Annotated in this window: 33 protein-coding genes; 8 read left to right on the top strand and 25 right to left on the bottom strand. The window is 50.5% G+C overall.

Annotated features, from left to right (window positions below):
- Nucleotides 1-277: 277 nt before the first annotated feature.
- From JWG43_RS14140 to JWG43_RS14090, 11 genes are all read right to left on the bottom strand, one after another.
- Nucleotides 278-2,143 carry a hypothetical protein gene (locus tag JWG43_RS14140; protein WP_205243597.1) on the bottom strand — a complete coding sequence of 622 codons (1,866 nt, stop codon included), beginning with the start codon at nucleotides 2,141-2,143 and terminating at the stop codon, nucleotides 278-280.
- Between the two features lie 313 nt (nucleotides 2,144-2,456).
- The gene (locus tag JWG43_RS14135) at nucleotides 2,457-2,687 is read right to left on the bottom strand and encodes a hypothetical protein (protein WP_205243596.1); all 231 of its coding nucleotides are present in this window, start codon (nucleotides 2,685-2,687) and stop codon (nucleotides 2,457-2,459) included.
- Nucleotides 2,688-2,702: 15 nt separating this feature from the next.
- On the bottom strand, nucleotides 2,703-4,757 hold the full coding sequence (locus tag JWG43_RS14130; protein ID WP_205243595.1) for an HAD family hydrolase: 2,055 nt from the start codon (nucleotides 4,755-4,757) through the stop codon (nucleotides 2,703-2,705).
- 218 nt (nucleotides 4,758-4,975) lie between these two features.
- Nucleotides 4,976-5,875: a glycosyltransferase family 2 protein gene (locus JWG43_RS14125; RefSeq protein ID WP_205243594.1), complete on the bottom strand. Its 900-nt coding sequence runs from the start codon at nucleotides 5,873-5,875 to the stop codon at nucleotides 4,976-4,978.
- Between the two features lie 139 nt (nucleotides 5,876-6,014).
- The gene (locus JWG43_RS14120; protein WP_205243593.1) at nucleotides 6,015-7,709 is read right to left on the bottom strand and encodes a hypothetical protein; all 1,695 of its coding nucleotides are present in this window, start codon (nucleotides 7,707-7,709) and stop codon (nucleotides 6,015-6,017) included.
- Nucleotides 7,710-7,754: 45 nt separating this feature from the next.
- Entirely contained in the window at nucleotides 7,755-9,341 is a 1,587-nt protein-coding gene (locus JWG43_RS14115; protein WP_205243592.1) for an NAD(P)/FAD-dependent oxidoreductase, read from the bottom strand.
- Between the two features lie 436 nt (nucleotides 9,342-9,777).
- The gene (gene asnB, locus JWG43_RS14110) at nucleotides 9,778-11,646 is read right to left on the bottom strand and encodes an asparagine synthase (glutamine-hydrolyzing) (RefSeq protein ID WP_205243591.1); all 1,869 of its coding nucleotides are present in this window, start codon (nucleotides 11,644-11,646) and stop codon (nucleotides 9,778-9,780) included.
- A 100-nt stretch (nucleotides 11,647-11,746) separates the two neighbouring features.
- The gene (locus tag JWG43_RS14105; protein WP_205243590.1) at nucleotides 11,747-12,922 is read right to left on the bottom strand and encodes a glycosyltransferase; all 1,176 of its coding nucleotides are present in this window, start codon (nucleotides 12,920-12,922) and stop codon (nucleotides 11,747-11,749) included.
- A gap of 15 nt (nucleotides 12,923-12,937) precedes the next feature.
- A complete protein-coding gene (locus JWG43_RS14100) occupies nucleotides 12,938-14,611 on the bottom strand; it encodes a glycerol-3-phosphate dehydrogenase/oxidase (RefSeq protein WP_205243589.1) in 1,674 nt (557 codons plus the stop codon).
- 30 nt (nucleotides 14,612-14,641) lie between these two features.
- Complete coding sequence (locus tag JWG43_RS14095) at nucleotides 14,642-15,628, bottom strand: NAD-dependent epimerase/dehydratase family protein (RefSeq protein WP_205243588.1); 987 nt, start codon at nucleotides 15,626-15,628, stop codon at nucleotides 14,642-14,644.
- Between the two features lie 463 nt (nucleotides 15,629-16,091).
- Nucleotides 16,092-18,599: a glycosyltransferase gene (locus JWG43_RS14090; protein WP_205243587.1), complete on the bottom strand. Its 2,508-nt coding sequence runs from the start codon at nucleotides 18,597-18,599 to the stop codon at nucleotides 16,092-16,094.
- 245 nt (nucleotides 18,600-18,844) lie between these two features.
- On the opposite strand from JWG43_RS14090, the gene JWG43_RS14085 reads away from it, so the two are divergent.
- Complete coding sequence (locus JWG43_RS14085) at nucleotides 18,845-19,144, top strand: AAA family ATPase (RefSeq protein ID WP_205243586.1); 300 nt, start codon at nucleotides 18,845-18,847, stop codon at nucleotides 19,142-19,144.
- Nucleotides 19,145-19,217: 73 nt separating this feature from the next.
- Here the strand turns inward: JWG43_RS14085 and JWG43_RS14080 are convergent, their stop codons facing one another.
- The 6 genes from JWG43_RS14080 to JWG43_RS14055 all read right to left on the bottom strand — a co-directional run bounded on the left by JWG43_RS14080 (nucleotide 19,218) and on the right by JWG43_RS14055 (nucleotide 23,394).
- Nucleotides 19,218-19,517 carry a nucleotidyltransferase domain-containing protein gene (locus tag JWG43_RS14080; protein WP_205243585.1) on the bottom strand — a complete coding sequence of 100 codons (300 nt, stop codon included), beginning with the start codon at nucleotides 19,515-19,517 and terminating at the stop codon, nucleotides 19,218-19,220.
- Nucleotides 19,514-19,930: a nucleotidyltransferase substrate binding protein gene (locus JWG43_RS14075; RefSeq protein WP_205243584.1), complete on the bottom strand. Its 417-nt coding sequence runs from the start codon at nucleotides 19,928-19,930 to the stop codon at nucleotides 19,514-19,516. Before JWG43_RS14075 ends, JWG43_RS14080 begins: the two co-directional genes overlap by 4 nt.
- 356 nt (nucleotides 19,931-20,286) lie before the next feature.
- Nucleotides 20,287-21,243, bottom strand: a complete 957-nt coding sequence (locus JWG43_RS14070; protein WP_205243583.1) for a UDP-glucuronic acid decarboxylase family protein — start codon at nucleotides 21,241-21,243, stop codon at nucleotides 20,287-20,289.
- A gap of 29 nt (nucleotides 21,244-21,272) precedes the next feature.
- Complete coding sequence (gene galE, locus JWG43_RS14065) at nucleotides 21,273-22,256, bottom strand: UDP-glucose 4-epimerase GalE (RefSeq protein ID WP_205243582.1); 984 nt, start codon at nucleotides 22,254-22,256, stop codon at nucleotides 21,273-21,275.
- A gap of 27 nt (nucleotides 22,257-22,283) precedes the next feature.
- Entirely contained in the window at nucleotides 22,284-22,679 is a 396-nt protein-coding gene (locus JWG43_RS14060) for a DUF2304 domain-containing protein (RefSeq protein WP_205243581.1), read from the bottom strand.
- Nucleotides 22,680-22,689: 10 nt separating this feature from the next.
- Entirely contained in the window at nucleotides 22,690-23,394 is a 705-nt protein-coding gene (locus JWG43_RS14055) for a glycosyltransferase (RefSeq protein WP_205243580.1), read from the bottom strand.
- Nucleotides 23,395-23,754: 360 nt separating this feature from the next.
- Between JWG43_RS14055 and JWG43_RS14050 the strand changes: the two genes are divergently transcribed.
- The 7 genes from JWG43_RS14050 to JWG43_RS14020 are packed head-to-tail and all read left to right on the top strand — an operon-like array spanning nucleotide 23,755 to nucleotide 31,017.
- On the top strand, nucleotides 23,755-24,723 hold the full coding sequence (locus JWG43_RS14050) for a glycosyltransferase family 4 protein (RefSeq protein WP_205243579.1): 969 nt from the start codon (nucleotides 23,755-23,757) through the stop codon (nucleotides 24,721-24,723).
- Nucleotides 24,716-25,813: a glycosyltransferase family 4 protein gene (locus JWG43_RS14045; RefSeq protein WP_205243578.1), complete on the top strand. Its 1,098-nt coding sequence runs from the start codon at nucleotides 24,716-24,718 to the stop codon at nucleotides 25,811-25,813. Before JWG43_RS14050 ends, JWG43_RS14045 begins: the two co-directional genes overlap by 8 nt.
- A 15-nt stretch (nucleotides 25,814-25,828) precedes the next feature.
- Entirely contained in the window at nucleotides 25,829-26,947 is a 1,119-nt protein-coding gene (locus JWG43_RS14040) for a glycosyltransferase family 4 protein (protein WP_205243577.1), read from the top strand.
- On the top strand, nucleotides 26,947-27,981 hold the full coding sequence (locus tag JWG43_RS14035; RefSeq protein WP_205243576.1) for a glycosyltransferase family 2 protein: 1,035 nt from the start codon (nucleotides 26,947-26,949) through the stop codon (nucleotides 27,979-27,981). Before JWG43_RS14040 ends, JWG43_RS14035 begins: the two co-directional genes overlap by 1 nt.
- A 1-nt stretch (nucleotide 27,982) precedes the next feature.
- Nucleotides 27,983-29,215: a glycosyltransferase family 4 protein gene (locus JWG43_RS14030; protein ID WP_205243575.1), complete on the top strand. Its 1,233-nt coding sequence runs from the start codon at nucleotides 27,983-27,985 to the stop codon at nucleotides 29,213-29,215.
- Entirely contained in the window at nucleotides 29,212-30,003 is a 792-nt protein-coding gene (locus JWG43_RS14025; protein ID WP_205243574.1) for a glycosyltransferase, read from the top strand. The genes JWG43_RS14030 and JWG43_RS14025 overlap by 4 nt, the downstream gene beginning before the upstream one ends.
- 3 nt (nucleotides 30,004-30,006) lie before the next feature.
- Nucleotides 30,007-31,017, top strand: coding sequence for a glycosyltransferase family 2 protein (locus JWG43_RS14020; RefSeq protein ID WP_205243573.1), 1,011 nt, complete (start codon nucleotides 30,007-30,009; stop codon nucleotides 31,015-31,017).
- A gap of 20 nt (nucleotides 31,018-31,037) precedes the next feature.
- Here JWG43_RS14020 and JWG43_RS14015 read toward each other — a convergent pair whose 3' ends face one another.
- The 8 genes from JWG43_RS14015 to JWG43_RS13980 form a co-directional block, all read right to left on the bottom strand.
- A complete protein-coding gene (locus JWG43_RS14015; RefSeq protein WP_205243572.1) occupies nucleotides 31,038-32,861 on the bottom strand; it encodes a hypothetical protein in 1,824 nt (607 codons plus the stop codon).
- Between the two features lie 463 nt (nucleotides 32,862-33,324).
- Entirely contained in the window at nucleotides 33,325-34,410 is a 1,086-nt protein-coding gene (locus tag JWG43_RS14010; RefSeq protein WP_205243571.1) for a hypothetical protein, read from the bottom strand.
- The gene (locus JWG43_RS14005; RefSeq protein ID WP_205243570.1) at nucleotides 34,407-35,537 is read right to left on the bottom strand and encodes a glycosyltransferase; all 1,131 of its coding nucleotides are present in this window, start codon (nucleotides 35,535-35,537) and stop codon (nucleotides 34,407-34,409) included. Before JWG43_RS14005 ends, JWG43_RS14010 begins: the two co-directional genes overlap by 4 nt.
- Nucleotides 35,538-35,705: 168 nt before the next feature.
- Nucleotides 35,706-36,842, bottom strand: a complete 1,137-nt coding sequence (locus JWG43_RS14000) for a glycosyltransferase family 4 protein (protein WP_205243569.1) — start codon at nucleotides 36,840-36,842, stop codon at nucleotides 35,706-35,708.
- A 104-nt stretch (nucleotides 36,843-36,946) separates the two neighbouring features.
- Nucleotides 36,947-37,843 carry a glycosyltransferase family 2 protein gene (locus tag JWG43_RS13995; protein WP_205243568.1) on the bottom strand — a complete coding sequence of 299 codons (897 nt, stop codon included), beginning with the start codon at nucleotides 37,841-37,843 and terminating at the stop codon, nucleotides 36,947-36,949.
- 757 nt (nucleotides 37,844-38,600) lie between these two features.
- Nucleotides 38,601-39,416 (bottom strand): putative capsular polysaccharide synthesis family protein, encoded by an 816-nt coding sequence (locus JWG43_RS13990; protein ID WP_205243567.1) that lies wholly within the window; start codon nucleotides 39,414-39,416, stop codon nucleotides 38,601-38,603.
- Nucleotides 39,417-39,507: 91 nt separating this feature from the next.
- Nucleotides 39,508-40,599 carry a glycosyltransferase family protein gene (locus JWG43_RS13985; RefSeq protein WP_205243566.1) on the bottom strand — a complete coding sequence of 364 codons (1,092 nt, stop codon included), beginning with the start codon at nucleotides 40,597-40,599 and terminating at the stop codon, nucleotides 39,508-39,510.
- Entirely contained in the window at nucleotides 40,599-41,453 is an 855-nt protein-coding gene (locus JWG43_RS13980; RefSeq protein WP_205243565.1) for a glycosyltransferase family 2 protein, read from the bottom strand. The genes JWG43_RS13985 and JWG43_RS13980 overlap by 1 nt, the downstream gene beginning before the upstream one ends.
- Nucleotides 41,454-41,803: the final 350 nt, after the last annotated feature.

The raw sequence follows: 41,803 nt of genomic DNA, 5'->3' as shown, positions 1-41,803 counted from the left end.
CGCACCCTCACGATAACTGAGCCCCTGTTCCTTGATCTTCTCTGCCAACTCCGCTACCTGATCCCAATCGATTGGTTGTCTCATGCCTCGATCCTCCATGTTGAATGGGGGAGGCTGTGGGGGGATTAAATGGCGTTTTTGTCCGGAATAGCTTACCCTCTGCACTTACTGGCAGAAATATTAAATTTTATACCAGAGTGGCGCAAAAGAAAAAGAAAAAAAGAGAGCAGTAGCTACTGCTCTTTCAATAACAAAAATTAATAAAGTAAAATCAGGTTTATACGATTATAAAACTCAATTTCTCGACCCCCCGCAGACCGACGAAGAGAAAATTATAGAGAGCAAGAGAAAACATTCCGCACCACAGAAGCAGGAAATAAGGTCGGGCAAGAAGTTGGTGGATGTGCGCATAAAATACAGCACCCATGCCGACAATGGGCAGTAAATACCGCCCCTGCGCCTGAAAATCCATGGTCCAGGCATGATAAATGGCCACGGCAATCAAAGCCGAAGCACTGGTCAGGGTCACCGCCAGCAGGGAAACCCCCGGCCACCCTCCTCTGACTACAACAACGGCAAGAACGGAAACCAGGAGCAACAGGCCGGTGTAGCGCACATAATCATAATAATTAAAGGAACCTGATATCGAGGTGTAGCCGTAGACACCGAAGGCGGAACGAAACGTTTTCTCACCCCATCGCTCAATTCGCAAAAATCGTTCCAGCGTGACTCCCCGATCTCGCATGTGCAGGTAGATGTGTTTTCTTTCCAGCGGGGTTCTCGGATTATAGATTTCATTGGCAAGTTGCTCGCGCACCTCCAGCAATTTCTCCGATTTCCTGAAATCGTTGATATAGCTGTCAATCCCCCGTACCGTGCCGAACAGAGTCAGGCCGATAAGAGCTATGGCGGCCAATCGGGAAAAACTGAAACGATTGCAGGGCAGGGTCCCACAGCCGAAACGCCAGAAGATATACAAACCGACAAAAAGGAGGTAAAAATAAAAATTGATCTTCAGCAGCAGCAGAAATCCAAACAGCATGCCAAGTGCTGCAAGAGAGAGCGCGGAAGGTCCGCTGAATTTCTCAGCGGCAACAAGTCTGTTGAACTTGGAATCCGGACAGACCAACTGATGCGCAACCACCAGAATAATGAACAAGGCAAAGGCTTCCGAATTGACATAACTGAAAATATACCAGATCTGCGGGGAAAGCAGGACCGGAACCATCAACAACCGGAAATGATAGCTGTTCAACGTCATCACAAAGAGGGTAAAGAAGAGAGCCACATTGAAATAGCGCAACGCCAGGTAGCTGGGGATCTCAAAAGGCTGCAGCATTTTGGCAAACTTACCGGCAAAAAAATAGGCGATTTCGCCGGAGTGCAGCCGGGAGACGCCATAGCCGCTGTAACTGTCGAGGGTCGAGGGATCACCGATCCGGGGCGGAAAAACATGGTCCTGGAAATATTCACCGGCATGCACATGAAAAGGTTCATCGGGATGCTGGTTGTAAAGGCTCAAACTGGCCATGACAAGAATGAAAACAAAAACGACCAACGAACAGTAGGAAACAAAATGATACTCCTGAACAACCCGATGGAGCGCCCAGCACAGCAGAAAGACGACCAGGAAAATGCATGCGATGCGCAGGGTCTGATCGAGCAGGACCGGTGTTTTGCTTAACGTCGGCAGAGTGAAGAGCAGTTGCGGGTCTATGGTGGCGGGAACCACGGTCAATCCTTTTTCCGAAACCTCCACACTTTCAATACCCTCAATGATTTCAAGATGGGAAAGGGCCTCCGGTGTGTCCAGGACAATAGGCTCAAAACCATTCTGTCGGATGGTGAGCGACTTGAGGGTGACCGTGGACGGCCTTTCCGAGGTATCCACCCGCAGGGCAGCAATTCTGGCGATATTGGTCAGCCTGAAGGAATAATGTTCCTGGCGGGGGTCGATGACGATGGTGGCCACTCTTCGCTCTGTCCAGTTGCCGCCCTCCTTTTTCCAGTATATCTTGAAAATAGTCCTGCGTTCCGTCTCGAGATGGAGGTTGACCATGGCCTTGTTCTCGATCAAAACAAGGTAGAGGCAGGAAATGACAAAAGAAAAGAGAAGAGCAATAAGAACGAGTTTTTTATTCATGACACGAGTTGGGAGCAATAATGAAAGAAAAAATGGGGGGGGTGCAATCATCTCCTGATCCCCGGCGATGGTCAAGGACCTGAATCCGTGACGGCTGGACTCTTGTTTTAGATATATCTAGCTGTAATCAGGTTGTAATTGCAGCGTAATCCTTGAGAATAACCTTCACCAGCCGCCCTTCGGGGCGTCCATCCGCACGCCATCTTCATTGCCCGTAACCGTTCGATAAAGTTAACTTTAATCAAACGGTCATAGACAATAAAGCTGACGCACGGACGAACGCTCACGGATCCAGGGAACGGTTACGCCGCGCTTATTTTTTCCTGTGCCGCAGGCGTAGATACAAACGGGTCAGGCGATGTTCATACGGAATGAGCAGCCGGAAAAGCGGCCCTCCACAGCGATGCATGACGATCAGAATGAAAAGTTCACGCAATCGGGTCATGCCACCGAGATTACCCAGCGGTAACCACCGCTGCCGCAGATAGGTGCGGGCAATCCTGCCGATCTCGCCTGTTGCGACATCAAACCGCGAATTCATCATCCGTTTTCCCATACCTTACTCCCGCAAACGCTCTTTGATGGAGCGGAGAAAAAACCTCAGCCGCAACAGGGGATTCCACCGCAGGGCGGTCAACGATTGGTCCCAGAGGTGCCGTTGTCCTTTGACATATCGTGCCTTGGGCTGATGTCGGCCATGAAAATCGTCAAGATGGTGACGATGCCGGATCGTTCGGATTTCCTCCGCTTGAGGAAAGGCCAACCGACTGACCATCAGGTAATTCATCCAGGGTCGCTGCTCCCGCGGTTCATACCCCAGGACGGCAAGCGCCGCGGCCCAGCGGGAGGCGCCATCCAGGATCCCCTGCTGCAGGGGTTGAAAATAGGCGTCCTGTTCCTTTTCGGCCCCCCCGACCCTGTCGTCCTGCTCCCGGAATATCAGTTCGCAGCCCTGTTCGCTGAGGCGATACCCGTTCAGGGTGGGATGCGGGGCACGGCACGCCTCTTCGAACAGATCACGGGCGTACAGAAGCGTTGAGCCGGCCAGGTCGAAACGATCCCGGTCGTAGAGAATACCTTTGATCGTATTCTCCGGCCCGGTGGGAAAAGGATAGCCTCGGGTTGCCCCCAGCAGCAGGCCGGTGCAGCGGGGGGCATCGTCGCGATGCTTGATGGCCTCGTACAGAAAGCGCTGGATGGTCCCGAGCCAGCCAATATCCACCAGCGCCACCTCGGGAAATGAAAAAAAGCCCTGTTCTTCAAGGTACCTCTGCAAGGCTGCATTGGCCGGCGCGCACTGTCGTCTGACCTCGTCCTGGAAGCGGTCATCCTCGAGCATCTCGTTGAACCTGGCCCTGTGGTCAGGCTCATATCCTTCATGGTTTCCCGACAGGACCGTCTCCGGGGACAGAGTATACCGGGCGAGATGGTCACCGAATCCATCGACATCAAGGCTGAACACCCGACAAACATCCCGAAAGTCACGATTACCGATGGGCAGAAAGACGATATCAGCATTGGCCCGGGTCAACCCCTGCACGGCACAACTGGCTCCGGCAAGGGCCATGCGACTGACATAGAGATAGGAGGTCGCGGGGAGATCGGCCAGGGGAAAGAGCTGCGGAATGACCACCTTCCACAACCGTTCAAACAGCCAGCCCTCACGGGAAAAAAAGAAGAGACGGCGAATCCTGGCGTTGCAACACTCTTCGGCCACTCCCTGAATGAAATAAGTCAGCAGCGGAGCAAGGACGGTGTAGCCGTAAGTATACAGTGCTGATTGCTCTCTGTTCTCCTCTTCAAGGGGCAGGGCCATCTGCTGCACGGTCCGTCCTTTCCAGAAGGGCTGGCCCATGCCGTAATTATAATACCGCTTGACGACCGCTTTGCGGAATTTCTCGTTGCTGTCACGAAGGACCAACGAGGCGATGCCTTGTTCGCTGGGCCGCATCCCGTCGGAATGGGGATTGTCCCCCACGTGCAGCCAGCGGGTATACTCGAGATCATGCCGCTTGTGCAGCAACGGAAAAGCATGGCCCGAGGCTTTGGCCAAAAAGGTGTCTGCCGAGGAATAAACCGCCTCCACCTCCCCGAGGAATCCGGCGTGTTCGATCAATCGCCGCAGATGAGCTGCGGGCAGATAAATATCGGAAAGGACAAATATCCGCTTGCCAGCGGCCCGCAGCTGCCGTAACCATGCGACAAGGGCCGCCCGCGGCACCAGCATGGAATTTTCCACCGCCAGTTCATACGTGGTCACCTCCTCAAGCAAGGCCGCTCCATACTGCTCTCGGAAAATTTCCCGCAGCAGCGCCTCCATGAACACCGGATAACAGGCTTCATGATCTTCATAGTTCCGGCTGGTCTCCTGCCGCTGTTGCCGTTCGAGTTCATCGCGGCGCTTCTGCACCTTGGCCCAGGTCCAGGGCAATCCCTGGCCGGCCGCCTTGGCGGCGATGAATCGGGCCGTAGCCGGTTTGAGGAGATCGGGATCATGAATGCGCCGGATCAGCAGGGTATCAAAAAGATCAAAGGACACCGTGGTGCAATGCTCGGCAACCTTGTTTCCTGCCCGCAAGAGACTGTCAAGGGTGTAGAAGGTCTGCCATTTCATGATGCGATTGATTTCGTCGAATCAAAGAGGGGCAGGAACCTGGAAGCATTCCTTGGGATAATGATCATGTACTGTTTTCCTGAATCCGTGACGGCTGGACCCTTTTTTGGATATATCTTGCTGTAAACATGTTATATTTGCAACTAAACCCTTGAAAAAAACTTTCACCAGCCGCCCTTCGGGGCATTCGCTCACGGATACAAGGTTTTGGCATGTGCTCACCGGAAAAGCCGGGTAAACAAGGCGCGACACAAGCCCCTGGCCTGTTGCCTGATCCCTGGTTGCGGTTGCGGGTGCAGAGCGGCGCGGACTTGATGCAGTTCCTGTTCCAGTTCAACCAACCGCTCACTGCCGGCGGCGACCACGCCTTTGAGTTCTTCAGGAACCCTGGCCAGCATATATTTCCTGATCACCTCCTTGTCCTGCTCACGGCCGATGACAGCAGCTTCACTCAAGGTATTGCCGCTGTGTATACGATAGTAGAGGAGTCGCTGATCATGCAGGTAGACCACCTGTTCCGGAAAGGCGAGCATGACGCGGAAGATATAATCATAATCATGCAGATACCGCAGGGAACAGAACGCACCGACCCTGGCCACCGCCTCCCTGGTCAAAAAGAAATTGGAGGTGGTCACCATGAAATTACCTTTGAGAAAGGCTGTATAGAGATCACCACAGGAAAAATAGAAACCGCGGTTCTTGTGATGCCAGATATTCCAACCAAAATCAGGATCAGTGAAAACCTGCCCGTCATCATCGATGGGAATTACATCGGTAATCAAACAATGCGCCCCTGTTTCTTCCCTGGCCGCCAGCAATTTTTCCAACCGATCAGTGGTGTAGACATCATCGGAGTTGAGGATGGCCACATACTCACCACCAGCCAGGGAAAGCCCCCGGTTAATGGTGTTATAGGCATCCTGGTTTTCCTGATAGAGGTAGGTCAGGCGCGGATCGTCCACTGCCTTGATCACAGCCGCGGTGTTATCGGTCGAGCCATCGTCGATTATAATCAATTCCAGGTTGTCATGACTTTGCCGCAACACGCTTTCAATGGCCGCGCCAATAAACCGTTCATGATTATAGGCGGGAATGATGACCGAGACCTTGGGCTTCATGACGACCAAAGATATAGAAAAATAAGAATATGCATGGGGATGAGATGGTTGTGCTCTCCTTGCTCAAAAAAAACCGATTCCGTTATTCCAAAGCAGGCAGCCTTTTCCTGCCACCGGTGAATGCTGCCGCAAAAAGGAGCTACCCCTCAGCGACCTGTGCGGAACCATGCCGCGATAATGCCCGCCGCACCGCGCAACCGATAAAGCAGATATAGAAAAGAACCAGCGGATAGGCAGAATACATGGGGCGAGCAACCGGCCACAGGGTTATTTGTACAAAAGTGAGAATGGCGATTAAAGACACCAATCCCCCCAAAAGTACAAGGGAAAAAATACTTTCTGTTGAGCATTGTCGCCTTCTCAAGTCCCTCACTGCCAGAAAAAAATGTCCGAGGAGGGCACCCAGGAAAAGAACAGGAACAAAATATCCATAGCCCTTGCCAATATCGGCAAGCAAACGGACCTTCTCCTTTCTCAGCTTTTCGTAGTACTCCGGATACGCCTGGATGATCCTCCTGTCACTGGGAACAAGACGGTTGAGGGTGACATAGCGGTAATCATCCTCTACCTCGGGATTTCTATCGCTTCGAAAGTTTTTCACCAAGTGCACATCAAGTCGGAAATTGGTGAAGCCGACCGCCCGCCGAAAGTTTTCAAAAAAGGTTGGTATGATCAACGCGTTATAGGTCGCATGCCAGGGCGGCTGCAGCGAAGGCTTGCGGTCAAGACAGACAAGCGCCCCGCTTCTGCAGGCTTCAGCTATTTCCTCACCCACCCTTTGGTAATATGCAAGAGCTGTTGGCAGACTCTCCACGTAACCGGCAGCATTCACCATACTTCTGAAACTCCAAATAAAAAATGAAGGAGGCAGTTGTGATCGCTGCTCGCGCTCCCGTATCACCGGCTCAAGCTCACGCAGGGAGGGGCTGGCCGCAAGCGCTTTGTGTAAAACGTCCCTACTGACAGGCCGAAACCTCCTGAACTCCTCCGGTTCAATATTCATCAAACCGCCGTACGCGGCGACAAATTCCGGCGATTTCAATTCATTGATCATAAATTTGCCGTAATGGCGATAGTTGCCGTAGGCCAGCAAGACGGAGACCAGGGCAAAAATGACCGCGGGAAGAGCGATCAGCAGCACCCGCCTGCCCAGGGTATCACCCTCACCTTTCCTGGCAGTCATCATGACCATCACAGCGGTGAGCAGTACCGCGGGGAGCATCCAGATCCCTTCTTCCCTTGTGTACCAGAGCAAGACAAAGGAAATGCCAAAAAGGGACGACCAGGCCAGGGTCGTTCTCGTGTTCGCATGCAATCGGGAAATCAAGCCCAGCAGTGAGGCAAAAACAAGGAGCACCAGCGCAAGAGAAAAACCCTCGCGCAAGACCCTGCCCGGCAAGGGAAAATTGTAGAGAAAGGGGTTGAAGAGCAACAGGGCGAAACAGGCCATGAGCAGTGCCCGATGGACCACATAAGGGCGCAGAGCGTAGATGGCCACCACACAGGAAAAAGCGTAGAGAATTTGTTGTGCCAGGAGCAGGGGAATGGCCAGCAGGTGCGATAAGGCGATGAACAGAGGATAGACCGGTCCCTTGATCAGCGTGTAGTGATTATAGGGACCCAGCCACTCGCCGCTGAGCAGGTTTTTTGCCAGGATGATGAAAAGATAGTCGTCATGGGGTCTTCGCAGGGCCGGAACTTCAAAAACACTGACAAGCCACAGCCAGAGCAGGATCAGAACGAACATCCAGCCAACCAGCACCTTATCTTCGCCAATTGTTTTGCTCTGCGGGGTGACCTGGAGGTTGCCCGAGCGTAACAAAGGAATGTTCATGTCATCCCTGCACCGTCGGTGGCCAAAACCAGAACCTGGAACCCATTATTTCCCTTCCTTTTCCTCGTGATATGCATCTTCCGTATTGATAGCCCAGATATTGTCTTTTCCGGGGACTCCCTTTTTGATGTTTTCCACTGCGGTCATGGCCGTCAGCATGGAGTGATCGGCATTATTGTACCGATGCATGCCGTTTCTTCCCACCAGAAAGAGATTGTCGATGCTGTCGGTAAAGTGCCGTATGCGATCAAATCTGTCATAGGTGCCGAAATAGGCGGGATAGGTTTTTTCAACCCGCAACAGGGTCGCATCGAGGACATTGTCTTTTTCGATGATGTCAATCCGCACCAGCTCGTCTATGGCAAAGCGAATAAAGTCCGCGTCTTCCATCTCCCAGAGTTCATCGCCTTTATTGCAGAAATATTCCAAACCGATCCAGATGGTGTCTTTGTCCTGCACCATATAGGGACTCCAGTTGTTAAATATCTGCAACCGCCCCAACTTCACCTCTTTTTCCTGGATATAAATCCAGTTATCAGGGACTATATTGTTTAAACTCAAATAGTTGGTGTTATTTTTTAATTGAATCCTGTTTAAAAGCAGCCCGACGGTGATAAAATCTCTGTACATCAATCCATCCGCCAGTTTTTTCACCTCATCCGGCAAATGATCGCAGTCCATGGACGCAACGAGATCCTTTATCGGCATGGTTGAAATGAAAAAATCCGCTTCATATTCTCTGGTTACACCTCGCTCACCATCCAGGACGGTGGCGGTCTGGACGTTCTTGCCGTCCACCCGCATCCCGACCACCTGATGATCCATATGAATCTCACCGCCCATGGCAACAACCTGGCGGGCGACCTCCTCCCATAACTGGCCTGGCCCCAACTTGGGATAAAGAAATTGTTCGATCAATGAGGTCTCAGTCCCCTTCTGATCCAGGGAGCGATCCTTGACCAGGTTTTTTTTCAGGGCATGCTTGATGGTCTTGGTGATCGACAATCCCTTGATGCGCTGCGCACCCCAATCGGCAGGGATCTGATGACAAGGGACACCCCAGACTTTCTCGGTGTAATCCCGGAAAAAGGTCTCATACAGTTCACGTCCGAAACGATTGATGAGGAAGTCTTCCAGCGACTGTTCGTTCTTGATCGGAAAAAAACGCGCCCACAGATAGGTGCAGCCGATTTTAACAATGCGAATCGCCCCGAGGTTTCTGAATGTCGTCCATGTCAGGGTAATGGGATAATCAAAAAAACGCCGCAGGAAAAATATCCGTGAGAGCCGGCTGCGCAGGAGCATGACCAGATCTTTTTTTTCCGGGTCAGCGCCTGTCTTGGTGGATGCGAGGGGAAGAGAACGATTGAGCAGGAGATCGTCAATGGCCGGTTGTTCCTGCAGGGGCATGATATTGAGCCACCAGTTCATCACCCGGGAGGATTTGGAAAAAAAACGATGGCCGCCGATGTCGATTCTGTTGCCCTTATAGACCGCTGTTTTTGATATGCCGCCGATGTCCTGGGACATTTCAAAAATTATTGGTTGGATGTCGGTTGTTTTGAGCAGCTCGTACGCCGCGGTCAGGCCCGCTGGCCCCGCACCGATGATAATCGCTTTTTTTCGTTGCATGTTGCCTCTACAATGGAACTGGTTTTCCTGTGACTACAAAACACTCGCCTTTTCAAGGTAACGGTCAACAATCCTGTCGGCACCTGCTCCTAAGGAAACGTTCACCGAACACAAGGCATGATGCTACCGATCACGGGGTTTGTAACTGCTTGTTTTATAAAGCTCGGGTACTGTAAGCGGTCACAGGTGCCCCATATTTGTGCAGACGCGGTTGCCCGCTATAGCCCCCTTCTATGCGGGCAGCCGGGTTCGTGCAAAGATGGGGTACCTGTGATCGCTTACGGCATGATCGCTGCCCCTGGTACTCGCCGTAGGAGCCCACCCCTGTGGGCGAAATCCCATTCCTTTTCTCAGCAGCTTTATCGCCCACAGGGGTGGGCTCCTACAGAAACTCCGTACCCAATGAGCCACTGCTCACTGTTTATGCAGAGAACGGTCAGGAGCGGAAGAACCGGTCATGCCAGATAGCTACATTGAGCAAAGCCCAGAGAATGTGGTTGTGGTTATGCTTCATGCTGCTGTGTTCCTCGATGAGCCGGTCGATATAGGACATCTGCATGGTTTCCCGCAATACCGTGGAATCGTGGAGCCGTTCGACCATATATTCCTTCAGTTCACCACGGAGCAGGTGTTTCACCGGCAGGCTGTATCCCTGCTTACCGCGATGGACAATCTGTTTCGGCAGCAGTCCTTCCAGGGCGGAACGGAAGATATACTTGGTGGTCATTCGATTGAGCTTCCACGCTCCGGGCAATGAGGCCAGGAATTCGACCAGCACGTGATCGAGAAGGGGTACCCTGATTTCCAGCGACGAGGCCATGGACATCCGGTCTACTTTCATGAGCACGCTGTCGGTCATCATGAAGCGCATATCCAGATAGATCTCCCGGTTGACCTGATCGTCGGCATCACAGCGTTGATTGTACTCCCGCACCTGCCAGAAGGGATCATTGTTGACCAGAGAGCGGAACCCATCGGTGAACAAATCCCGCTCCAGGTCGGGATTGAGAAAATACTGCCACCGGAGATGCTGGCCGTCCTCAGGGAGATGAGCCCCTTCGACGAAGCGCTTGAGCATATTGATGGCCCCTTTTTTTTGTGGCTGGTCAGGCAGCATCGCGATCATCCGGCCAATGACCTGACGACGAATTGCAGTGGGAAGACGCCGAAACCAGGAATTTATACGGCTGGCCTTGAAGCGGTCATAACCGGCAAAACTCTCGTCAGCTCCCTCGCCCGACAAACAAACCGTCACATGCTCCCTTGCCTGCTTACAGAGCAGGTACAGGGGGACAGTGGACAGGTCGGTCATCGGTTCGTCGAGGTGATAGAGGGTCTCTTCCACATAGGCGGGCCTGAGGGAATCAAGCCGGAGCACGTGATGATCGGTCTGGCAGTGATCAGCCACAATCCGGGCGTAATCGAGTTCAGAAAAACTCTCGTCTTCGTAGCCGATGGTAAAGGTCTTCAACGGCCCGCTGATGTGCCGGCGCATAAGGGCGACGATACAGCTGGAATCGAGCCCGCCGGAGAGAAAAACACCCAGGGGCACATCCGAAACCAGATGGCTATGCACCGCCGAGTCCAGATGCTGGCGCAGTTGCTCCACCGCGTCCTCATAACGGGGGGTCTTGCCCGGGTGCTGGAAGGACAGATCCCAATACTGACGGACCGTGGCCTCGCCCTGTTCGAACAGGAGGAGATGCCCCGCTGCCAGCTTGTTGATGCCGGCGAACATGGTTTCCGGAGAAGGTACGAACTCAAAGCCGAGATAATCGTAAAGGGCCTGATGGTTGACCCGCCGCTCGAACATCGGGTCCTGGAGAATGGCCTTGATCTCGGAGGCAAAAATCAGGTTGTTGCCGCGGATCGCGTAATACAGCGGTTTGATACCGATCCGGTCCCGGGCCAGCAGCAGTCGTTTGGTGCGGAAATCATAGATGGCAAAGGCGAACATGCCGCGCAGACGGTTGATGACCTCGACCCCGAACTCCTCATAGCCATGGAGGATAACCTCGGAATCCGTATGACTGCGGAAAATGTGCCCCTTCCCCTCCAACTCCGAGCGCAGGTCCTGAAAATTATAGATCTCGCCGTTGAAGACCAGACAGATCGAACTGTCCTCGTTGAACATCGGCTGACAGCCGTTGGTGCTGAGGTCAATGATGGAAAGCCGGCGGAAGGCAAGCGACACCTCTTCACTGCAGTGCACGTCGTCCTGATCCGGTCCGCGGTGGACGAGCACCCCCGCCATTTTCCGCGCCAGAGCCTCATCATTCCAGGTAAAACCACAAATTCCGCACATATCCGATACTCCGGAATATTTTTTTTAATGCAACAGATAGACGCGGCAACCGCCGACCATGTCAATAGTCCGCAGGCCGCCGACGGATTGGAGGGCAGCCTTATCCGCCTGCCTTGAGCTTTACATAACTGCGCAGCAGAGTTTCTCTGACCGCGGCCATGGAAAAATGTTCCTGAATCACCCGCCGACCCGCCTGTCCACGTCGTCTGCCTTCCTCCCGGTCCACGGCAGCCTGCTCGATGGCCCTGGTAAACGCCTCGCTGCCTGGAGCGGCATAATACCCCGATTCCCCCAGCAGAGACCGGTTGTTGGTGGTATCGAAGCAGACCACCGGCAAGCCGGCAGCCATGTAATGCAGGATCTTGCCGCTGGCCTCCCCCGAGACCTCTTCCTTGGGATCAAGGGCGATATCAGCCATGGCCAGCCATGAGGCCAGTTCACCATAAGCGATTCGCCCGGCCAGATGCACCGAGCCCTGCAGTCCGTGTTCGCCGACAAAGGCTTCGGCCTCCTCCACCGGATAGCCAAGCAGAAGGAAGAACAGGTCATCCCGCCAATGCAGGGAGCGTATCGCCTCAAAAACATGCTGTGTTCCCTTGCCCGGCAGGAGGGAGCCGGCATAGACGACGACGCAGACATCATCGGCAACTCCCAGCCGGGCTCGACCTGTTCCAGGTCCCTGCTGGAAAAAGGAATCAGGGACGACATCGGGAAGGAGTTGAGTCCGCTGCTCGGCAACACGGAAGGTGGTGGTGAGCAGGTGACGGCTTTGCTCCGATGAGCAGAAGAAAAACCCGGGCAGACGACAGATCAATCTTTCCAGGCGGGTCACCGCGGCGGCCAGCAGACCGCGGCGGGCAATCGTCCCATAGCCGACCAGTTCACCGCTGAGACTTCCCTGCATATCCATGATCAGCGGCAGGCGCCGCCAGAAAAGACACCATTTGACGGCCCAACCGATGAGCGCCCCTTCGTGGAGATGCCCGTGCAGGATATCGGGGCGCTCCCGCCAGGTGGTTCGCAAAACCAGAACGAACAGGTAGGCATCGGCCACAAAACGGTACGGAGAAAAGCCGGCATCCAGCTTGGTGTAGCCGGGGATAGTCCAGGGACGACGGATATCTATCCCGGCGACATCCTCGCCGAGGGGATAGGTGCAGAGAATGATCCGGACATCGCTGTCGGCAAGAGCTTCGATCTCATTGCGGATGCGGATGTGGCAGCCTCGATCGGCAAAAAACGGGGTCGGGCCGATGTGGAGCACTTTCAAGGACATTGCTGCTCCCCCTGTTCAGGCAAAACGGTAACGCGCCTCAACCAGCGCAATCTGCCGCTGGCGCTCGGCCTCATCCCAATTGAGCAGGCCTGCCATGAGTTCGGCGCAACGCTGTACCGCAAGCGATCCGGGATGACCGATTGTCCCCAACCCGGTACGCCGGAATATCAGATCGTCAAGGGTCACGGCCATTTCCGCACCCACGGCATGCCTGATCTCGATATCAAGCACCTCGCGATCAGTGGCGGTCGGCTGAAGCAGGTCCAGCCGATGACCTTCAGCCACAAGTTCATGGACCGCGGCGCCGTGATTGGCGATCATGGCATCGAGTACCTGAGGCGACAGCTCCCGAGCATAGGCCTGATGGCACTGACCGCGGAACGCCTGGATATCGTTGATATCGCCTTCAAGAAGACGGGTCTTGCCGGTCAGGCACGGGGGACCCTGTTGCGCCAGCTTGCGCATGGCCAGATCAAGGCTGCGTTCAGCGACATGGCGGGCGGTGGTATATTTCGCCCCCAGGGCGGTGATGATGCCCTTGATGCCGTTGGCCCGCTCATGATCAATGATCTGGTACTCGCCTGTGCCCTGATAGGTATCGGTGCGGATATCACGGGCAATGAGGGGGTAGATGCCGCAGAACGCATAGCGGACGTCCTCCCGGGTGAGGTGGACCTCCGGCAGGGCGGTGTTGATATCCGCCAGGAACTCGGTAATGTCGGTCTCGTTGACCCGGACCCTGTCAAGATGATCGGTAAACGGGACGTTGGTGGTCCCGATCAATGAGCAACCGCGCCAGGGAATGATGAAAAAATGGCGGCCGCCCCGGGACACGAATCCCTCCGTCTTTTTCGCCGTGGTCATGGCCAGGGCATATTCCGGTTCAACCTGCCGGGTGATAAGATGCACTCCCTTGGAGAAACCGGTAAGACGCCGTTCAAGCCGCAATTCCGGCACCGAGTCGTTGATGGCCTGCACATGCGGGCCGGCCGCATTGATCGTCACCCGGGCCTGGATATCAAAACCGTCGCCACCGAGACGATCCGTCACCCGGGCACCGATCACCTGCCCCCGGTGGATCAGAAGCTCCTTGACCTCCAGGTAGTTGGCGACCTCGGCGCCCCGGTGAACGGCGCTCTTGATCACCGCCAGGGTCATTCGCTCGGAGTTGAACATGTGCGATTCCCAGAGGACCTGGGCACCTGTCAGCCCCTGACGGGAGGTGAGCAGTGGACAGACGGCACGGGCCTGCCCCGCGGGAAGAAAGGTCCGTTCGGGCGCTTTTTTTCCCGGGTCGTCGATCAGCCGATCGAGGCCGGCACTGCAGAGACCGTACAGGGTCATGGCCGCCTTCATGGCCGCCCTGCCTTTCATCAGTGAACCGGATTCGGTGGGCACCAGGAAGGGGATCCACCGGGTCATATGCGGAGCGATATGCTGAAAAATAGCGGTTTCCCGGTGGGATTCCCGCACCTTCCAGAATTGTCCCTTGGGCAGGTAACGGATACCACCATGGAGCAACTTCGAGGAGGCCGAGGAGGTGTAGGCACCAAAATCGCTCTTGTCGACCAGGGCCACCGAGAGTCCTCGCAGGACGGAATCAAGGGCCAGAAAAGCACCGGTAATGCCGCCGCCGATGACCAGCAGATCGAAGCGGCCGTCGGCCAGACGTTTCAGCTCTCTGTGCATACTCTTCTCGAAGACCAAGAAAGACCCGACTCAGTCAAGGTAGCCTTCCGCACGATACCATTCACCGGTACGCTTGAGGCCTTCGTCGAGACCGACCAGAGGACGGTACCCCAGATCCCTTTTCGCCTTTTCGATGCTGAAGGCCCGGTTCTGACGATACCAATCGACCCTGCGGGGAAAAATGGGCGGAGCGATTTTAAAGGGTTTGCAGACCTTTTCACAGATGTGGCCGGCAATCACCAGGGGCAGGACCGGGAAATGCGGCATCTTGACGGTGACGCCGAGAGCCTGGGCGATCTTTTTCACCAGGGTTTCGATCTCGACATATTCCTCGTCAGCGATCAGATAGGCTTCGCCGTCACCTTTTCCCGGCTCCATGGCAAGGAGCATCACGTCCACCAGGTTATCGATATAGAGGGGGTGATAGAGGGTCTTGCCGGACCCGAACATCGGAAAAAATCCCTTGCGCACCCGCTTGAAGATCATGAAGAAGCGCTCCGGATCACCGGGTCCGTAGATCGCCGCCGGCCGAAGGATGACTGCAGGCATGCCCTTGCGGTGGTATTCCAGAACCAACGGTTCGGCCTCGTACTTGGTGCGCTGATAGTAATCAGCCGGCCGAATCGGCGCGTTTTCATCGCCGGGAGGATGATCGACATTGCCGTGTACGCCGCAGGTGGAGGTGTAGATGAATTTTTTGACCCCGACCTTGAAGGCCGCTTCCAGCACATTGCGGGTGCCGCCGACATTGACCTCGTCGTAAAAACTGTTGGGTACATCCAGTTCCCGGAACGCGGCGGCGAGGTGGTGGACAATCTCAACCCCCTCCATGCACTGCTCCACCACCGCCCGGTCGACGACACTGCCGATGACCACTTTTGCCCCCCAGGAGCGTATTTCATCGGTCTTCAACCCTTCCCGATAATCGAGACTGACAACTTCATGGCCAAGATCGATCAAGCGCTTGACCAGCGCCTTGCCGGTAAAACCGGTACCGCCTGTGACGAGTATTTTCATAATGGGTCATATCCTTTATGGCCGGTCCTGCCTGCCGGCCGACGATGCGTGAAGGAAACAGGCAGAAATCGTTCCTTTCCGCCTCTGCAACCGAATGGGGACACCGATGTAACCGTTCACCTGATAACCGTTGAGCAGGTACTGAATGGTTACCGCCCCTTGTAGGAGCCCACCCCTGTGGGCGAATTCCCGTTCCTTTTCTCAGCAGCTTTATCGCCCACGGGGGCGGGCTCCTGCGGGAAGGACCCGGGAGTAACGACCAAACTCTCGTGCCTGGTGAACGGGTGCACACCGATGGGCTTCCCTCCGAACTGCTGAAAGCGTCCGTGCTCAAACCGCTGCCCGACAGATCGAGGCAGCTTGGTACCGCTGCTGATATACCGTTTTTTCTGATCATTTACAAGGCACAAGCGGTTTGTTGCCCTGCGAAGGATTTACTCCATCGACCCGGACCCGGCTGCCGTCAGTCTCCCTCACCCGCATACCACCGCAGGAAAGCCTCCCGGGACACACCTCGATCAACCAGCAGTTGACGATTGTAATACGGATCCCCCGCCCGCAGCAGCGCCCGCCAGCGCTGCTGGAGAAGATGGCGATCGGCATCCCCCGCTGTTTCAGCATCATCCCCCCGAGCTGGACCCATGCCGGTTGCCGTCACCGAGCACCAGGGGGTGAAGACGTTGGCCAGGTGCTGCGCATGGAGACGGAAACAGAGGTCGATCTGGGCAAAATCAAGCCCTGCAAACTGCTGGTCATACCCACCGAGGTCAAGGAAGGTGGACCGCCGGAGCAAACACATCTCCGCATCGACAGCAAGCACGTTCTGGGGACAATGGATGCCGTTGTGCTGCACGGAAACATCACGGACAAAAGAGGCCCAATACCAGGGCGAGGTATTGTTCACATCAGGGAGTGAACCCCGGTGCAGGTCAGTGTCCGGCTGTCGGTCGAGACGAACACCGATCATGCCGGCATCGGCAGCCTGACCGTATTCAAGCAGGGCATGCAGCCATGCGGATCCGCTTGGCCAGACCACCTCGCCAAGAAAGCAGAGATATTCACTGTCGGCCTGCCTGGCGGCCTGATTGCGCCAGAGCAAACGTTGCCTGCCGCCGCTGTGGAGGATCGCGCCCTGCTCATCCTGGGTACCCCCTTGTTCACCACTCCCCTCCGGGGCGAGAATCGCTGCTCCGGGCCACTGCCCGGCCAACTCGTTGCGCATCCATTCCCCGGTCGCCGCAGGCAGCGGCTGATCCAAAATGATGGTGACCGTGACATCGGCTGCAACTGTTGTCCCGGGTCGATAAAAAAACCGCAGTTCGGTTCCCGTCACCTTTGCCGTGATGCCTCTGCGCTCCATGGCCGCCTGGACCGCCCTGCGCCCGGCTTCATCGGCGTAATGCTTCTCCCCGTGGTTGATGCTGGTGGAGGTTTCATGGGCCCGCCAATGATAGAGCACCTGAGGAATATGGGTCACAGACCCGGCTTTTTCGGTGAGTTTGAGGGTAAGATCGTAATCCTGGGCACCGTTATAGGCCGAATCGAGTCCTCCGCAGGCGGTGAAGAGGGAACGACGGGTGACCAGCAGATGGGTGATGTAATTGTGATTGAGCAGCAGTTCCCGATTAAACCCCGGCTTGTAAAAGGTATCGAGATGGCGGCTTTCCATGTTGATCAGGTCTTCGTCGCTGTAGAGCACATCCGGGTCCCTGTCGTTTATTGCCAGGGCCACCTGGTACAGGGCTGCGGAATCCAGCTCATCGTCGTGATCGAGAAAGGCGAGATACTCACCCGTGGCCAGATCAGCCGCCGCATTGGTCGCGGCAGCGATCCCCTGGTTCTTTTCCAGAATGGCAATCCTGATGCGCTCATCCTGCCCGGCGAAGTCTTCCAGCAACCCGCGCACCCGGTCATCAACGCTGCCGTCATCCACCAGGCACAATTCCCAAAAAGGATAGGGTTGATACATGACCGAGTGCACGCAGCGCCGCAACAGCCAGGCATCGGTGTTAAAGACCGGGGTAAGGATGCTGATCACCGGCTTGCGCGCCAGAGCGGCGATCTCAGCACAGGGAATAGACCCCTGGCCCCTGCCGACCCGGAGATAATGGAGCAGGGGCGCCTCCTGGTCTGTTGCCGACAGATAATGCTCGCCATAATAGACCGGATCAAACAGCGGGTTGGGACGGTGCCCTTGGCGCAGACCCTGGTCAAGGTATGCAAGGAAGGCATTGAGGAGAAAAACATGGGCATCGAGGTAGGTCCGCCGGTAATATGCGGGATCAAACAACCGGTTAGGCCGGCACCCTTCCTCCGCTCCGTATTCGACATAATGCCGCAACGGTGATGGCCACGCATCGGCAACCGTGGGATTGGCCTCGAGATAAAAGACCATATCAAAAAAGGGAGACGGATTGAGCAGATCCCGCTTGCCCTTTTCGACGAAATAGGCGAGCGGATCGAGCCCGGAGGTCAGCACCTGGGGATAGGTACGGAGAAAAAAGGAGGTATAGAAGAGTGGATTGGGATTGAAGCCCTCCCGCCAATTGGCCAGATAATGAGCCAGGGGCGTCTGCCCGGGTTTGAGATGCTGCTGATAGACGGCCCGATAGGTGTCGGAAAAAAAAAGCGGCCCGGGACGGCAGCCCTCCCGCCAACCCGATTGGATATAATGCACCAAGGGGTTGCCTGCTACCGTCCCCATATAGGTCGTTCGGTACCAGTTGGTATCGAAATGGGGGTTGGGATCCCGCCCTTCCTGCCAGCCGCTCTCAAGATAATGAACAAGGGGATCAACTTCTGCCGGGTTGATATCCGGATTTCGACTGAGATAAAAAGAGGCATCGAACAGACCACTCCGGCGTACCAGACGGCAGGAAGGATCCAGGTATTTTTTTAACCGATGCCAGAGAAGCCGACAGATGCGACGCAAGCGCTTCGTCAGGGAGGGGGCGGGGATTTGATCCTTCACAATGGTCTCCATTTTATTGAAAGGGTTGCCCGCCCTGGCCGAAACCTTGGGGCTCTACTGGCCGAGGAGCAGCTCAATTACCTCATCAAGCGCTCTTATCGGTGTTGAAGGTGAGGCATGCCCTGACACTACCCATGTTTCAGCAGGGCCCCTTTTTCGTCCCACATAGCTCTTGCTTGCTCATTATTTTCGGATTATACATCTATCATTCTCGGAATTTGTATAAATAAAATCCGGATTATCTCTTGCGCATCTCAATGCATCATTTTCTGAAAATGTATTTTATTCGGCACCTTACCAAACGACTGACAGAACTCATCGAGGATTTTCGTATCGTCTATCTCACCGGTCCACGCCAAGCCGGAAAAAGTACGATTGCCAGGAAAATCGCGGCCGAAAACGGTATGGGCTATTACACCCTGGATGATGCCGCACTGCTTGCCTCCGCCCAAAACGACCCCCAGGGGTTGAAAAAGCAGCGACCCTCCACACTTCCAATTTTTTTGGTGGCCTGCTTGAAAACTTCGTTTTCACGGAATTGCTGAATCAACATACCAACTTAAAAACCTGGACCCACTTGACCCCTTACTGACCAGTGGGCAGGCGAAACTTCTTCCTTCAAGGGTAAATGACAACGCCAACCCGGTCAATATGGGCCAACAAAGCCGGGTTGTTGATGGTGGCGATCGCTTTCACATCAAATCTATACGGAAGAGGCAGCTCATCAAGATCCAAGGCCAGGGCCTCAAGGCGCAAATCACTTTGGATCCCTTCCACGGCAAGGTCAATATCGGAACTTGGCCTGGCTGTTCCCTTGGCCCGAGAGCCGAAAAGGACCACCCTGGCAATATCCGGATACCTGCGAAAGATCGACTGGATTTGGGCCAGTTCCTGCTGAGGTATTCCTCGTTCGTTCATGTTTCCATTTGCCGAGTAATAAACCAGTCATGCAGAGCATCCAATGCGGCCAGATATTCCTTATCAACGGCTCGCAGCACTTCCTTGAATTTTGAAAAATCATAGGTGTGGGCAAGCAGGTTCCGGTGCAGCATCATATTGATCCAGACCTGGCCATTTTCGATTATTCCAGCGGCAAAAGCTTCCTTGATCACATTGCGCGGCGTAACCGGAGTAATAACAACCCCATTTTCCTCGAGATAATCTTTCATTGTTTTCCACGCCAGCTCATAGGAATATGCAAATCGCTGAATAATTCCCTCTTGTTCCAGGTCGGAAAAATGTTCCAGCGGTCGGGTTTCAAGCGCCGAGCGAAGCAGGATGAACGCTCTGCTGAAATTGCGGAAACGCTGCTGCCATCTGATGTCTGTCATGTCGTGACCTTCCTATTTTCAGGAATAAGCACCCCACATCCAAAGATACCCGCGTGGGCAGGAAAAAAGACGCCTGCCCACCCTACCAATCTACCAATCCACTGGCATTATTGATTAAAATACAATAAACACCGATGTCCGGGTAGGGTGGGTAAACGGCCCTATCGTTTGCCCACGCGGATACAAATGATCTCTCTCAAAATGTGTGTTCCGCGCATTGCCCCGGGAAGCGCTCCTATCATCATTTCGGGTGAGGCACGAACCCCCAACAAAAAACAACAAGATCAAAGTTCTTCCAAGGCCGCCGGTACTTTTCCCGCCAGCCAACGACCATACTCGTCCGGATCAATCACATATTATCGACCTTGAGCCAGCAACCGGTCGAAATAAGCGATGGTGGGCGTCAATCCCTCACGCAGCGCGACCTTGGGCTCCCAGTTCAACGCCTGACGAGCCAGAGTGATATCCGGCTTACGCTGCAGAGGATCATCGTTGGGCAGAGGTGCATAGGTCAACTGCGAGGAGGAACCGGTCATATCGACAATGGTTTCCGCCAGTTCCCGGATGGTGAATTCTCCCGGATTGCCGGTGTTGACCGGACCCGTGACATCATCACCTGTTCCCATGAGCCGCACCAGGGCCTCGATCAGATCGTCCACATAGCAAAACGATCGGGTCTGGTTGCCGTCTCCGTAAATGGTGATGGCTTTATTCTGCAAGGCCTGGACAATGAAATTGGACACCACCCGGCCATCATTGGGATGCATCCGTGGGCCATAGGTATTAAATATCCTTGCCACCTTGATGCGCAGCTTATGCTGGCGGTGGTAATCAAAAAACAAGGTCTCAGCACACCGCTTACCTTCATCGTAACAGGACCGAATGCCAATGGGATTGACACGGCCCCAGTAGGATTCCGGCTGCGGATGCACCTGGGGATCGCCATAGACTTCGCTGGTGGAGGCCTGCAGGATCTTGGCCTTGACCCGCTTGGCCAACCCCAGCATGTTGATGGCTCCGTGCACACAGGTCTTGGTGGTCTGCACCGGATCAAACTGATAGTGGATCGGCGAGGCTGGGCAGGCCAGGTTATAGATCTCATCCACCTCCACATAGAGCGGAAAGGTGACGTCATGTCGAATCAGCTCAAAATGGGGATCCCCCATGAGATGGACAATATTATCCTTAGTGCCGGTGAAAAAATTGTCCAGACAGAGGACATCATTGCCTTCCAGAAGGAGCCGCTCGCACAGATGAGAACCGAGAAAGCCGCTGCCGCCGGTGACCAGAATTCGTTTTCTTGAATAATTCATTTCTGATAAAAGGGGATAAAAAGAAGAGATTATCTGGTGTGTCGGAAATTATGCCAAGACCAGGCAGAAGCAATAATAGTCTGCAGATCCGATCGTGCCGGCTGCCATTGTAAGAGCTGCCCGGCTTTGGCTGGATCAGCGATGAGCATGGGTGGATCCCCTGCTCGCCGTGCTTCATGAATAATTTTAACATCTTTTCCACTGACCCGCTGCACCTCCCGTAGTATATCAAGCACGGACACACCACAACCGGAACCCAGGTTGACAGCCTGACTGGTGGTGTCTTGCTGCAGAAATTCCACTGCCCTTATATGGGCATCGGCAAGATCTTCGACGTGGACATAATCCCGAACAGCAGACCCGTCCGGCGTTGGGTAATCGGTACCAAATACTTTGAATGTACCTGTTTTCCCCATGGCTGCATAAATGGCCAGGGGTATGACATGGGTCTCCGGCGTATGGTCTTCACCCAGCTCTCCGGCCAAATCGGCACCACTGGCATTGAAATAGCGAAGGCAAAACGATTTCAAACCATACGCTTGATCATAATCCTTGAGAATCTCTTCAATAATCAATTTACTTCGGCCATACGGGCTTATCGGCCGTTGCGGATGGCTTTCGGTAATCGGTAAGGACTCAGGCAATCCATAGGTGGCACAACTGCTGGAGAAAACAAAATGCCGGCAATTGTGCCTTCTCATGGCTTCAAGAACTGCAATGGTGCCACTGACATTATTCTGGTAATATTTACCCGGATCGACCATCGACTCACCGACATACGCATAGGCGGCGAAATGAATGACCGCGCTTGGTGCATACTGGGCAAACACCTGGTCCAGCAACGCAGCATCATTGATATCTCCGCGAACCAGCGGCCCCCATCTGACTGAGGACTCGTGGCCATATACAAAGTTATCCAAGGTCACGGGAAGATAACTGCGTCCCGACAACTCTTTGCAGGTGTGACTGCCTATAAACCCTGCCCCACCAGTGACAAGAATCGTTCTTCTCATATGTTTTTCCTATCACACCAATATTGACTAAGGAGAATTTTTTTCATTATTATTGAGGATTTTAAATTGTTCTATTTTTGCATTTCCTTCCCGCAAAGCCTCTTTACGAACCAGCTCAGAAATGTTCTGTTCTATTTTTTCTATAGCGGAGAGCAATTTAAAAATTAACAAAAAAACCATGAGAAACCCAGTAAGTACAACCGCATTAAAATTATCTACAATCCCTAGAACTCGACTGATATAATACGTTGCATTTGGATAAATCACTATGAAAGCCATCCCCCCCCAAACAGCAACTCGTACAAATAATTTCAACCACGTTTGTCCTGTTTCCCTGTTGATAAATTCTTTGATACCAATAAAAAGCATCACTGATGAAATACTAACAACAATAACCTGATACAGATAAATTTTTTCTAACATATTTTTCTTCTCACACGAATAAATTCCATACCATTCGATACAACGTCTTCAATCCGTTAACTAAACCTTGTTTTTGTGGTTTGCCCATTGAATACTCTGTATAACGAACTGTAATCGGAATTTCTTTGAAACGGAGACGATTGTTTTTCACTTCTCTTATCACTTTGCTGTCATATTCGTACTTATCAGCTTTGGTATCAATAATTTTTGCAGCATAATAGGAATAGGCCCGGAAACCGGACTGGCTGTCTGTAACCAGAATCCCATAAAACAACCAAGTGAAAAAATTTCCGATGTAATTGGCAATAACCTTGACCCGCGGCATTCCCTCGGAATTCATCATACGCGATCCCAAAACAACATCTGCCTCGCCCTTGATAATAGGTTCAACCAAACGGGGGATATCATTCGGATCGTGCTGCCCATCGCCATCTAAAGTTACCACGATGTCCACACCAATTCGGTTCGCTGCCATAACTCCGGTCTTAACCGCTGCTCCTTTGCCACGGTTAAGTCGATGACGCAAGACCAAAACCTTCTGATCTTTCAGGATCTCAAATGTATCATCGCTACTTCCATCATCAACAACTATGATAGAGTAAGCTCCCGAACCGGCAACCTCATCCACCACACTGGCAATAACCTCCCCCTCATTGTAGGCGGGAATAACCACCCCAATATTTACATCATTGTGTCTCACAATTCTATTATCCACACAACTATCAATAAAGATTAAAAAAATACTAATTCGTAAAAAATCCAAAAATCTCGGAAATTATTCGCTTCTCGCGCCATTTGGTGTGGATTTGATGTATAAAGGGATCAAATCCATAACAAATGACGAAGAACCAAAAAAATTGTAAATATACCACATCGCCAACAATGAAGCCACCGTGCAGTATGCTCAATGCAACTATCTGTTTTTCTGTTTATTTTATAAAAATAAGCCAATTTATTGATCAAACAGAGCAAAGAAAGTAAATATCATCACTTGGAGGACAAATGCAACACGCCACAATCATAAAGCATTTCGGCGTGTTCATTTCAACAGCATAGCACCTGAGAATCCACGAAAATGTTTAAAAAATTACCCTATATAAATGACATGCTCTCCTTTTTTAGAAAAGCAGACATTTCTCTCTTTCACGATTTTGAGCCTCCTCCGACAGGAGGAGGCCATCAGTTTATGAGAGCCCTGCAACAGCAATTGATCAACAGAGGGTTTCGAGTTGAAAACAACACCGTTACACCTACAACCCGAGCGTGTCTTTTCAACTCTTTCAATTTCAATCATCAAAGATTGCTGCGAATAAAAAAACACCGCACAACCTGTAAATTAATCCACAGGGTTGATGGCCCTATCTCCGTGTACAGGGGGTATGATGACGGTACGGATAGCCTGATCGATCAAGTAAATAACACACTGGCTGATGTCACGGTTTTCCAGTCCCGATATAGTTTAGCAATGAGCAAAAAAATAGGTATGTCATTGCGACAACCACATGTTATCATCCCCAACTCGCCGGACCCCACCATCTTTCATGCGAGAGGAAGGGAAGAGTTTGACCAGAACAGAAAAATCAGATTAGTATCAACCGCATGGTCGGACAACCCCAACAAAGGATTGGAGATTTATAAATGGCTTGACCGTAATCTCGACTGGACGAAATATGAGTATATTTTCATTGGCCGTATAAAGGCCGAACTGGAAAACATTACCCACATTCAACCCACTGACTCTCCTACAATTGCCTCCCACCTCCGAAAAAGTGATATTTTTATAACTGCCAGCAGAAACGACCCATGTTCAAACTCCCTCTTGGAAGCACTTGCCTGTGGATTACCCGCTGTCTATCTTGACAGCGGTGGCCACAGGGAACTAGTGAAAGAAGCAGGCATCGCCTTTGTGCAACCAGGCGACATCCCTGATCAATTACTAGAAATTTCAAACAATTACAAAACTTTTCAAAGCAAAATTTCCCTTGCTAGTATAGATGAAATCACCCAGCAGTACCTCGATGTTATGGAGATTGAACATGGGTAATCCCATGAGGAAAATTGCTCGGGAGGTTCTGAAAGCTTATGCTGACCACTGGCCGGTTTATTCTCGTCTAATTCCGGTACATGATATAAAAACTTGGTCTATCAAATGGGATATGCAAGAGCTTTTAACCATAGCCAAGGCATTGCGTATAAAAACAGCTCATCCGTTCTGGCAGCCCTTTGCTACTCATCAGGCTGTTTTTTTGGGAAGTCAATTTTTCCTTTTATCTGATCACTGGTTTTCAACACCAAACAGAATCGGCACGGCGTATTTCCACGGGAAACCCGGCACCGGATATCCGGAATTTGACCAACTCTACAAGAAAATTCAACAAAACCACCAAAAAATAGACCGGATTCAGGTGAGTCATAGTGAAATGCATGAGGTCATTCTTGAAACCGGCATAGCCCCAGAAAAAGTCTTCAGGATCCCCATTGGTATCAATCTCGATTTTTTCCCGCTAAAAAAACAAGAAACTCGTCAAAAAGTTCGAAGCCAACTTAAAATACCGGAAGCAGCGGTTGTCATCGGCTCATTTCAAAAAGATGGTAACGGACACGGAGAAGGGTTAGAACCCAAAGCGATCAAAGGTCCCGACATTTTCTTGAAAACGGTTCAGCGTCTTAAAAATTCCGTGCCGGAACTTCATATTCTTTTAACCGGCCCGGCAAGAGGCTACATGAAACGCGGCTTAACAGACCTGAATATTCCTTTTACCCATGTCCATTTAAAAAACTACCCTGAGATCAGTCGAATATACCATGCGCTTGACATGTACATGGTAACCTCCCGGCAAGAGGGGGGGCCCAAAGCCATCCTTGAATCCATGGCCTCAGGGGTACCATTAGTGACAACCCGCGTAGGACAGGCAATGGACCTGGTCCAGCATGGCTTAAACGGTTGGATGGTCCCCGTTGAAGATGTTGACGCTTTGGCATACTGGGCAGAATGGGTCTTGAAAAATCCATCTACCGTAGCACTAACAGTCAACCAAGCACGGAAAACAGCCGAGCAGAACAGCTACCGTCAGTTGATTGATAAATGGGGACTGTTGCTGAATGGCTTTGTTCAGTCGACTCCACACAATTAATGGAGTCAAATTGAAATGAGTTTACAGCGTCTCCACCATTTTCTGCTACACATCCTCGACAATTTCCGGGAAAGACGCCGATGGCAGAAAACGCCTCACAACACAGAACCTCGCGTTTATTATGGTCAACCTCGTATCCCGAAAAGGACCGAACAACTGGGTGGCGGACTGGTCAAAGTACAGGACCTGATCACCAGATATCCGAACATCCTGGAACGGCCCAATCTGTGCTATCTGGTCAGCAGCGCCTTGCCACCCAACCCGGACTTGATCATCAGGCATGCCCACAAGGCAAAAGCCAAAATTATCTTGAATCAAAACGGTGTTGCGTATCAAGGATGGCATGGTCCAGGTTGGGAGGAAACAAATAAACGCCTGGCGCAAATCTATCACGCTGCGGATTTCATTATTTTTCAGAGTAAATTCTGTAAAACAGGCGCTGAGATATTTCTAGGAACCACCAAAATACCGAACATAATTCTCCATAACCCTGTAGATATTGATTTGTTTACGCCGCTGAATAATAAACCGACGAAAAAAGAGATCATGTTACTGGTTGCCGGTACACATCACTTTTTCTACCGTGTACAAACAGCTGTAGAAACCTTGCACAATCTTAGCAAGCAAGACTTCTCTTTCAGGCTGCGGATTGCCGGTCGATGTTGTTGGCAACACACGGAAAGTGCTTGCCATTCTGAGGTCAAAGCTCTTGCCCGAACGCTCCATTTGGAAGAAAAAATCGAGTGTACGGGAGCCTATACTCAAGAAGAGTCCATCGCTATTTTTCAAAACGCTGACATTCTACTTCATCCCCAATACAACGACTCTTGCCCGCGAATAGTTGTGGAAGCTATGGCCTGTGGCCTTCCCGTTGTCTATTCCGCCAGTGGTGGAATTCCGGAACTAATCCCACCTTCAGCCGGAATTGGCATCCCGGCACCACTTGACTGGGAGAGTGTTCATCCTCCTTCTCCAAAACGTATGGCCGCGGCAGTCGCAGAGATCCTTTCAGGTTACGAAGTATTTTCACATGAAGCCCGTACCCATGCCGCTGTCCATTTTTCCGTCAAGAACTGGCTTGATGAACACGAACACATTTTCAAAACGCTCTTGGCAGCACCCAAAACACACTGATGAGTAAACTCGCCCCACTAATTACAGTCATCATGCCGGTACACAATGGCGCTCAATACCTTGAAGAAGCAATTGACAGTGTTCTTGCTCAATCCTTTACGGATTTCGAGTTACTGATCATAAACGACCATTCAACAGATGAGTCGGTTGATATCATCTCAGGGTATAAGGACCATCGTATTCGTTTGATCAACGCCCCCGAACGTCTTAAGCTGGCGGGCGCTTTAAATTTGGGAATGCGTGAAGCTCAAGGCGAATTCCTGGCACGCATGGATGCCGACGACATTTCCCTGCCCAAACGATTGCAAACACAGTTGCAATTTCTACAAAACCATGCCGAGCTCGGACTGTGCGGTACATGGATATCTTATTTTCCCGAAAAATATAAAAAAATAGAACAATATCCTCTAAGCCGAGAAGAAGTATATGCTTTTTCCCTGTTTCACTCGCCCTTTGCCCACCCGACGGTGATGATGCGTCGCTCCTGGTTCACTCGTTATAATTTATGGTACGATGTCACCTATTACCCGACCGAAGATTTTGATCTTTGGAGCCGAGCCTTACAGCATTTTCCCGGTGCCAACATCCCCGAAGTCCTTTTGCAATATCGAATTCATCCAAGCAGTCTGACACGGGCAGACTGGAGCACGATGGATGAGCAGGCTGCAGCCATTATTCGCAGGGGATTGGAAGCCCTGGGGTTAAAAGCCGACATGGTCCACGCACGACAGCATCGAACCATTGCCATGGTGCAAATTGAACGTACAAGCCAAGCACTGGCAGATGCCCGAACCTGGTTGGCACAAATCATCAAAAGCAATGCACAAAAAAATGTGTATCCTCAGCAGGTTTTGAAAAAGGTGACTGAGGATCTTTGGTTCCGTCTCTGCATGAGATATGCAGGTTCAGAACCTTCTGCACCTCTTCATTTTCTTTGCCATCGTTTTTATTCTTCCCCCATCCTTCTGAGTAAACGTCTTGCAATCTTATGCGCCTCAGCATTCAAACACCGGATTGAAAAAAGAGGCGCCTGATATGCGGATTCTACACATCAACACTTTTGACCATGCCGGAGGGGCTGCTCGAGCCGCTTATTGGCTGCATTCCGGCCTGCGAAAAGCCGGGCACGAATCACTGATGCTGGTGCAGCACAAAACAGGGGGAGAACCCGCTATTGTCAATAAACCGGGAAGGAGTGAAATGCTTCTTAAAGATATCCGCTGGTTATTTGACATGCTCCCTTTGCTGGTATACCGAAAACGCGATCTTACCCATTGGACAGTCGGATGGCCCAGGAACAGCCTTTGCGGCCTGATTAACAAACTATCGCCGGACATCATCCACCTTCATTGGATCTGCCGCGGAATGATGCCGATACGCGAGATCGGCCGACTTTTTTCCCTTGGCCCGCCGGTAGTCTGGACCTTTCACGACTCCTGGCCTTTTACCGGAGGCTGCCATGTGCCAGGATCCTGCCGGCAGTACAAAGAGCGTTGCGGCAATTGCCCCCAATTAGGTTCCTCGTCTTCGCTTGATCTCAGCCGCCTGACTTTAGCCCACAAAAGGCGACAATGGCGAAAAGGTACTCCTGTTTTGGTAACACCGAGCCAATGGTTAGCGAACTGTGTCCAAGCCAGTTCGCTTTTTGCCCACCACCGAATCGTTCATCTGGCCAATGGCATCGACACCGACATCTTCCAACCCGTCGAAAAACACTTGGCCCGGTCCATTCTCAATATTCCCGAGACCGGAAAAAAACTCATACTGTGCGGTGCCATGAATGCCTACGGTGACCCCAATAAAGGCTTTCATCTCTTCAGGGAAAGTATCAAACGATTGATAACCCTTGGTTGGCAACAAAAGGTCGAATTACTGATATTTGGTGAATCTGAACCCCCACCAGAACACCGGCTGCCGCTGCCAACACGATACCTGGGAGTTCTCCATGATGATGTCACCCTTCGCTTGGCATACTCCGCGGCAGACCTCTTTATCATGCCTTCGCTGCAGGAAAACCTGCCGAATTCCATTCTGGAATCCCTGGCCTGTCGCACCCCGGTAGCTGCCTTTGCTGCAGGGGGGATACCTGAACTGTTACAGCACAGTGAGAATGGATTCCTGGCCCAACCCTTCAACGTCAACGACCTGGCCCAAGGAATCATTCACCTCCTCTCGGCCACGCCCATTCCCCGACTAACCGATCAATTTACCCAACAATATGCGGTGAAAGAACACCAGGCCCTTTATCATGAGATGCTGCAACAGTGAATACTGATAACAGAACCTCAAACGACAGTGAGGCCCCATTACTCAGTATCATCATAGCCACCCGTAACATGGCAGCACAGCTGGAAGGCTGTCTGACTGAAATACTGACCGCATCACTGCCGTCCCACGAAATACTGGTCTTTGATGGTGCATCGGAGGACCGGACCAGGGAAGTCCTGCAGAAGTTCGGCACCCACCTTGCCCACTGGCGATCGGAACCGGACAAGGGCGTCTACGATGCCTTCAACAAAGCTGTCTCTCTTGCAAAAGGGCAGTTCTTCTATTTCCTCGGTGCAGATGACCGTCTGTCAACAGACCTGCTGGCACTGCGCAATTTTTTAAACTGCCAAACCACAATGTACTACGGAGACGTTTTACTGGAAGGAACAGGAAAAACCTACGACGGGCCCTTTTCCCGGTACAAACTTGCGAGGACTAATATCTGTCAGCAAGCGATTTTTTACCCACGGTCAGTTTTTGACCGATATCGCTTTTCCCTTGCCTACCCGATTCAAGCCGATTGGGAACTCAATATGCGACTGGCGGCTGATCCTGTTTACAGACTGCACTACATCCCCATGCAAATATGTCGATTCGCCTCAACCGGCCTCAGCTCAACCAGTGAAGATAAAGTTTTCAACCAAGACTACCTTGACTTGATCAGAAAACACTTCCCCCGGCACATTTATATTTGCCGCTGGTCACTGTTTAACGTATTGACTCTCCTGAAATGTGCTCTGCCAAAATTATTGATAGACAAACTCAACAACCTCTCTTTTCGCCTGTAAAGTATGAATTCTCTACTCGGAATCTGTATCCCTACCTATAAACGACCGGACCAACTAACCGCCTGTGTTCGCTCAATCCTTCTCGCAGCAAGTCATCACGAAGTACCTGTTTATATTGCCGATGACTCCACCGACGAGACCAACGAGCAGGCAATCAAGCAATTGCAGCGAGAATATCCTTTTATCTTTACGAGTAAAAACAAGGCCAATCTCGGTATTGATAAAAATATCCTTAATGCGGTCGACCTCTGCCCCTGCAAGTACGCCTGGATGATGGGGGAGGATGACAGGCTCACCCCCGATGCTGTCGACCAGATTCTCGGACTTCTCAGCAGTCTTGATAGCGAACAGTGGCCATTTATCTTTGTTAATTACGCTTCCGTCGATGCAGACATTCATTACTACCTCAACCGGCAGGTACTCCCCCTGGAGGAGGATTTGATTGAATCGGCTGAACAATTTCTGGTATCGCATGCCTGGGCTGCCGGCTTCATCGGCGGCTGCATCGTAAACACCACTGCATGGGAGAAAATCGAACGCGAACACTACATCGGCACCTATTTTGCCCATATCGGTATCATAATGGAAATGATACAGGGGCGACAGGTTCACCTGGTCGCCCGTCCATTAGTGCTGAACCGTTGCGGCGAACCCCGTCTGTTCACCTGGTCGGACGCCACCTTTACCGTGGCTGGAGGCTGGGGACAACTGATGCAACGCCTGGTACCGATCTATGGCAGGGAACTCTGTCAGCGGGCCACTATGGCCTTCGAGGCGGCTCACGGACTCTACAGCCTTCGATTCCTCTGTTATACACGAGCCGATTATGCGTACCGCACCAAGCACTACAGAGAGTTTATTCAGCCACTCACCCGTTCCCGTGGGTATCAACTTCTTGCCAGGATTATTGCCTATACACCCCCCGCACTTTTCTACAGCCTGCGTTTCGTAATCAGCCGATATCGCCGCATGGTCAACCCGAAAGTCGCCACTGATAAGTACCTGAATCAGTGATGGTGGTTCATATTCGTTGTCTATGGCGCTTTCACAGGACGTCTGATGGCGAAAACGTAGTCACGCCCCGTCGTATGAATTTCAAAATCTTCCGGAAGGGGATATAAGGCCAGCATGGAAGAGGAAATAAGCAGGGCATCAAGTTCGAATGCCTCAAGGGGATTGTTGGGCCTGACCATGTAGTATCCAGGGAAGGCGTGTTCACGCGGATGCGGATAATGAAGGCGTAACAGATTGCTGATCAGATGAGATTGCGATGCATCGTTTATCGGAGGAACGACCGCCAAACGCTTCTTTCCTGAAAATGTTTCGGGAGCGCGGATCAGCTCGGCCAGAACCTGATTGTCGGAGGGCAAGTTCCGTGATTGTATCACATTGGCGATAGGAACATTTTTCCCAATCACCGGAGGGAAACAGATTGCCGGACCCGCCACGCAAAGCAATGCCAGCAACTGCAATTTTGGGGAATGCTGCACATGTCGGATAGCTGATGGGAAACGGTCAATGCATGTCCACAGAGCAGCGGCCACCCCCATGTAAAGCGCGATGAAAACGTTGCGGCCCTGCCATGCCGGCAACTCAAAAATACCGGTCATGGCGGAGAATGAACTGAAAATCATTACCCCCGCCACCAGGCGCATGGCCGCCAACCGCCTGGCACGGGAACGTCGCCAAAGCCAGCATCCCAGCGCAATCAAGACGGCATAAACCAACCACCGGAAAGATACATTCAACGGGACAGTTGGCGAGAGAAAAGAAACGATAACTTCGACCAGAGGATGGGTCAGCAAATGGTTAGCCGCCATAGCCTGGATCGGTTCTGCCGCAGCCGTCGCAGCTTGTGATACCTCCGCCACAAGCTGTGTTTGGACGTAAACCCCGGATTGGCCGTAGGGGAAAAAATAACGCACCAGAATACCGTAATAGGCCAGCAGGGTAAGAGGCGAAATCAGAGCGACGACGGCCGAAGAAACGATGCGGCGCAGCATCGCTCGCCCTTGGAGGTTTGTTGCGACGACCAGCAGGGGCAACATTACGTTGAGATACAGCGCGAAATAGGCAGAGGTCATGGTGAAGGCGACGTTGACCGGCATGGCGAGCAGAAGCATAGGGAGAGGGGGCTCGCCACGGGACAGACGCGCATAGATCGTTAACAGGGCGGGCAGGCCGATGAAAACAGTCGTCCATTGTATAAAGTGGGGATGAAAAGCTGTAATCGGGTAAAGGAACCAGGCGGAACCCAACAGAAAGGTGATCGCCAAGGCAAAACGCAGCCCCCCCACCCGCCGCCATAACCCAAAGGCCCCCAGTAGGCAAGCCAGGTAGACGAGATGCGGTGCCCAGCGAACAGCCGCATAAGGCTGTATCTGCCATGGCGCCATAGCCGTCATTAAGGCAAAACCGGACGGATAGTCATGAATGGCCTGCTGTTCCCCCAGCAACCAGGCGTAGAAAGTCAGAAATTGATACCCGTCGATGCCGGCTAGCGCTGCATTTTGCAAGGGATCGACCAGGCGAATACCGACGCTGACGATCCATGTGACGGCCAACAGGATATAGATGCGTCGTTCGGCGCGGGAAGGATAGTGAAAGGGTTGAAGGTTACGATAGGCCAGCAGGTTCAGAAGCATGCAGGTAGTAAGCCAAACAACGAATACACGAGTGATGGAAAACCATCCCGCCATGTCCAGTGAGTAGCCGACCAACAATGCAAGGGCGTTGGCAACCAGATAGCCCAAGCCAACCCGAAGGCACTTGGGCAGGCCAAGCCGATGCCATCCCATCGGAACGTAGAGTGCAATGAGATAAAGAAACTGAACGCAGGCGATCGCTAGCGGGGTCATGGCATTGGCCCTTCAAAAAGGTCTACAAATTGGCTGGCGATGACGCGTGCCTGCCAGCCCGACCTGGAATAATCACCTTGTGATCACTTACGCCAACAACCTGCAATAACAATATTTCCTCAAAATCCCGCTCAATACCTGCAACAACAGCGCCCATCATCCCCAGAATTGCTGGATAGAATACTCTGTAAAAAAATCTTTGAGAAGTATTGAGCAGAATTTCCTGAATCCGTGAGCGTTCGTCCGTGCGTCAGCTTCGTTGTTCGTGACCGTTCGATTAAAGTAGACTTTATCGGACGGTTGCGGGCAATGAAGATGGCGTGTGGACGGATGCCCCGAAGGGCGGCTGGTGAAGGTTATCTTCAAAAATTCTGCTGCAATTATAATGTGAGTACAGCAAGATATATCCAAAATGAGAGCCCAGCCGTCACGGATTCAGGAATTTGAAATGAGACGTTAACAATCAGCTACCGATCCGCCGGTGAACCTCATCACTGATATACTCAGCCACCGTAGTCTTATGGTATGCACGTTTTGAAAACTCAAGACAAGCCACACTCATTTCCACCATTCGCTGCCGATCTGACAGCACCCCGCGCAGCCATTCGGCCCGTTCTCGAAATCGATCCAGAGGGATCCGTGACAATACTCTGTGGCTGACGGCTTCAGTCAAGGGCACGTTCTGATTAAAAGCACCCGTTTCTGGTAACAATTCCAGATAATGAAGACCGGCGACCGGCATAAACGGTTCAGGTGTCTCTGTCAGCGGCGCCTGCTCTATCACAATAGGACGCCCCAGCACAAAGCTTTCCGATGCTTTCCACGGGAACAACGCATGAGGCAAAGTGCAAACCATGGTCATCCGTCCATCGCTGATACAACGCGAGAACTTGCGCCGACTTAAGTTCATATGCACTGTTACCTTGTCTTCCAAAACTCGATTTGCCCGGCTGGTTAAACGGTAGAATCCTGGTATTTCAGCTTCTTGCAGTGCCTGCATAATGTGCCATCGGATCCAGAAATGATACGAAGCCGAAGTAATTGGTTCCTCTGCAAAGACAAAAGGTGATTTCCCCCCATCTCGAACCAGATTCTCATACACCCCCATGACGAAACAGAGGTCATACTTGGGGCGGTCCAGTCGCCAAAAACGTCGGCTACGGCCATCACGCATAAAATCATCCAGTCCTTCGGAAAAAAACAAAAAAGGTGCCAGTTTCGGTTCACAGTCGGTAACGTCATGTTCCTGCAAGATGCGCCCGGCAACCGCCCTGTTCAGGTTTGCCTTGAAGTAGACCGAACAAAGCTGCAAAGCGTCAACATCAAAAAGCTGGACATGATCACTCATGTCGAAAAAGACCCAGTGTTCTCCCCAGCGCGTCCAGCAACTCTCATGCTCACGTGGTTTGGTCAGCCGCGGCAAGGGACGAGGCGTGTCGGTCCCCTTTGCGCCGACACAGTCAACTAAAGCTGAGAGAAAGTGGCGATAGAAGCCATTGAACCCCCGTTGGCTCATAAGTTCGGGCTCGTAAATCAGGACGGAACTCACGCACCATCTCTCCTCTTTTCATCAAGTCTAACATTGCATTGCGGTTGTTCGTTAAATGAAGCCTTTAAGCGGTCACCAGCTGCATCCTTTGGGATCTCAAAACTAATAGGTTGGACGCACTCCGAAAAACTGAGTGGCCGGTCATCCCTGACTGCCGACTTGCGGTCAGCATAAGATTGGAGTTGGTAATAGTAAACACCTCCACCGGGGGGGCGAGTGTAGTTGCCATATCGAATACCTTTCCTGACCTTCGCCTTACAGCCGATAGCATCATTGATAATATCCGCCGCAAGTGGGATCTGCGGTATCGCCATCTGCAGGCAAAGTCCCTTCTTCCTCACCCTGTCGATCATGTCATCCTCCGCGCCGAGAGAAGAATCAATCAACCGCGCATCGGGGTTAGCAATTCGCCATGGACCAAGATCACGCCAGATAGCTGTTCGCATGAGCGAAGGGATACCCGAACCAACCACTCCGTCATTATATGCTCCATAGGTCCACATCGTAAACCCTCGAGCAGTTGAAATTTTCCTGGAACGTCGTCTCTGATGCCACCCGAACCGCCTCACTTCCCTGTACAATCGAAGGAGATACTCACGAGTCCCCGGCCTGAAAATAGTATGCAAAGTACAAAGGCGCTGAGCATCCAGGCATATGCAGCCAATATCCGAATGCGTCTCCAATATTTCGACTAGGTCCTTCAACCAATCTCCACCAGTGATGAATTGGACATCTTCAGGCCAGATTAGAACAAATTCTCCTGTTGCGGTTGCGACCAATTGATTCATCGCCTCCGCATGGGTCTGCCGACAAAAAATCGTTTGATCAAGCCACCCGCACCCTTCAAGATAGTCCTTCAAACCTGGTTCAACGGAATCATCATCAATGACAATCCATTCCAGATTGGGATATTCGATGCATTCCCGGGCTGATTCCAAGGTAGCTCGTAAATAGTGCATCCGCTCGCAACTGATAAACCCCAGGGTCACTTTGGGATAACCGCCTCCTTTGGGAAATTTCTTTTGAAAGATGTCGGCCATATAAAAATCCACCCGAGGAAATTGTTTTGTAAATACCCAGACGATGGCTCCAGTCAATCTCAGGATACGCCTTCTTTTGTTTTCCACCCCACCACCCGGAGACATTTTAAAAATCACTATTCAACAGCGTAGCATACTTTCTCAAGTCGATGTTTGCCGCTTACCCCCAAGACTCTCCAGTGCAGTGTCTGGCACGATGAAATAACAAGCACTGCATACGATCATATAGAGGCATCTTTCAACAGGAAGAAATTATTATGGGTTTTGAATATATACCCATTGAGTGAGGTACTGTTCCAACCGAGAAACATAGAGATTCCAGTTTAAATGCTTAACGACATGGTGGCGAGCCCCATCGCCGATCCGTTTACAGATCTCATTATTGACTAACAAAGAATCAACCACGTTTTCGAGACTTCGATATGATCCTGGCTCCATCCAGATAATATTTGTGCCATCTTCCAAATCGTAACCCTTGCTTATAGCTCCAACACGAGATACAGTGACGGCCTTCGCCATGGCCATACATTGCAGCATAGTCGTCGTCGCGCCACTGTAAGAGTTTTCCTTGACAGGCAATACAACCAGGCGTGCCTTTGAAATTAATATTCGCAACTCATCTATCGGCAGGTCTCGCAATATTTTAATATTACTGGGCACATGCCCTAAACTCTTGCTGCAGCTTTCTGTAGTCACTAAAGTTACACGAATATCAGGATGCTTTCGCCCATATTCCACAAGAAGGGAAAAATCCCGCATCTCATCAGCGCCTATACTCAGCACATCGATTTCATCCAAACCCGAATAATGAAATGGGGTCCACTTTTCGGTATCAACCCCAAAAGGTAAAAACTGGACATCCACTTCTCCCCCCAGCCAAGTGTGTAGCCATTCTGCTTCGGCATACCCATAAGCAAGTATTTTATCAACACCATACAGCCGTTGCCGATACCGATCGACCCGGGCTAAACTGAGACTAGCTACAGCCTTCAATCTTTCTGGAAGGCCAACACTGACATAGATTAGCGGTGAGGTTATCAGGCCCCATTTTTTCAGTCGAATTGCTGCAAGTCCCGTATTATCAGAGGTAGCCAGTACTACACGGGCACGGTTGATACGCTTTAAATTGGAAAATATGGCACCAATATCCCCTAGACCGGCCCCGGCTCGAACTGAATAGGTCCGGTCAAACAAGGAAATTATCTGATCAAAAAAAATTGAATGCCGAGGGAAGCACAGATTGCTGTCAACACGCCATTTGTGAAGTAACCTGTCAAACCCGAACAATTGCTCGCCAGCGAGACCACTCCCCTGACCAGAGAGAATCTTCATCAGCATATCCCGTCTGGCAGGAGTTTCTCGAAACAGATAAAAAACATCAATCATGTTCAAAAAATTATTATTTCCTCATCGTGCTTACACCTATTAGAATCCTTCAATTATGGCCAAAGTGCTTATGCAGTGACAAGTCTGTTTTCTCCGTTTGGTATACTTTTTCAATTACGCTCATGAGCAGATATCGCTTTAGGATTCAAAGTGTATCGAATTTGGTGCACCCATTCTGGATGCAAAGGATGGGTCAAAGTAAAAGCCAATAAATCGCGCAATCGGGTTCTAATAGGTGCTGCGGGGTGCCGATTATGAATGATAGAGACCAAAGTGCGATTCCTGGCAGAACGTATGGCGGTGCGAGCATATTCGCGATTGTATAATTTTGGAAATTTATTAATCAATGCACGTTGAATCGCCATTTGAGAATACTGCTGTGTCGCCCGATAAGTTATGCTTTCGCCGTGCACCCGGTAGTACAGTAAAGGTTGATCCAGTCGAATTCCCTGGAAACCGGCCTGCAGCAGAGAAAGGAAAAATGCGTGATCTCCGCACCCACGATTGAAGTATTCGTCAAAGTGGAACCGTTTCACCAAGTCCATACGGATTAGAGAACCCATATCAACAAAATTCCTGAAAAGCAGTGCTTCAGGGTCAAACTCAGGAAATGCAGATACTCCTTCCCGGTCTCCGAAATACACTCGCTGGGTATAGATATAGCCCACATTTTTTGGCGCGCGTTCAAGGAGAATACTGGTCTTGCAAATGAAATTTGGGTCCAGTCGGTTGTCCGCATCTACATTAAGGAAAAAATCGCCGCAGACATAGTCCAGGCTGTCATTCCTCGCCCCATAGGCTCCACGCCCCTCCACCCGAAGGTAGTTAACCGCGTCTCCGTACCGCTTCACAACCTCCGGCGTATGGTCGGTAGACCCGTCGTCCACCACCAGGATTTCGAATGCGGGTTGACTCTGGGCGAGTATACTATCCAAACACTCAGGTAGAAAACGAGCATAATTATGACAGGGAATTACCACCGAGACCCTTGGGATATCAGAGTTCATACAGCATTCTCCACGATGCGCTCGACTTTTTGTTATCTCCAGTCAACAATCCTCTCTGTCAATTATATGACTGCAATGCGTGTGCCTACGGTTTTCGAGCAAAAACCGCCTGCCGAGAAACTAACAGCTTAATTGTGGGACATTTTTATCGGCATTGATCAAAAATCGGCCTTCATACCGAAAACCCAAGTATGATAAGGTACATGCATTCCCACTTTCTGTGGCTTAGGCTATTGTTTGTCGTACATGGGAAGTCCCCTTCACTTGAACTTTGAGCTGTCCAGAATTGGCAGACTTCCCTTTTCTCCCGAAACTGTCAAAAAAACTTTGGGAGTCCACCGGCAGAGCCGGTGGTTTACCTATTCATCATCGGCCATTGGCTGAAAAGAATCAGCTCAGAGGACAGATTCGCCAGCCTGGAAGCCTGCAAGGGGACGTTACGCAACGTGCCGAAATAATTCACGCGAGGACGTGATGATGATAGAGGATGTAAAACGTCGAGCGAGGCCTCGATACTAAACAACCACCGACTTGAAGTCGGTGGGTTTGCAAAACGCGGACTGAAAGTCCAGCAACACCGGCTCCCGCCGTTTTAGTTTTTTAGTTTTACTCGACCTCGAAACGATCATTGAGGTCTTTTTCAAAATGGTGAGCCAACTATCATAGCAGGATCGAAAAAAAAGAGGACGAAAACATTTTCAGCAACTGGCAGGCGTTGCGTCACTCTGATTTAACAAGAATCACCCAACCCTCTGATTCATAAATTTGAATAATTTTCCTGCCATTTTTTCCTGGTAGTCATCTCATCATTTGCAGTATAGAAGTGTTGAAAATATTTTGAATTACAAAGAAAATCAATGTATGAAGATGAAAAACGAACCTCTTGTTTAAATCTTTTATACAAAGTTCCATAATTCTTTTCGGACGAGACGTTGACCCGTTCCAATGCAAAATCAGGAATATTCATAAAATTCTGAATAGCTTTATTTTTTTGATCGTCATTTTCTTCTACTCGTATTATTAACAATCGAACTTTTCCTGAACTATAATACTGAAATCCTTTATCTGGAAAGGTCTTCGCATATACATCAATTGAAAAATTTTTGTATATGAGCTCATCAAACCAGATCAAAGGGATATTATGTTCAAATCTCTCCAAAAAAACTATTTTCAACTCATCAACGCTCGGAAGAGGTTCACCTTCCTTATGTCCAGTATATCTAGAAAAATTTTGAAAAAATGCAGAGATATTTCGTTCCAGAGGATTACGAACCAAGGATATTATATGCAATAGTTCTGGTGGCTGGTCACTGTGCCAGTAGCGGAAGAGTTCTCTCGATTCCCCTGGACGTATATCGGGATAAAACCAATGACTATGAATCACTTCTCCTTTATAGTATCGAGCTAAAGATTGGCTTACACTTCTCGAAGCAACTTTACCCATTTGATACACAAAAACAGGTGGATATTTACGTAGCCTACGACAAAAACCTGCTTTCCAGCGCACAAAATTCACCAAATGCACAGGATACCGTAGAAATTTTTGAACATTTACAACATCATTTACTGTCATTTTTGGTTCCTCGCACGAAACTGTGCGTCAAAACAGCTTAGAAACTAACCAGCCAACAAATCTCCACAGGCTCGTTAGAATTGCATAAATATCATTGAATTTTTATATCATTAAAAACACTTTTGTATAAAATTTCATGTTCCATACAAATTTTCTTTGTCAACCAATGTGTCATTGCAAACGTATAATTTTCTTCTCCCTTATCCGTATCAGATAATTTCAATGCATTTTCTAAAGCACTTTGGAGCGAGAAATTGTCTACTGGATCAAATACTGGATTACCTGTCAATCTGAGCCATTGGCCGATATTTCCTTGGTCTGGGCCCAAAACGGTTTTTCGAAACAAAAAAGCCATTGGTATGTTTCCTGAATTCAGTTCATCCACCCGCTGAATGAATACAACGTCAGCTGCGGTAAAATACAAAGCAACTTCCTCGTCTGACATGGTTTTCTTAACCCCTAACTTCAACCCATTTCTCCACGCCCAAAAATACTTACGGGCAGAACGTAAGGAGAGCATTGGATAAATGAACGAAAAAAAATATTCATGTGCTTTGTACCATTTAGGAGCCACCAAGCAAAAGTGACGCTTTTTCAGTGCCGACACTGCACTTAACACCAACTGTTTCTCCTGTTCATAACGAAAGTTACCGAAGGCAAGGACAATTTTTTTGTTCTGGGGTACACCAAGCCTGCCTTTCGCCTCTTTAGGAGTTACTGATAAAAACTGCGAATACAGTGCATCGTAGACCGGAATTGGAATCATCACATGTTGTTGCCGGGTAAATTCAGGCCGGTTCTGATATTCAGCCTTGCTAGCCTCACCCAAATGAACCATAACGTCACATTCCTGTTCGACCAAAGTGTATAGCTCTTTTAGAATTGCAGCACTCTCTGAATTTGCATGGTGAGACTCTCTATTGTGGACTGTGTATATTATTTTCGCACGCTGCCTTATTTCTTGTAACCGCTGCCGTAATAAAATCAATTCAATTTCAGTTGGAATCCTCCAATCAAATAAAGTCTCGGGCCATTGGATATGGACGATATCATAATCGAACAATGTTCTATCCCAAAACATCATGGTTCCTTGATCCACAAAACAACCAGCATCTCTCAAGCCTGAAATCAACAAACTGACTAGTGGATTTAAGTCCCGATTGAAGGGAAAAATAACTTTCATTAATCTATTTTTAAAATGCGATATAAACGCTTTGAAAATTTTTCAAATAGCCATTTTGTAACCATGGCATAGTTAATAAAAACGTTTCGATTCTTGATTTCATCCACCCAATTTTTATATTCATTTAAAATAATATTTTTGTTTTGCAACTCTTTGAAATACAAATAATCAGCATAAATTACCGATGGTAAATTGTTTCGCAATATCATTTCTTTTTCTTTCTCTGAATTTTCTACTTGTATTGAGCTTATACCTCCTCCCTCGTAACATACAACAGGAAATTCCAAATAACTAGTTTTGCATTCTTTTATTAAAGCTCTTAAAGTGAGGTCCCAATCTCCTGCTATTTTTAATTTTTCATTATATTTTCCAATATAGTTAAAAATATCTCTTTTATATATTATTGATTGATGACAGATTCCAGAACCAAAAAATCTCAATACTGTCAGTTTTTTTGGCTGGAATTGTCTTTTAATAACATTTCCTGATTCATTGTAAATTTTTCTAAAAAAATCGCCATATATAATATCCTTATCCCCTTGGATGTTGGAAAATATCGAATCGTAGATGTTCGTTTCAGGTAGCCAATCTCCACTGTTTAAAAAATGCACATATTCACCCTTTGCAACGTGCAGGCCTTTATTCATAGCATGATATATTCCGTTGTCAGGCTCTGAAACCCAATATGTGATATTATTTAAACGGGACAAAATAATATCAATACTTCCATCAGTGCTCCCCCCATCAATAACAATTTGTTCATAATTTTGGAATGTTTGACTCTGTACACTATCCAGTGTTTTGGCCAAACCATTAAAATTATTTAAATTTATTGTTATAATTGATAATTTCAAAAGCATTCACTTGTGATCTGAATCATGTTGATGCCGGTAGCATAGGAGCCTTAATAAATAGCTACCACTTTGTGTGTGTGGGGGGGGTGAGCACGGGTAGATTTTTAGATTTTTTTATATTTGAGTGCGTCATAAACAAAGAAATTTTAAAAAACTAAAAAATGTAGCAATTCGGTAAGTTGATCACCAAGTGACAATTCACCTTGGCGCTTCCATCCTTGACCTGTCAACTCCCCACAAATAGCCCTGGGGTCAATACACTATTCAACAGCTACTACGGAGGAGGGTGACTCTGTTTGAACAGCAACCATGCCACCAAGATCCAGTGCAGGGCGATAATGCCCCGGCAG

It is taken from the genome of Desulfobulbus alkaliphilus (genome assembly GCF_016918545.1).
Lineage (GTDB): Bacteria > Desulfobacterota > Desulfobulbia > Desulfobulbales > Desulfobulbaceae > Desulfobulbus > Desulfobulbus alkaliphilus.
This window is presented reverse-complemented; position numbering and strand designations above follow the sequence as displayed.

What these genes read in the sequence shown, in the direction of transcription:
- JWG43_RS14100 (WP_205243589.1), bottom strand. Translation starts at nt 14,611, where the DNA reads ATGCACAGAGAGCTGAAACGTCTGGCCGACGGCCGCTTCGATCTGCTG.
- JWG43_RS14015 (WP_205243572.1), bottom strand. Translation starts at nt 32,861, where the DNA reads ATGACCCCGCTAGCGATCGCCTGCGTTCAGTTTCTTTATCTCATTGCA.
- JWG43_RS14115 (WP_205243592.1), bottom strand. Translation starts at nt 9,341, where the DNA reads ATGCAACGAAAAAAAGCGATTATCATCGGTGCGGGGCCAGCGGGCCTG.
- JWG43_RS14030 (WP_205243575.1), top strand. Translation starts at nt 27,983, where the DNA reads ATGCGGATTCTACACATCAACACTTTTGACCATGCCGGAGGGGCTGCT.
- JWG43_RS14130 (WP_205243595.1), bottom strand. Translation starts at nt 4,757, where the DNA reads ATGAAATGGCAGACCTTCTACACCCTTGACAGTCTCTTGCGGGCAGGA.
- JWG43_RS14080 (WP_205243585.1), bottom strand. Translation starts at nt 19,517, where the DNA reads ATGAACGAACGAGGAATACCTCAGCAGGAACTGGCCCAAATCCAGTCG.
- JWG43_RS13995 (WP_205243568.1), bottom strand. Translation starts at nt 37,843, where the DNA reads ATGAACTCTGATATCCCAAGGGTCTCGGTGGTAATTCCCTGTCATAAT.
- JWG43_RS14075 (WP_205243584.1), bottom strand. Translation starts at nt 19,930, where the DNA reads ATGACAGACATCAGATGGCAGCAGCGTTTCCGCAATTTCAGCAGAGCG.
- JWG43_RS14035 (WP_205243576.1), top strand. Translation starts at nt 26,947, where the DNA reads ATGAGTAAACTCGCCCCACTAATTACAGTCATCATGCCGGTACACAAT.
- JWG43_RS14120 (WP_205243593.1), bottom strand. Translation starts at nt 7,709, where the DNA reads ATGAACATTCCTTTGTTACGCTCGGGCAACCTCCAGGTCACCCCGCAG.
- JWG43_RS14060 (WP_205243581.1), bottom strand. Translation starts at nt 22,679, where the DNA reads ATGTTAGAAAAAATTTATCTGTATCAGGTTATTGTTGTTAGTATTTCA.
- JWG43_RS14140 (WP_205243597.1), bottom strand. Translation starts at nt 2,143, where the DNA reads ATGAATAAAAAACTCGTTCTTATTGCTCTTCTCTTTTCTTTTGTCATT.
- JWG43_RS14050 (WP_205243579.1), top strand. Translation starts at nt 23,755, where the DNA reads ATGTTTAAAAAATTACCCTATATAAATGACATGCTCTCCTTTTTTAGA.
- JWG43_RS13985 (WP_205243566.1), bottom strand. Translation starts at nt 40,599, where the DNA reads ATGAAAGTTATTTTTCCCTTCAATCGGGACTTAAATCCACTAGTCAGT.
- JWG43_RS14105 (WP_205243590.1), bottom strand. Translation starts at nt 12,922, where the DNA reads ATGTCCTTGAAAGTGCTCCACATCGGCCCGACCCCGTTTTTTGCCGAT.
- JWG43_RS14125 (WP_205243594.1), bottom strand. Translation starts at nt 5,875, where the DNA reads ATGAAGCCCAAGGTCTCGGTCATCATTCCCGCCTATAATCATGAACGG.
- JWG43_RS14135 (WP_205243596.1), bottom strand. Translation starts at nt 2,687, where the DNA reads ATGATGAATTCGCGGTTTGATGTCGCAACAGGCGAGATCGGCAGGATT.
- JWG43_RS14095 (WP_205243588.1), bottom strand. Translation starts at nt 15,628, where the DNA reads ATGAAAATACTCGTCACAGGCGGTACCGGTTTTACCGGCAAGGCGCTG.
- JWG43_RS14045 (WP_205243578.1), top strand. Translation starts at nt 24,716, where the DNA reads ATGGGTAATCCCATGAGGAAAATTGCTCGGGAGGTTCTGAAAGCTTAT.
- JWG43_RS14020 (WP_205243573.1), top strand. Translation starts at nt 30,007, where the DNA reads ATGAATTCTCTACTCGGAATCTGTATCCCTACCTATAAACGACCGGAC.
- JWG43_RS13990 (WP_205243567.1), bottom strand. Translation starts at nt 39,416, where the DNA reads ATGACAGTAAATGATGTTGTAAATGTTCAAAAATTTCTACGGTATCCT.
- galE (WP_205243582.1), bottom strand. Translation starts at nt 22,256, where the DNA reads ATGAGAAGAACGATTCTTGTCACTGGTGGGGCAGGGTTTATAGGCAGT.
- JWG43_RS14070 (WP_205243583.1), bottom strand. Translation starts at nt 21,243, where the DNA reads ATGAATTATTCAAGAAAACGAATTCTGGTCACCGGCGGCAGCGGCTTT.
- JWG43_RS14040 (WP_205243577.1), top strand. Translation starts at nt 25,829, where the DNA reads ATGAGTTTACAGCGTCTCCACCATTTTCTGCTACACATCCTCGACAAT.
- asnB (WP_205243591.1), bottom strand. Translation starts at nt 11,646, where the DNA reads ATGTGCGGAATTTGTGGTTTTACCTGGAATGATGAGGCTCTGGCGCGG.